Genomic DNA, 55636 nt, shown 5'->3' on the forward strand with positions numbered 1-55636 from the left:
TCAGGATCTCGACCTCCATGGTCTTCCGGCCGAGCAGGCGCTCGAGATCCCGGACACGCTTCTCGAGGTCACGCACATGGCTGGTCCCGACTACGTCCTCGTCCGCGTGGACAGCCTGATGGCCACCTTCGATCATTCGCCTCTTCCAGCTGAAGAGCAGGCTTGGGGAGAGGCCGTGACGGCGAGCAACCAGCGACACGGAGGAGCCCGGCTGCATGGCCTCTTCCACCAGCCGGACCTTCTCGGAAGTCGACCAACGACGGCGCCGCTGGACTGACGTGATGACCTCAACACGTGTGGTCGGGGGGATCGGATCAGAAGACATAGCCTTATCCATAGGCCTACGCCTATGCCTTAGCGAGCTAGGCCGACTGTCCGGTCAAAACGGGGTGCGTTCCATCCCGAAGCTCCGCCCGCCATGCCCGGCAAAGCCGAGGCGGCGCCTCGGCGTTCACGAATACGGCGTCCGGGGCCGCTTCATCGCGTTCAGTGCTGCTGCTCGGTGCGCAACGCGGCGACAGCGAGCGCAGCGAAGATCAATTCAAAAGCCAGAATGCCGAGGAACATGCCGGCCGGCAGCCCATCAAGGGCCGTACTGACAAGCCGTCCAAAGGCAAAACCGCTAAACAGGACGACAATTGAGACCAGCGCGAACGCCCGCATGCGTTCCCAGATCAACCCCAACAGGAACAGCGCTGCTATCCCGATAAACGCTCCGCCCAGGGCCGCCCGGATGAGGTGGAGATGATTGATCGTGGTCAGCTCGATTGCTGGCGCGTTCATCATCATCTGAGGCGCGACGAGATGGAGCGTGCCGACGAGCAACATCACAGCTCCGGCGCCTGCAAGGGCGATCGTACCCTCCTTGCTCTTGACGACATCCGACATGTGCGTTCCCCCCGTCTGACGCTGCAAGCAAACTGCGTATCGCGTTCTGATGAATGTTGACAGGAGCAGAGTCGATCATCGGTGCAATGGGCCCATCATTGCGGTCAGTCGTGTCTTATCTCCCGCGCTGGCCGGCCGATATTGGGGCCAAGGCGCTCGGCGAGCTGGTCGACGACATGGCGTGAGGTTGGCACTCCACCTCTCCCCGGCGGGGACAGGGGGAGTGGCCTCCCGGTTGACGCAAAGCCCCCTCTCCCGGCCTGCGGCCGACCTCTCCCCGCCGGGGAGAGGTGGGGGATGCGCCTTCTCCAGACGCTCACCGGAACCTCCACCCGTCATGCTCCGGCCGGGCTCCCGAACCTCCACCCGTCATGCCCGGCCCTGTGCCGGGCATCCACGACTTTCCGTCCCATCGTCGTGGTCAAGTCGTGGATGGCCGGGACAAGCCCGGCCATGACGCGGAGAGGGCCGTGCCTCACCTCTCCCCGGCGGGGAGAGGTCGACGAGCGTCAGCGAGGCGGGAGAGGGGAACCGTTCGCATCGATCAGACCCCACCCCACGCTCCGCGCCGTCACGCCTCGTTCATCGGACATAAAGAAATCTTTATGTCTTTATTGCCTCCCGCGGGCACCCATGCTACAGCCCCGCCCGACAAGCCGGTCATCCTGCCGGCCCCGTGCACTTTCCGAGGACCCCATGGCTGTCGAACACGGCAAGGACTACATCGTCAAAGACATCTCGCTCGCTCCCTTCGGCCGCAAGGAGATCGAGCTCGCCGAGACCGAAATGCCGGGCCTCATGGCCATCCGCGCCGAGTACGGCCCGTCGCAGCCGCTGAAGGGCGCGCGCATCGCCGGCTCGCTGCACATGACCATCCAGACCGCCGTCCTCATCGAGACGCTGAAGGCGCTGGGCGCCGACATCCGCTGGGTGTCCTGCAACATCTTCTCGACGCAGGACCATGCCGCCGCCGCCATCGCCGCCGCCGGCATCCCGGTCTTCGCCTACAAGGGCGAGAGCCTCGAGGAGTACTGGGACTACACCGCCAAGCTGTTCGACTGGCATGGCGGCGGCGTGCCGAACATGATCCTCGACGACGGCGGCGACGCCACCATGCTCGTCCATTACGGCCTGAAGGCCGAGCAGGGCGACGTGGCCTTCCTCGACAAGCCGGGCTCGGATGAAGAGGTCATCTTCTTCGCCCTGATCAAGCGCATGCTCGCCGAGAAGCCGAAGGGCTGGTTCGCCGAGGTCGCCAAGGCGATCCGCGGCGTCTCCGAGGAGACCACCACGGGCGTGCACCGCCTCTACAAGCTGGCCGAGGAGGGCAAGCTCCTCTTCCCGGCGATCAACGTCAACGACTCCGTCACCAAGTCGAAGTTCGACAACCTCTATGGCTGCCGCGAGTCGCTGGTCGACGCGCTGCGCCGCGGCACCGACGTGATGATGGCCGGCAAGGTCGCCTTCGTCGCCGGCTTCGGTGACGTGGGCAAGGGCTCGGCCGCCTCGCTGCGCCAGGCCGGCTGTCGCGTCGTCGTCTCCGAAGTCGATCCGATCTGCGCCCTGCAGGCGGCGATGGAGGGCTACGAGGTCGCCACGATCGAGGACGTGCTGCCGCGCGCCGACATCTATGTCACCGCCACCGGCAACAAGGACATCATCACCGTCGATCACATGCGGGCGATGAAGGACCGGGCGATCGTCTGCAACATCGGCCACTTCGACAACGAGATCCAGGTCTCGGGTCTGAAGAACTTCAAGTGGACCAACATCAAGCCGCAGGTCGACGAGATCGAGTTCCCGGCCGGCAACCGCATCATCCTCCTGTCGGAGGGGCGCCTGGTGAACCTCGGCAACGCCATGGGCCATCCGAGCTTCGTGATGTCGTCGTCGTTCTCGAACCAGACCCTCGCCCAGATCGAGCTCTGGCAGAACCGCGACAACGGCAAGTACGCCAAGAAGGTCTACACCCTGCCGAAGTTCCTCGACGAGAAGGTCGCCGCGCTCCACCTCGAGAAGCTCGGTGTGAAGCTCACCAAGATGAGCAAGGAGCAGGCGGACTATATCGGCGTGCCGGAGAAGGGCCCGTTCAAGCCCGACCACTACCGCTATTGATCAGGGGCCTTCGGGCACCTACAGGAAGGGCCCGGCATCGCCGGGCCCTTTTTCGTTGCGGGGCGCGCCGCATGACCCATCGATCCGACGCATCATGCCCCTGACGCTCTCCACCCTCTCCGCCGGCATCATCGCGCCGCTGGTCGGCTTCGCCGGCACGGTGGCGCTCGTCATCGCCGCGGCGCAGGCGGTGGGCGCGACACCGGCGCAGACCATTTCCTGGCTCGCCGCCATCTGCCTTGCCAAGGCGCTCGGCGGCATGGCGCTCACCTGGCGCTACCGCATCCCCGTGGTCATGGCCTGGTCGACGCCCGGCGCGGCGCTGATCGCGACGTCCTCGGGCATCGCCTTTCCGGCCGCCGAGGGTGCCTTCGTGGTGGCGGCGGTGCTGATCATCCTCACCGGGCTCATCAAGCCGCTCGGCGACCTCGTCGCGCGCATCCCCGCCGGCATCGCCGCGGCCATGCTGGCCGGCGTGCTGTTCCGCTTCGTCGCCGACGTGGCGCTGGCCGCGCCGCAGGCGCCGCTTCTGGTGCTGCCGCTGGTCGCCATCTTCCTCGTCGCCCGCCTCGTCCATGCCGCGAGCGCCATGCTGGTGGTGGTGGCGGCCGGCGTGGCGCTGACCTATGGGCTTGGCCTTGCCGGTCCACTGCCTGAGGGCGCGGCGCTGTCGCGGCCCGTCTGGACGACGCCGGATTTCGTGCCCTCGGCGATCCTCGGCCTCGGCGTGCCGCTCTATCTCGTCACCATGGCGGCGCAGAACCTGCCCGGCCTCGCCGTGCTGCGCGCCAATGGCTATGCGCCGGCCGCCGGCCCGATCATCACCACGACCGGCATCGTGTCGCTGTTCTCCGCGCCCTTCGGCGCCCATTCCTCCAACCTTGCCGCCATCACCGCCGCCATCGCGGCAGGGCCGGATTCCCATCCCGATCCGGGCAAGCGCTGGCCGGCCGGCATCGTCTATGGCCTCGCCTTCATCGGCTTTGCCGCCTTTGCCGGCTTCTTCGTGGCGCTCTTCGCCGCCATGCCGAAGGCGCTGGTGACGACGGTGGCGGGCCTTGCGCTCACCGGCGCGCTGATGGGCTCGCTCGCCGGCGCCATGGCGGAGGACCGGACGCGCTTTGCCAGCCTCCTCGCCTTCGCCACCGCGGCCTCGGGCGTCACCATCGCCGGCGTCGGCGCCGCCTTCTGGGGCCTCGCCATCGGTCTCGTGGCGCTGGGCGTCGAGCGGGCCTATGCCGCCTCCCGCGGGGTCAATAGCCGGTGAACATCGCCCCGTTCGCCTTGAACGGCGCCGTGGCGACGCCTACCTTGACCCCAACGCATCGATTCCTCGCGCAGGATTAGGAGATCGCCATGGGCGCCGTTGCCGCCACCACCGACGCAAACTTCGACACCGACGTGATCAAGGCCGACAAGCCGGTCGTCGTCGACTTCTGGGCCCCCTGGTGCGGTCCCTGCCGCATGATCGCGCCCGCCCTCGACGCCATCTCCGCCGAGATGGGCGACAAGGTGAAGATCGTGAAGGTCAATGTCGACGAGAACCCGAAGATCGCCTCGAACTACGGCATCATGTCGATCCCGACGCTGATGATCTTCAAGGACGGCCAGCTGGTCGACCGCAAGACCGGCGCCGCCCCGCAGGCCGCGCTGAAGCAGTGGATCTCCGGCCACGCCTGATCGGCGCTGCTGCATCGACACACGAAAGCCGCCGGCTCCCGGCGGCTTTTTTGTTGGGAATAGCCCGCATCGCGGCACCCGGGCTCCCATGTCACGATCCGGCATGGATGGCGACGGCGAGATCTTCGAGCCTTCGACGAGAAGCCTTTTCCGGCAGCGCCTCGGCCAGGGCGCGGCGCGCGGCCTCGACTGGCTGCTGCCGCCGCTGTGCCTGGCCTGCCGCCACCCCGTCGGCAGCCATCACGCGCTCTGCCCGACCTGCTGGCGCGGGGTGGGCTTCATCACCGCGCCGGTCTGCGAGCGCCTCGGCACGCCGCTCGCCTTCGACCTCGGCCCCGGCGCGCTGTCGCCGCAGGCCATCGCCAGCCCGCCCGCCTTCGACCGGGCGCGGGCGGCCTTCCGCTTCGACGCCACGGGCCGGACGCTCATCCACGCGCTGAAATATGGCGACCGGCTGGACGTCGCCCGCGCCCTCGCCGCCTGGATCGCGCGGGCGGGCCACGAGCTCCTGGCGGATGCCGATGCCCTGGTGCCGGTGCCGCTGCACTGGACGCGGCTGCTCGCCCGCCGCTTCAACCAGGCGGCGGAGCTGACGCGGCACCTCTCGGACCTCACCGGCGTCGCCAACGAGCCGCTGCTGCTCAAACGCGTCAGGCGCACCCGCCATCAGGTCGGCCTGACGCGGGCGCAGCGGCTGGACAATGTCACCGGCGCCTTCCGCGTGGCGGAGGAGAAGAAGGGCTGGATCCGCGGCAAGAGGCTGGTGCTGGTGGACGACGTGCTGACCACCGGCGCCACCATCGAGGCCTGCTGCCGCGTGCTGCGGCGGGCAGGCGCGGCGCGGATCGACGTGCTGACCGCGGCAAGGGTTGTGGAGGGGCCTTTCGCGGTCCATATCTGACCATCAGGTGATACACCGACCCACGTTTCCATGGACTTCGCGATGCCCGAGATCGTCGTCTACACCAAGGACTTCTGCCCCTATTGCCATGCGGCGAAGGAGCTGCTGCGAAGCAAGGGCGCCGCCTTCACCGAGATCGACATCCAGAAGCACCCGGACCGGCGGCCGGAGATGATCGCCAAGGCCGGCGGGCGCACCACCGTTCCGCAGATCTTCATCGCCGGGCAGCATGTCGGCGGCTGCGACGACATCCATGCCCTCGACGAGGCCGGCAAGCTCGACCCGCTGCTCGCGGCATGACGGATACCGGGATGAGCGGGAGCTTCACGGCGGCCTGCGTGCAGATGCGCGCCGACGTCCAGATCAAGCCGAGCGTCGACCAGGCCATCGCGCTGATCCGCGAGGCGGCCCGCGCGGGCGCGCAGTACGTCCAGACTCCGGAGATGACCAACATCCTCCAGCCGGAGCGGCCGAAGTTCTTCGAGGCCATCCGGTCAGAGGACCAGGATACCTCCATCCCGCTGTTCCAGGCCGAGGCGATGCAGCTCGGCATCTGGCTGCATATCGGCTCGCTCGCCATCAAGATCGGCGAGCGGCAGGCGGCCAACCGCGGCTATGTCATCTCGCCCGACGGCGAGGTGGTGGCGGCCTATGACAAGATCCACATGTTCGACGTGGACCTGCCCAACGGCCAGACCTACCGGGAATCCGCGGCCTACGTGCCTGGCGACGTCGCCGTCATGGCCGACCTGCCCTGGGCCCGGCTCGGCGTCACCATCTGCTACGACCTGCGCTTCCCCAACCTCTACCGGACGCTGGCCGAGCAGGGCGCGGGGATCATGGCGATCCCCTCCTCCTTCACCGTGCCGACCGGCGAGGCGCACTGGCACGTGCTGATGCGGGCGCGGGCCATCGAGAACGGCGCCTTCGTCATCGCGGCGGCACAGGGCGGCCAGCATGCCTGCGGGCGGGCGACCTATGGGCACAGCCTCATCGTCGATCCCTGGGGGCGTATCCTCGCCGAGGCCGACCATGACGAGCCGGCGGTGATCCTCGCCGAGATCGACCCGGCCAAGATCGCCGAAACCCGCGGCCGCATCCCGTCGCTGGCCAATGGCCGCATGTTCAGCGTGGCCGACATCCCATGATCAAATACGCGCTCACCTGCGAGAAGGCCCATGCCTTCGAGAGCTGGTTCCCCTCCTCCGACAGCTACGAGACGCAGCATGCCCGCGGCCTCGTCGCCTGCCCGGTCTGCGGCTCCACGCAGGTCGAGAAGGCGCTGATGGCGCCGCAGGTCGCGCGCAAGGACCGCCGCGCCGAGACCGCCCCCGTGACGCAGGCTCCCGAGGCCGCGCCCGGCCCCGAGCAGGTGGCCATGGTGTCGCCCGCCGAGAAGGAGCTGCGCGCCCGAATCCGCGCCCTGCGCGAGGAGTTGATGAAGACCGCCGACCCGGTCGGCGACCGCTTCGCCGAGGAAGCGCGCAAGATCCATTACGGCGAGACGGAGTTCCGCTCCATCTACGGCCAGGCGACCCCGGAAGAGGCGAAGGAACTCGCCGAGGAGGGCGTCGCCTTCCACGCGCTGCCCGTTCTCCCCGACGACCGCAACTGAGACGGCTGCGGCGTCGCGCGGACTTTGCCCCGGGCGCGCCGGCCTGCTAGGGCGGTACTCTCGAGGAGATGCCCATGGTCCGCCCCATCCTGTCCGCGCTTGCCGCCATCCTGGCCCTGACGGCCCCGACGACGGCCGCGCCGCTGAGCGCCCGCATTGCCAACGAAAGCGTGCCGACGCTCTGCGCCGAGGAGGACAATGTCGACCTGCGTCTCTCCGCGCCGAATGTCCGCCGCTTCCGCATCGAGGCCAACCACCCGGCGGTGATCGGCACCATCGTGCAGGACACGACGGCACCGGACTTCACCGACTGCACCATCACCGACAAGGCGGATTTCCGCTTCACGCCGCGCAACGTGGTGATGCACGAGGACGACAGGCTGAAGGTCGTGGGCATCACCTTCGACAAGTTCTGGCGGCCCGAGCAGGTGCCAGTGACGGTGGGCAACCGCACCGAGAGCGGCTTCCACCTGTTCCAGCTCTTCGTCAAGGACGGCACCGCCGCGCCCTACGAGTTCCTCGTCATGTATCCGGTGGACGGCTACTGGCGCATCAAGCCGCGGCCGCCGGCCCATCTTCCCGACATCGTCTATGGCACCTCGGCGCTGATCGGCCCGATCGAGGTCATGCAGCGGCCGGTGGTCAACCTCTCGGCCATCCGCTTCGACCCGGCCACCATGACCTTCACCCTCTCCTTCCGCACCGGCGGCAGCGCGACCGTGAAGGTCGCCGAGATCGACCGCACCCGCGTCGCCCTCGACGTGGTGCTGGACCGGCCGGTGGCGAACGGACCCTTCGCCGGGCTGCGCTCCATGTATGTCACCGAGACCAATGCCGACGGCGCCCGCGTCGAGTGGCGCGCGACCGGCGCCAACCGCTGGCAGGAGGCCCCCGTGATGGACTTCCGCGGCGGCGAGGGCATCGAGATGAAGCTGACGCGCGCCGTGCCGAGCCGCCACAACACATCGTCGCCGGATTACCGCTTCATCGGCTTCGGCGACTAAGGCATTCCAACGACAAGAACCCCGATCCAGCGACAAGAAGCCCTGACGGGCGGGAGGACAGCATGAAGACCATCGTCATCGAGGGGTTCGGCGATCCCGCCGCCACCATCCGCCTCATCGACCAGCCGGAGCCGGCGGCGCCGGGCCCAGGCGAGGTGACGGTGGAAATGCTGGTCCTCAACATCAACCCGTCCGACCTCCTGCAGATCCAGGGGCTCTACGGCACCTCGCGCCCGCCCCTGCCCTTCATCCCCGGCGGCGAGGCGGTCGGCCGCATCGCGGCGGTGGGCGAGGGCGTCAGCGGCCTTGGCGTCGGCGACATCGTCTCGCCGATGATCCTCAATTGCTGGCTGGAGCGCGTGACCCTCAAGGCGGCGCTCGTCATGAAGCTGCCGGCCGACATCGACCTGAAGCAGGCCGCCATGCTGAAGGGCAATCCGGCCACCGCCGAGGCGCTGCTCTCCGACCAGGTGGCGCTCCAGCCGGGCGACTGGCTGATGCAGAATGCCGCCAATTCCGCTGTCGGCACCTTCCTGGTGAAGCTCGCAGCGCAGCGCGGCATCAACACGCTCAATGTCGTGCGCCGCGAGAGCGCGGTGGCGGGGGTGAAGGCGGCGGGCGGCACGGCGGTGCTCGCGGATCCGCTCGACGATCCCCGCGCCTTCCGCAAGAAGGTGATGGAGGCGACCGGCGGCGCGCCGGTGAAGCTCGCCATCGACGCCATCGGCGGCGCGGCTACCGGCGTCATGGCCGGGGCGCTGGGCGATGGCGGCACGGTGGTGAACTACGGCCTGCTATCGGGCGAATCCTGCCGCATCGACGCGCAGCACCTCATCTTCCGCAAGATCAGCCTCAAGGGCTTCTGGCTCATCCACTGGTTCCAGGAGGCGGGCCGCGCCCGCATCGCCGAGACCTATGGGCGGATCGCCCGCGGCATGGCCGACGGCACGCTGACGACGCCGGTCTCGGCCGTGGTGCCGATGGAGGAGGCGACGCGCGCCATGCAACTCGCCGGTGACGGCGGGCGCGACGGCAAGGTGCTGATGGTCACCGCCGCCGGCCGCAGCCTCGGCGTCGCCTGAGGGGTCAGCGCAGGCGCGTCAAACCAAGGCGCTTGGCCGCGATCCTGTCGAGCCAGCGGGCCGGCAGGATCAGCGGCAGGATCCAGTTCATCAGGGGCGCCGGGGTGATGGTGTAGCGCACCTTCGGGCTTTCCGCCGTCAGCGCGGTGTGGACGACGTCGGCCACCGCCTGGGGCGGCAGGGCATGCTTCGCCCGGCCCAGCACCTCCGCCTCGAAGCGGTCGATGAGCGGGCCGTAGAAGGTCGCCTGGTAGCGGGTCTTCTCGACCGCGCCGGCCGACTTCTCCCAGATGGGCGTGGCGATGGGCCCGGGGCCGACGATGACGACGTCGACGCCGAAGGGCATGAGCTCGCGGCGCAGCGCATGGCTCATCGCCTCCAGCGCGTGCTTGGAGGCCGAGTAACCGCCGACGAAGGGCCAGGACAGCTTGCCCGAGACCGAGGACATCATGACGATGCGGCCGGGCGTGCCGGCAAAGCCCTCCTCGGCGCCGAGCAGCGATCCGAAGGCCTGGACGGTGGCGATCTGGCCGAGGACATTGACCTTCCACTGCCGGTCGAGCTCATCCAGCGGCTGGTGCAGCAGCGGGCCCGGCAGCGAGATGCCGGCATTGCAGACGAGGCCGCCGAGCGGCTTGCCGTCGAGGAGGCCCGCGACGGTCGCCGCGGCGCGCGACAGGCTGTCGGGATCGGTGACGTCGGCGATGACGGGGGTGAAGGAGGGCCCGAGGGCGGCATCGAGCCGCTCGGCATCGTCCATGCGCCGCACCGTGCCGAACACCCGCCAGCCGCGGCGCACGAGGTCGGTGGCGATGGCCTCGCCAATGCCGGTCGAGACGCCGGTGACGACGCAGCTGCGCATGGCCTATTCCGCCGCCCGCTGGCCGCCGACGCCGAAACGCCGCTCGATATAGTCGATGACCATGGCCTTGAAGTCGGCGGCCACCGTCGGGCCGCGCAGGGTGGTGACCTTGACGCCGTCGACGAAGACCGGGGCGGCCGGGTTCTCGCCGGTGCCGGGCAGCGAGATGCCGATATCGGCGTGCTTGGACTCGCCGGGGCCGTTGACGATGCAGCCCATGACCGCGACGTTCAGCACCTCGACGCCCGGATAGCGCGTCTTCCACTCCGGCATGGATTCATGGATGAAGCCCTGGATGTCCTGGGCGAGCTCCTGGAACAGCGTCGAGGTGGTGCGCCCGCAGCCCGGGCAGGCGGCGACCAGCGGCACGAAGGTGCGGATGCCCATGGTCTGCAGGATCTCCTGCGCCACCTTGACCTCCAGCGTCCGGTCGCCGTTCGGCTCGGGGGTGAGCGAGACGCGGATCGTGTCGCCGATGCCGTCCTGCAGCACCACGCCGAGGGCGGCGGCGGAGGCGACGATGCCCTTCGAGCCCATGCCGGCCTCGGTGAGGCCGAGATGCAGCGCATAGGTCGAGCGCGAGGCGAGCATCCGGTAGACGCTGATGAGATCCTGCACCGCCGAGACCTTGGCGGAGAGGATGATGCGGTTCTGCGGCAGGCCGATCTCGACGGCGCGCTCGGCCGAGAGCAGGCAGGACTGCACCATGGCCTCGTGCATGACGGCACGGGCGTCGAGCGGGTTCTCGCTCCTGGCATTCTCGTCCATCAGGTGGGTGAGCAGTTCCTGGTCGAGCGAACCCCAGTTGGCGCCGATGCGCACGGCCTTGCCATGCTCGATCGCCTTCTCGACGATCATCGAGAACTGCCGGTCCTTCTTGTCCTTGAAGCCGACATTGCCGGGATTGATGCGGTACTTGGCGAGCGCCTCGGCGCAGGCCGGATGGTCGGTCAGAAGCTTGTGGCCGATATAGTGGAAGTCGCCGACGAGGGGCACGCTCACCCCCATGCGGGCGAGCCTGTCGCGGATATGCGGCACGGCCGCGGCGCTCTCGTCGCGGTCGACGGTGATGCGGACCAGTTCCGAGCCGGCGCGGGCGAGCGCCGCCACCTGCCGCACCGTACCGTCAATATCGGCCGTGTCGGTGTTGGTCATCGACTGGACGACGATCGGCGCGCCGCCACCGACCATCACCGCGCCGGCGCCCTCGCCGATGGTCACGCCGACCGTCCGGTGCCGGGGCTTCACCCCAAATCCCTGGATCATCGCTTCCGCCTCCGCTCAGCGCCCCCGACATAGCGGGCACCGTGCCCCGGCGCCAGTGTCGTCACCGTGACGGAGCGCTGGCACGGCCGGATCATAGTCCGGCAGAGGCATGGCAGGCCAGCGTGAGCGGCGGGGATCAGGTCTTCTCGGTCGGGCCGCAATGGGCGCAGCGGCCGAACATCTCGACGACACGGCTCGCCGCGGTGAAACCGGCGGCCCCGGCAATGGCGGCAAGGTCCTTCTCCACCGGCGCGCCGGAGGCCTCGGACACACAGCCGCAGGCATCGCAGATCATGAACACCACGAGGTCGGGCCCGTCGTGGCGATGGGCGCAGGCGACATAGGCGTTGCGGCTCTCGATGCGGTGGGCGAGGCCTGCCTCCAGGAGGAAGTCGAGGACGCGGTAGACGCTGATCGGCGCCGGGCGGCGGCCCGAGGAATGGTGCATCTTCTCGATGAGGTCATAGGCGCCCATCGGGGCCGGCGAGGCGGCAAGGTGGGAGAGGACCTCGCGGCGGATCGGGGTGAGCTTCAGCTTGCGCTCGGCGCAGCGGGCCTCGGCCACCTTCAGCACGTCGACCGGGGGGTGGCCATGCTCGCAGGCGTGATCGTGGTCGTGGTGGCGCGTCCGCAGCATCATCCAGGCCTTCGCGATGTCCCGACTTTCGTCCGGGTGACAGCTCCTTAACACGGCGCCGCCGGCTCCCCCAAACCGCCGCGATCGTGTTGCATTGCAATGGCGGCCGGGTCACTGATGGGCACCGGCAGCTTGAAGGAGATGGGTATCATGAGCCTTGCGGGAAAGAGCGCGATCGTTACGGGGTCCACCAGCGGCATCGGCCTCGCGATTGCCACGGCCCTGGCGAAGGAGGGCGTCGACGTCATGCTGAACGGGCTCGGCGACGCCGCCGAGATCGAGGCGACCCGGGCGAAGCTCGCCAGCCAGACTGGCCGCACCATCCTCTTCTCGCCCGCCAACATGATGAAGCCCGACGAGATCACCGGCATGGTGCGCGAGGCGGAGGCGAAGTTCGGCAAGGTCGACATCGTCGTCTCCAATGCCGGCATCCAGCACGTCTCGCCGGTGGAGGATTTCCCCACCGAGAAGTGGGACGCCATCATGGCCATCAACCTGACGGCCTCGTTCCACCTCACCAAGGCCGTGGTGCCGGGCATGAAGGCGCGCAAGCACGGTCGCATCGTCAACATCGCCTCGGCCCATTCGCTGGTCGCCTCGCCGTTCAAGTCGGCCTATGTGGCGGCCAAGCACGGCCTGCTCGGCTTCACCAAGACCATCGCGCTGGAGCTCGCCACCTTCGGCATCACCGCCAACTGCATCTCGCCGGGCTATGTCTGGACGCCGCTGGTCGAGAAGCAGATTCCCGACACGATGAAGGCGCGCAACATGACCAAGGAGCAGGTCATGAACGACGTGCTGCTGGCGGCGCAGCCGACCAAGCAGTTCGTGCAGGTCGAGGAGGTGGCGGCGCTGGCGCTGTGGCTGTGCTCGGACGCGGCCAAGAACATCACCGGCGCCAACAACGTCATCGACGGCGGCTGGACGGCGGCATGACCGCCCGGAACACCCCGGCGACTAGGGCGACGAAGCGCGTCTCGCTGGCGCTCCAGGGGGGCGGCGCCCACGGCGCCTTCACCTGGGGCGTGCTGGACGAGATCCTGCGCGACGGGCGGCTGGAGATCGAGGGCGTCACCGGCGCCTCGGCCGGGGCGGTGAATGCCGTCCTGCTCGCCGACGGTCTCGCAGAGGGAGGGCCGAAGGCGGCACGCGAGCGGCTCGCCCGCTTCTGGAAGGCCGCCTCGATCGACGGCTCCATGCCGACGCTGCAGCGCCGGGCGCTCGACCGGCTGTTCTCGGTCATGCCCTACGAGGGCTCGCTGATGCAGACCTGGGTCGACCAGGTGCAGCGCTATTTCTCGCCCTACGACCTCAATCCGTTCGACATCAATCCGCTGGAGGACCTCATCCGGTCCTTCGTCGATTTCGACCGGCTGGCCGCCTTCGACGGGATCAAGGTGTTCATCTCCGCCACCAATGTGCGGACGGGCAAGCTCACCATCTTCCGGCGCGAGGCGATCACCTGCCGGGCGGTGATGGCCTCGGCCTGCCTGCCCATGCTGTTCAAGGCGGTGGAGATCGACGGCACGCCGTTCTGGGACGGCGGCTATATGGGCAATCCGCCGCTCTTCCCGCTCTACCGGACCACTGACTCCGAGGACATCCTCCTCGTCCAGATCAATCCGATCCTGCGCCAGGAGACGCCGACCTCGTCGCGGGAGATCATGAACCGCGTCAACGAGATCACCTTCAACTCCTCGCTCCAGGCCGAACTGCGCGCCGCCGCCTTCGTCGCGCGCCTCGTGGACGAGGGCCGGCTGCCGCGTGGCCGCGGGCAAGGCGCCTACAAGCGCGTCCACCTTCACCGCATCGCGCTGTCCGAGGCGCTGGACGGCCTCACCGCCGGCTCCAAGGTGGTCACCGACTACGACTTCCTCGTCAGCCTGCAGGAGGCCGGCAAGAAGGCGGCGCGCAAGTTCCTGCGGACGAAGTTCGACAAGATCGGCGAAGCATCGACGGTGGATCTCGAGGCCGAGATCGCCGCGGAATGGGCGTCCTAGAGGCCCGCGGGCCGGAGGGATTTTCTTGGGACGAGCCGTCCCTGATGCTTCAGGGCCGGTTCGGATCGACGCCCATCAGCTGCGCGGCGCGCTCCACCACCGCCTCTTCCAGTTCGGCGGCCGAGCCATCGGCGAGGACGACGGCCCACATCATGTCGACGATGCGCCGGCGGCCCTGCTCGTCCAGCCGGTTGGCAAGGTGCTCGGCCTGGGCCGTCCAGCTGTCGCCCGCCGCCTCGTGGTCCATGGCGCTCTCGATGAGACGGTCGGTGTCGGGGCCCGAGAGGTCGAAGCCCGAGGCGAGGACCGTGCGCAGACGGTCGCGCTCGGCGGGGGCGACCCGGCCATCCACCGCCATGACATGGACCAGCAGCACCGCCGCCGCGAGGCGATAGTCATCCTCGCCGAAGCGCTCGTGGGCGGGCTCCGACAGGTCGGAGAGCATGGCGAAGAAGCGGTCGAGCATGGCGGGTCCGGCGGTTCGGTTGATCATCGCCGGTTGTAGGTCCTGGTGGCAAGGCCGGCATGTGGTCGCGGTTGTGGGGTTGCTGCGCGCATGGCGCCGCGGCGGCGGGACGGGTTGGCGGCAGGCTCGCCGCGCGCTAGAGACGCGCTCTGCATTCCGGCAGTTCCATCCCGGCAGTTTCCCAAGGAGAGAAGACCCATGGCCATCGAGCGCAAGCAGGTCGGTCCGCGCATGAGCGGCGCCGTCGTCCACGGCAACACCGTCTATCTGGCCGGCCAGGTGGCGCACAAGGCTGCCGGCAAGTCGGTGACCGAGCAGACCAAGGAAATCCTCGAGACCATCGACGCTCTGCTCGCCGAGTGCGGCACCTCGAAGCAGAACCTGCTCTCGACCAACATCTGGCTGTCGGACATGTCGACCTTCGCCGAGATGAACGCCGTCTGGGACAGCTGGGTGGTCCCCGGCCATACGCCGGCCCGTGCCACGGTCGAGGCGAAGCTCGCCGCACCGCAGTTCACCGTCGAGATCATGGTCGTCGCCGCCAAGTGACGATCGCTAGCAAGTGACGACGGGGCCTTCGGGCCTGATCGGATAAGCGAACGGCCGGGGCGAGCCCCGGCCGTTTTGCGTTTCTGGAGGGGCAAGGCCGATCAAGCGGCGCGGACGCCCTCGAGGAAGGAGCGGATCTCGAGATCCAGCGCCTGGGCTTCCTCGCCGAGCCGGCCGGAGAGGGTGCGCACGTCCTCGGCGGTGGCCTGGGCGGACTGCGCCGTGCCGCCGACGCGGCCCATGGCCTCGGCACCGCCGCGGGTCTCGTCGGAGGCGCGGTTGACCGCCTCGGCGATGGTGGCGACGGCGGCGTTCTGCTCCTCGACCGCAGCGGCGACGGAGGCGGCGATGCCCCGCATCTCGCCGATGACCTGGTTGACCTTCTCGATGGCGTCGACCGCATCGCCGGAGGCCATCTGGATGGCGCCGATCTGGCTGGCGATTTCCTCGGTCGCCTTGGCCGTCTGGCTGGCGAGGCTCTTCACCTCGGAGGCGACGACCGCGAAGCCCTTGCCGGCCTCGCCGGCGCGCGCCGCCTCGATGGTGGCGTTGAGCGCCAGCAGGTTGGTCTGGCCGGCGATCGCCTGGATGAGGTTGACCACCTCGCCGATGCGGCTGGCGGCCTGGGCGAGCGAGCCCATGGTCTGGGCGGTGCGCTCGGCCTCGGCGACGGCGGTGTCGGCGACCTGGGTCGACTTGCCGGCCTGGCTGGCGATCTCGGCGATGGAGGCAGCGAGCTCCTCGGCCGCAGCCGCGGCGGAGGAGACGGAGGCCGCGGCCTGTTCCATCGCGCCGGAAGCGGTGACCGCCTCGCTGGTGACCGCGCTCGAGGTGGTGTCGAGCTGGTCGGAGGCGCCATCGAGCTGGCCGGAGGCGCTGCGCAGCGCGCCGAGCGACTTCTCCGCCGCGTCCTCGAAGCCGCGGATGAGACCGTCGACCGTGGTGGCGCGGCGGTTGCGGGCCTCGACCTCGGCGATCTGCTCGGCGGCGAGACGCTCGCGCTCCAGTGCGTTGTCGCGGAAGACCAGGACGGCGCGGGCCATCTCGCCGAGCTCGTCGGTCGCCTCGGTGGAGGGAACGACGACGGAGGTGTCGCCGCCGGCAAGCTGGCGCATGGCGGCGGTGATGCCGCCGAGCTGGCGGGTCATCGAGCGGCCGAGGACCATGGCGATGATGCCGCAGAGCACAACGGCGGCAGCGATGATGCCGATCATCAGCATCTGCGTCTCGGACTGGGCCTCGAGGCGGGCGTCGTTGGCGCGCGTCTTGCCGGCGTCGGCGGCCGAGACGAGCACGTTGGTGGTCTGGTCGAGGCGGGTCAGCAGCGTGTCGAGCTGCTTCACCGTCTGCTCGACGGTGCGGGTACCCTCGACATAGGAGTCGAGCGCCGGCCAGTAGATCTCGCCGGCCTTGAGCAGCTCGGCCTTGGTGGCCGGGGCGACAACCGAGCGGTTGACCTCGTTGATGAACTTGGTGCGCGCCTGGCGGAAGGCCTCCAGGTCGCTGTCGAGGCCACGCAGCATGAAGTCCTTCTCGTGGCGGCGCATCTGCAGCACCTGCTCGAGGATGCCGGCGCCGTCGTCGAAGTTCTGGGCGACGCGGCGGGACTGATCCTCCAGCATCTTCACCGACTCGTTCATCCGGCCGGTGAGGCCCGAGGTGTCGTCGGTGCCGAGGGTCTCGATGGTGACGCGGACGAGGTCGAAGGCGGAGCCGGCCTCGCCGAGCTGCTTCAGCGACTGCTCGATCTCGCCCTGGAGCGAGGCGGCCTGCGGCTTGCGGCGGGCCTCGCCGAGCGCGAGCATGGCTTCCATGCGGGCGCGGGAGAAGTTGGTCGTGGCGGCCTCGGTGTAGCGCTCGGCATAGTCGACCGCGGCGAAACGCAGGTCGCGGACCGCGGCGCGGACCCGGGCGGCGTCGCTGGCGAGGCCGGAGAAGCCCTCATAGGCCTCGAAGGCCTCGGCGACGGCCTTCTGGCCGTACCAGGCGGCGCCGCCAGCGGCGAAGACGCCGGCGATCGGCGCCAGCGCGAGCAGCGCAATCCGCATGCGGATAGACAGAGACGGCATCCTCGCCATGGTCGAACTTCTCCCTCGGGGTCGGCGGGAGTGTGGCGACCAACGGTTAAAGAACAACTATCACGCGAAATGCCGACGGCAGTTTTCAGCGCGATTCCAGATGTTTGCCGGCGGAAGACGTTCCCCAGCGTCAGATGATTGTGTTCCAGGGCGGTTGATCCTAGGGTCCGCGCCCCTGGTCTTGAGATGCCCATGTCCCTCGCCGTGCGGGCGGTGCCCTTCCTGTTCGTGCTCGCCTGGTCGACGGGATGGATCGTCGCCGGCTTCTCGGCGCGGCTCGCGGATCCGCTCTGGTTCCTGTTCCTCAGGTTCTCGCTCGCCGCCGCCGTGATCGCCGCCATCGCGGTCGTGATGGGCGCGCCCTGGCCGCGGTCGCGCGCGGAGATCGGCCACGCCATGATGTCGGGCGTGCTGCTGCATGCGCTCTATCTCGCGGCGGTGTGGTGGGCGGTCGCCAATGGCGTGCCCTCCGGGGTCTCCGGCATCATGGCGGGCCTCCAGCCGGTGATGACCGCCCTCCTCGCCCCCGCCATCCTGGGCGAGCGCATCACCGCCCGGCAGGGTATCGGCGTCGCGCTCGGTTTCCTCGGCATCATCCTCGTCCTGGCGCCGAAGCTTGTCGGCGTGAGCCCGGAGACCTTCGAGGCCATCGTCACGCCGCTCGTCATCAACGGGCTCGGCATGATCTCGGTGACGGCCGGCACCTTCTACCAGAAGCGCTTCGTCTCCGGCGGCGACATGCGGACCACAACCGCCTGGCAGTACATCGCCGCGGCACTCGCCATGCTGCCGCTTTTCCTCGTGTTCGGCCGCGTCGAGGCCGAGTGGAACCAGACGCTGATCCTGACCATGGCCTGGTCGGTGCTCGCCCTGTCGGTGGGCGGCATCTTCCTGTTCCTCTACCTGATCCGGCGGGGCGAGGTGTCGCGCGCCACCGCCTATATCTATCTCGTGCCCGCCGTTTCGGCCCTCATGGCCTTTCTGTTCTTCGGCGAGACGCTGACCCCCGTGCAGCTCATCGGCATGGCGGTGACGGCGGCCGGCGTCTGGCTGGCGACCCGGCAGGGCTGAGGGCCCACAAGCTTTTTCCCGGATCACCGGTCATTTGCCGGATTGTCACGCGCCGCCGCCGCGTTATTTTGCAATGCAGCAACCACAAGACCAACGAGGAAGCCGCCATGAGCGCCGCGCTCGCCGTGAAGGACATGCCCGCCAACATCCATGACCTCGCCCGCGGCGCCGTCGTCGCGGTGGATGCGGTCCTCGCCGATGCGACGGCCGCCGTGCGCGCCATGGTCACCGAGAACGGCCGCATCTCCAATGCCGCCATCGAGCGCGAGCAGCGCGCCACCCATGGCCTCGCCTGGCTTGCCACCTACGTCGAGAGCGTGCGCCAGCTCGCCTCCTATGCCGAGCGCCTCGCCGCAGCCGGCACCTTCGGCGAGCTGGAGGACCTCATCGTCCGCATCGGCCTTGGCGAGTACCTGAGCCAGATCCTCGGCGGCATCCCGATGAACCAGGGCGAGGTGGTGCGCCCGGTCGATGTGGGCCTCTCGGTCGCCGACGTCGCCCGCCGCTTTGCGGGCGCCGCCGACACGCTGATCGCCACCGGCAACACCGCAGCGAACCGCGCCCGCCTCGCCGTCCTGGTCCAGGAGCAGGAATCCTCCGGCCATTTCGGCGACCCGGCCCTCGACGAGACGCTGGTCGCCATCCGCGACGAGATGCGCAAGTTCTCGGTGGCCGAGGTGCTGCCCCATGCCCATGAGTGGCACCTGGAGAACGCCTATATCCCGCTCGAGGTCGTCGCCAAGCTCGCCGAACTCGGCGTGTTCGGCCTGACGCTGCCCGAGAGCTATGGCGGCATGGGCCTCGGCAAGGAGAGCATGTGCGTCGTCTCCGAGGAGCTGTCGCGCGGCTATATCGGCGTCGGCTCGCTCGGCACCCGCTCGGAGATCGCCTGCGAGCTGATCCTCGCCGGCGGCACCGAGGCGCAGAAGGACCACTGGCTGCCGAAGATCGCCTCGGGCGAGATCCTGCCGACCGCCGTCTTCACCGAGCCGAACACTGGCTCCGACCTCGCCTCGCTGAAGACCCGCGCCGTGCGCGAGGGCGATGTCTACAAGGTCTCCGGCAACAAGACCTGGATCACCCATCCGGTCCGCGCCGACGTGATGACGCTGCTGGTGCGCACCAACCCGGAGGAGCCCGGCTACAAGGGCCTTTCCATGTTCCTCGCCGAGAAGCCGCGCGGCACCGACGAGAACCCCTTCCCGGCTGAGGGCATGTCCGGCGGCGAGATCGAGGTGCTCGGCTATCGCGGCATGAAGGAATACGAGATCTCCTTCGACGGCTTCGAGGTGAAGGCCGAGAACCTGCTCGGCGGCGTCGAGGGCCAGGGCTTCAAGCAGCTCATGCAGACCTTCGAGGCCGCGCGCATCCAGACGGCGGCCCGCGCCGTCGGCGTCGCGCAGGCGGCGATGGACCTGGCGCTGCGCTACGCGCAGGAGCGCATCCAGTTCGGCAAGCCGCTCATCGCCTTCCCGCGCGTCTCCGACAAGATCGCGATGATGGCGGTGGAGGTGATGATCGCCCGCCAGCTCACCTATTTCTCGGCGCGGCAGAAGGACCTCGACCGGCGCTGCGACCTCGAGGCCGGCATGGCCAAGCTGCTCGGCGCCCGCATCGCCTGGGCGGCGGCGGACAATGCCCTGCAGATCCATGGCGGCAACGGCTTCGCACTGGAATATCCGGTGAGCCGCGTGCTCTGCGACGCGCGCATCCTCAACATCTTCGAGGGTGCGGCGGAGATCCAGGCGCAGGTGATCGCGCGCCGCCTGCTGGATGGGGCGAACTGAGGCTGCGAGCCGGCGGCCGGGTCAGCCCGGCCGTCATGAGCTGCTGCCGGGTGGCGCCCTGCCACCCCTGGATCCCCTTCCCCTCGCTTCGCTCGGCCGGGGATGACGGGTGGGCGTGTCTGGAGGATGGTTGGCCGGTCCTGAAGGGCACAGCCCTCTCCGTCATGGCCGGGCTTGTCCCGGCCATCCACGACTTGACCACCGCCCTCCGAGAATTCGTGGATGCCCGGGACAAGCCCGGGCATGACGGGCGGAGGTTCTTGCTCTCCATGGGGATATGAACTCTTGTCTCCCCCGGTTCACCGCCCGTCACCCCCGGCCGAGCGGAGCGAGGGGAAGGGGGTCCAGGAGCCAAGGCTCTACCCGCCAGTCAGCCGTCAAGCCCCCGCGTAGAGCCGCTTGATGGCGTCGGCGTATTTCGCCTCGATGGCCTTGCGGCGCACCTTCATCGTGGCGGTGACCTCGCCGTCGTCGTGGTCGAGTTCCTTGTCGAGGATCTCGAAGCGGCGGATGTTGGCGACCTGGGCGAGCGTCTCGTTCGCCTTGTCCACCGCGTCCTGCACCAGCGCCACGACCTGCGGAGCCTGCGACAGGTTCTTGTAGTTGGTGAAGGCGATGCCCTTCATCTCCGCCCACTTGCCGACCGTGTCCATGTCGATCTGGATGAGGGCGGCGACATATTTCTGGCGGTCGCCGAAGACGATGCACTCCTTGATGAAGGGGCTCATCTTCACGGCATGCTCGATCTCGGTCGGCGACAGGTTCTTGCCGCCGGCGGTGATCATGATGTCCTTCTTGCGGTCGACGATCTTGAAGTGGGGACCGTTCATCTCCGCGACGTCGCCGGTATGCAGCCAGCCGTCGATGATGGACTGCCGGGTGGCCTCCTCGTTCTTGTAGTAGCCCTCGAAGATGGCCGCGCCCTTGGCGATGATCTCGCCATCCTCGGCGAGGCGGACCTGGGTGCCCGTCATGGGCTGGCCGACCGTGCCGACCACCACGTCCTCGACCCTCTGGCCAAGGATGCCGCCGGAGGTCTCGGTCATGCCGTAGATCTCGACCAGCGGCACGCCGATGGTGCGGAAGAAGCGGATGACCTCAGGCGAGATCGGCGCGGCGCCGGTGAAGGCGATGCGGCAGCGGGTGAGGCCGATGGCGTTTTTCAGCGCGCGGAACACCGTCACATAGGCGAAGGCATATTTGGCGCGCTCGGCGAGCGACCATTGCGAACGCGGCTTGTCGGCAAAGGGCGAGCAGAGGTCGAAGGCCGTCTTGTAGAGCCACTTCTGGGCAGGCCGGGCCTCGTACATCTTCACCCGGATGCCGGAATGCATCTTCTCCCAGATGCGCGGCACGCCGAGGAAGCTCGTCGGGGCCACCTCGCGCAGGTCCTCCTGCACGGTGCGCAGGCTCTCGCCGAAATTGACCTGGCTGCCGGTGTAGAGCGGGCCGAAGATCGTCGTCGCCTGCTCGGCGACGTGGCACAGCGGCAGGTAGGAGAGCGTCGACCAGCCGGCGCCGATGCCATAGCGCTCGACCAGCCCGCTGGCACCGGCGCGGATGTTGCGGAAGGAGAGCATGGCCCCCTTCGGCTTGCCGGTTGATCCAGAGGTATAGATGAGCAGAGCAATGTCGGAGAGGCTGTGGTCGCGCATCAGCGTCTCGACGACGCCGGGCTCCTTCTCATAGGCCGCGCGGCCCAGCGCCTCGACCTCGTCGAAGGTCATGACGAGCCCGGGCTCGTAGCCCGCAAGGCCGCGGTTTTCCAGCGCGATGATCCTCTTGACCTTCGGCAGGTCGGCGCGGGCCTCCACCACCTTGTCGATCTGCTCCTGGTCCTCGCAGACGACGATGGTGCAGTCCGCGTGGTCGAGGACGTAGGCGACCTCGTTGGACGGGCTCGTCGGATAGACGCCGACCGTCACCGCGCCGAGGACGCCGGCGCCCATCTGCGACAGCACCCACTCGATGCGGTTCTCGGAGATGACGCCGACATGGCCGCCGCGCGTCAGGCCGAGCTCGCGGAACCCGAGCGCCAGGTGGCAGGAGCGCAGCCAGTATTCGGCAAAGGTGGTGGGCTGCCAGATGCCGAAGCGCTTCTGGCGGATGGCGATGTCGTTGCCCCGCTCGGTCGCATGCTTCTTCAGCATCTCGACGACGGAGAGAGGCGGCAGGGCGGCGGCCGGATCGGCCGCGGCCGCCGGGCCGGCGCTCTCGCGCGCCATGTCGAGCTTGAGGACGGTCGTGGTCATGACAGCCACCTCTTGCGCCGCTTGTAGTGCTTGATGTCGCGATAGCTCTTGTGGGACAGGCCGAGATAGAATTCCTGCACGTCGCGGTCCGAGGTGAGCTTCTCGGTCGGCCCGTCGATGACGATGCGGCCGGTCTCCATGATGTAGCCGTAATGGGCGATGGAGAGGGCCACGGAGGCGTTCTGCTCGACGAGGAGCATGGAAACGCCCTCTTCCCGGTTGATGCGGGCGATGATGCCGAAGATCTCCTCGACCAGCAGCGGTGCGAGGCCGAGCGAGGGCTCGTCCAGCAGGATGACGCGGGGCTTGGCGACGAGGGCGCGGCCGATGGCCAGCATCTGCTGCTCGCCGCCCGACAGATAGCCGGCGATGGATTTGCGCCGCTCGGCGAGGCGCGGGAAGTAGCGGTAGACGATGTCGAAGTCCGCCGCGATGTCGCGGCCGGTGAGCGCATAGGTCGCCGCGGTGAGGTTCTCCTCCACCGTCAGGTCGGCGAAGATGCGGCGCCCCTCCATGACGTGGAACAGGCCGCGGCGCACCAGCGTATGCGGGGCGTTCTGCTCGACGGCCTCGCCGTCGAAGGTGATGCGGCCCTCGGTGACCAGGCCGTTCTCCATGGGCAGCAGCGCCGAGACCGCCTTGAGCACGGTCGACTTGCCGGCGCCGTTGGAGCCGAGCAGGGCGACGATCTTGCCCTTCGGCACGGCGAGCGACAGGCCGCGCAGGGCCTGGATGGCCTTGTTGTAGACCACCTCGATGTTGTTCACCTCGAGGATGAGGTCGCCGGTGGCAGCCATGGCTCTCTCTGGCATTGCGGGATGGGGCCGGGCGGCGACGGCGCCGCCGCCCGGGATGTGGCTCAGGCGCTGGCCGAGATGGTGATCCAGTCGGAGGCCGGCTTCAGCACCTTGTCGGCGGCCGAGTACTGGTAGACGCGGCCGTGCGGGAAGGAGTTGTTGACCATCGAGATCGGCACGCCGAAGACGCCGCCGGTGTCGTAGTTCTTCAGCCCGCGGGCATGCTTCATCATGTTGACCGCGTTCAGCTCCTCGTTGGCGGCGAGCGTCCGCCGGAGCACCTCGACCGCCAGCATGGCGTTGGTCCAGCCCTGGTAATAGGCGTGGGTCCGGGTCTTGCCGACATTGGCGGCGCGGATGGCCTCGACCTGGGCGCCCTGGGCATTGGCGTCGAAGTTGTAGCAGGAGACGCCCATGTAGCCGTCGGCGGCAGCACCGGCGCGGTTCATCAGCACCGTGTCGGTGGAGTAGAAGGTGCCCATGAAGCGCGAGGTCATGCCGGCCTGGCGGGCCTGGGCCATGAACTCCGGAATCGGCTGCAGCACGTAGCCGTGGAAGATGACGTAGTCGGGATTGCGACGACGGATCTTCAGCACGTCGCCGGAGACGTCGACCGAACCCGGCTGGGTGACGATCTTCTCGACGACGTTGAGCTCGAGGCGCCTGGCCTCGGCCTCGCCGGCGGCGATCGGGTCACGGCCGAACTCGGTGTCCGAGTACACGAAGACCACCGAGGCGCCCCTCTTCTGGCTGGCGATGTAGCGCAGCAGGACACGGAACTGGTCGGAGTAGTTCGGGCCGGGAATCCACTGGTTCGGGAAGGCCTGGGGATTGTCGATCTCCGAGGCGAAGGAGGCGCCGGCCATGACGGTCGACCCGCGGCGGTTCAGCTCGGGATTGATGGCCTTCTGGAAGCCGGTGGAGTCGCCGAAGAAGACCGGCGTCTGATGCTGCGAGGTGATGCGGGTGAAGATGGCGACGGCGTTGTCGACGCGGTAGCCCGAATCCTCGTTGACGTAGCGGATGCGGCGGCCGCCGACGCCGCCGTTGCGGTTGACGAATTCGAAGTGGTCGCGGCCACCCTCGAAGCCCTCGACGCCGGCGAAGGCGAAGACGCCGGACATCGGGTTGGCGGCGCCGATGACGAGCTCGGGGGCCTGGGCGAAGGCGCGGCCGGAAGCGGTCGAGACGAGCGCGGCGCCGAGGCCGAGCTGGCTGAATGCACGGCGGGACAGACGGGTCATGGGTGTCTCCTCTGGGGTTGTCGTCCGCCTTGGCGGCGGTTCTTGTGGGTTGGGTTCACGTCCTGAACGGCCACAGGGCGAAGTAGCGGCGCGTCCTGCGCCACATCTCCGCGAGCCCCATGGGTTCGAAGATGAGGAAGCCGATGATGAGCAGGCCGAAGATGATGGCGCGGACGGGCGCGAGATAGATCGGCGCGTCCGGGAACCAGGGCACGACCGCGGTGGCGGCGAGCTTCAGGAACTCGGGGATCAGCGTCATGAAGACGGCACCGAAGATGCCGCCGATGATGGTGCCGGCCCCGCCGACGATGACGGCGGCGAGGAAGAAGATGGAGGCCAGCGCCGGGAAGCTCTCCGGCGTCACGACGCGGAAGAGATAGGCCCAAAGGCCCCCCGCGACGCCGGCATAGAAGGACGAGATGGCGAAGCTCGTCAGCTTGTACTTGAGCAGCGAGATGCCGATGATTTCCGCGGAGATGTCGCGGTCGCGGATGGCGATGAAGGCGCGGCCGACGCGGGTGCGGAAGAGGTTCTTCGCCGCCAGCACCATGATCACGGTGATGGGCATGACCAGCCAGTAGAGGCGGTCGGGCGTGGCGAGCTCGATGCCGGCAATGGTGGCGGTCGGCACGTTGAGGCCGCGCAGGCCGCCGGTCACCGGCGTCCAGTTGAGGAAGATGAAGCCGAGGATGACGGAGGCCGCCAGCGTCGCGATAGCGAGGTAGAGGCCCTTGATGCGCAGCGACGGCAGGCCGACGAGATAGCCGATGAAGGCGGCCACCGCCCCGGCGAGGACGAGGTTCAAGAGGACCGGCGTGTCGAAGCGGCCGTCGAAGAAGGCGACGGTATAGGCACCCACCGCCATGAAGGCGGCGTGGCCGAGGCTCACCTGACCGGTATAGCCGGTGAGGATGTTCAGGCCGGTGGTGGAGATGATGTTGATCATCACCAGTACGGCGAGGAACATCCAGTAGTTCGAGCCGTGCAGGGGAAAGAGGACGAGGGCGGCGAGCAGCAGGCCGAACCAGACCTTCTGGGTGTCGGTCTTGAACAGGCCCTGGTCGGCGGCGTAGCTCTCCTTGGCGGTGGCGACGCGCATGATCAGAGTCTCTCAATTTCGTGCGTGCCGAACAGGCCGTAGGGCCTGACGACCAGCACGATGAGCAGGATGGAGAAGGTGGCGAGCAGCTTGAACTCGCCGCCGAGGAAGCGGCCGACCATGGCCTCGAGCCAGCCGATGAAGAGGCCGGCGATGAGCGCGCCGAGGATCGAGTCGAGCCCGCCGACGATCACCACGACGAAGACCGAGAGGCCGAAGAGGCCCATGGCCGAGGAGATGCCGCCGACCGAGCCGACGAGGATGCCGGCGAGCGCCGCGACGGTGGCGGCGAGCATCCAGGAGAAGGAGAAGACGCCGGGAACGTCGATGCCGACCGACGAGGCCGCGGCGCGGTCGGTTGCCGTGGCACGCAGCGCGATGCCGCCGCGCCAGAAGGCGAAGACGGTGATCAGCACCGCCATCACGGCCGAGGCGATCAGGAAGGAATAGGCGGTCTTCGAGGGGATGAAGGCGTCGCCGAGCAGCACCGGCTGCTGCGGCAGGAACTCGGGGAGGCGGCGCGGCTCGGCCGACCAGACGAGCTCGACGACGCCGATCAGCACCGAGGTCAGGCCGATCGTCACCATGAAGACGGAGACCGGATTGTCCTTGAGCAGCGGGCGGATCATCGTCCGCTCGATGACGCCGCCGATCAGCGCGGCGACGACCAGCGTCGCCGGCACCGAGGCCCAGATGGGCAGCGCCAGGCCCGCCGAGAAACCGTAGAAGACGAAGGCGCCGATCATCAGCATCTCGCCGATGGCGAGATTGATGACCTTGGTGGCCTTGTAGATGATGACGAAGGCGACGCCGGTCAGCGCCATGAGCGAGCCGGTGCCGAGGCCGGCCAGACTCGTCTCGACGATGTCGATGAATTCGATCGCCATCACGCAACCTCGCTGACGGCGGCAGGATCGGTGCCCTTGCGCGGGTCGCCGGAGCCGCCGAGATAGGCCTTGATCACGTCGGGGTTCGCGCGCACCTCGGCCGGCGTGCCGGCAGCGATGCGGCGGCCGAAGTTCAGCACGCAGACATGGTCGGAAATGTCCATGACCATGCCCATGTCGTGCTCGACGAGGAGGACGGTGACGCCCCACTCGTCGCGCACGTCGAGGATGGCGCGGGCCATGTCCTCGGTCTCCTCACGGTTCATGCCGGCCACCGGCTCGTCGAGCATGAGGATGCGCGGCCGCATGGCGAGGGCGCGGGCGAGCTCGACCTTCTTCTGCAGGCCGTAGGGCAGGATCGCCACGGGCACGTTGCGGATGTGGTCGAGTTCGAGGAAATCGATGACGTCGCGCTCGATCTCGGCGCGCAGCTCCATCTCCTCGCGCTTGGCCTTGCCCCAGTAGAGGAAGGCGTCGAACACGCCGGTGGTCAGGTGCGCGTGGCGACCGAGCTTGATGTTGTCGAGCACGGTCATGCCGCGGAAGAGCGCGATGTTCTGGAAGGTGCGGGCAAGGCCGAGCTTGGCGCGGTCGCGGGCGGGGACGTTGGTGATGTCCTGCCCGTCGAGCAGCACGCGGCCGGTCTTCGGCTTGTAGAAGCCGGAAATGGCGTTGAAGGCGGAGGTCTTGCCGGCGCCGTTCGGGCCGATCAGGGCGGTGATGGAGCCCGGCTCGACGTGAAGCTCGATGCCGTCGAGCGCCTTCACGCCGCCGAACTGCAACGACAGATCCTCGACGTCGAGACGAGCGGCTGGCGGCCGAACAGGCGCGGCCGGATGCAATGGCGACACCGCCATCTCCTCCCTGGAAGGCGTCCCCGCGGCTTGATGCCGTCTTCGGTCGCCGATGCGTTCCCGCACGGCCGATCGCCGGTCCGTGCGGGGCAAAACCTACCCGAGGGTATGGCGAGGTCAATTCAAATCCGTACGGAAAGTGCCGGATTCTGCCCTTTGGAGGATGGCGTGTGGTCGCACCCCCTGGCGAAAGCCAGCAAAACTCAGCCATTCGACACAGGGGGCGCGGCGCGCCGCGGTCCCCCTCGCCATCCCTAGCGGCGGACAGCCATCCGATGGCGGAACTTGCCAGCGCAGGCACCATCGGCCCATGATCGCACCAGACCGGGCCGGAAGAGCCCGGACAAGGGCCACGAAACGCTGTTCAGGGAAGGAGGCGCTCATGTCGGAGCGCAAGTCGCATATCGTTCTGTCGCGCCGCATCGCGGTTGCAGGTCTCGGCGCCGCGGTCATGGCGCCCTGGGTCTCGAAGGCCCAGACGCTGAAGAGCGAGTACAAGCTCTCGGTCGTCGGCAACCGCCCCATCGCCCTGTCGGAGGGCGCGTTCCAGTGGGCCGAGATGGTGACGCAGCGCACCAACGGCCGCATCAACGTCAAGGTCTATCCAGGCTCGCAGCTCGTCGGCGGCGACCAGACCCGCGAGCTCGTGGCCATGCGCCAGGGCGTCATCGACTTCACGGTCTCCTCGACCATCAACATCTCGCCGCAGGTGCGCGAGATGAACCTGTTCTCGCTGCCCTTCCTGATGCCGAACCACCGGGCCTTCGACGCCATCGTCAATGGCGAGGTCGGCCAGACGCTGTTCAAGGTGATGGAGACGCGCGACGTGGTGCCGCTCGCCTGGGGCGAGAACGGCTTCCGCGAGCTGTCCAACTCCAAGCGGCCGATCCAGAAGCCGGAGGACCTGCGCGGCCTGAAGATCCGCTTCGCCGCCGGCGCCATCTTCGCCGACATCTATAACGGCCTCGGCGCCAACCCGGTGCAGATGTCCTTCGCCGACCTTCAGCCGGCGCTGTCGACGGGGGCCGTCGACGGGCAGGAGAACCCGGTCAACCTGTTCCTCGGGCTGAAGATGGATGCGCTGGCCCAGAAGCACATGACGATCTGGAACTACTGCGTCGATGCCGGGCTATTCCATGTGGCGAAGCCCGTCTGGGACACGTTCTCGGCGGCCGACAAGGAGATCGTCCGTGAGAGCGCCCGCGACGCGGCGAAGGTGCAGATCGCCGCGACCCGCAAGGGCCTCGGCGTGCTCGACCCGAACGACAAGTCCTCGCTCGAGGAACTGACGAAGCGCGGCGTCGCCACCGTGTCGCTGACGACGGAGGAGAAGCGCGCCTTCGCCCGCGTCACCCGCCCGGTCTTCGACAAGTGGGCGGCGCAGGTCGGCGCCGACCTCGTCAGGAAGGCGGAAGCCGCGGCCAACGCCGCGAGCTGATCGCCGTTCGATCCCGGGCGCGGCCGGCCTGCGCCGGCTGCGCCCCTCTTGCGAAGGCCTCTCCCTTGTCCGTCGAACTCGATCCCACGGCCAGCCAGCCGATCCCGAAGCCGCGCGTCCCGCTCAAGATCGAGGAAATGCTGATTGCCGCAGCCATGGCGGCGATGGCCCTCATCACCTTCGGCAATGTGGTGGTGCGCTATCTCACCAATGTCTCCTTCGCCTTCACGGAGGAATATTCGGTGGTGCTGATGGTGGTCGTCACCATGGTCGGCTCGTCGCTGGCCGTGGCGGCGGGACGCCACATCCGGATCGGCGTGGCGATCGATGCCATGACCCCGGCCTTGCGGCGACGGTTCGAGATGATCGCCATGGTGGCGGTCATCATCTGCTTCGGCATCCTGCTCGTCCATGGCGGCCGCCTGGCCTGGGACGAGTACCGTTTCGAGGTGCTCTCCCCCGGCCTCGGCAATCCCCAGTGGATCTATACGGGGATCATGCCGCTGCTCTCCATCGCCGTCATTGCGCGCGCCGTCGGCCGCTTCATCCGCCTTGCCCGGGGAGAAGACGCATGACCGGCCTCGTCCTCTTCGCCGCCTTCTTCGTGATGCTGGCCGCCGCCATCCCGGTCGGCATTTCCCTCGGCCTCGCCGGGACGCTCGCCATCGTCATCGCCGGACAGAGCATCCTCGCCGTGCCGACCAACGTCTATGCCGGCATCGCCAAGTACCCGCTGATCGCCATCCCGATGTTCGTCCTCGTCGGCTCGGTCTTCGACCGGACCGGCGTGGCGCTGCGCCTCGTGCGGTTCGCCACCGCGCTGGTCGGCGCCGGGCGCGGGGCGCTCGCCACCGTCTCGGTGCTGGTCGCCATGGTGATCGGCGGCATTTCGGGCTCGGGTCCGGCGACATCGGCGGCCGTCGGGCAGGTGGTCACCGATTCCATGGTGAAGGACGGCTATCCCCGCGCCTTCATCGCCTCGACGGTCGGCGCTGCGGCCGCCACCGACATCCTCATCCCGCCCTCCATTGCCTTCATCATCTATGCGGTGATGGTGCCGGGCGTGTCGGTCCCGGCCATCTTCGCGGCGGGCATGATCCCCGGCATCCTCGCCGGCCTCGCCATCATCGTGCCGATCCTCGTCATTTCGTGGATCAAGGACTTCGGCGGCAAGACCCGCCAGACCGGCGACGCCCTGACCGTCTGGGGCACGTTCAAGGAGGCCTTTTGGGGCCTGATGGCGCCGGTGGTCATTCTCGGCGGCATGCGCTCGGGCGCCTTCACCCCGACGGAGGCCGCCGTCATCGCCGTCGCCTACGGGCTCTTCATCGGCTTCTTCATCTACCGCACGCTGACCCTGCGCGACGTCTACGAGATGCTGGTGGAGGCCGGCGAGCTCTCGGCCGTCATCCTGATCGTCGTGGCGCTCGCCTCGGTCTTCGCCTGGTCGATCTCGACGCTCGGCATCGTCCAGCCGATCGCCGACGCCATTGTCGGGCTCGGCCTCGGCGCGACGGGGACGCTGGCCCTGCTCGTGATCCTGCTCATCATCGTCGGCATGTTCCTCGATGGCATCTCGATCTACCTGATCCTGCTGCCCATCCTCATCCCGATCGCCAACTCCTTCTCGTGGGACCTCGTCTGGTTCGGCGTCATCCTCACCATGATGATCGCCATCGGCCAGTTCACGCCGCCCGTCGCCGTCAACCTGATGGTGTCCTGCAAGATCGCGCGGGTGCCCATGGAGGCGACGGTCCCCTGGGTGATCTGGATGGTGCTGGCGATGACCGCGGCCATGGCGATGGTCGCGATGGTGCCCGACCTCGCCCTGTGGCTGCCACGTACGCTGGGTTACTGATGCGACGAACGGGGCGAACCTGACGACCGGTTCATCCTTGATGCACCGCGGAAAATCCCCCATTGTCGCGGCGACTTGAAATGGCCGTGCGCGGCCGGGATCGACGGGGGCCCGAGAGCCCCCCGGGAGGCGACAGACAATGAGTTCGAAGGTCTTTTCCTCGGCCAGGGACGCCCTGGCGGGCCAGATCAAGGACGGCATGACCATCATGTCCGGCGGCTTCGGCCTCTGCGGCATTCCGGACGTGCTGATCGAGGCAGTGCGCGAGTCGGGGGCGAAGAACCTCACCGTCATCTCGAACAATGCCGGCGTCGACGGGGCCGGCCTCGGCATCCTGCTGGAGACCAAGCAGATCAAGAAGATGATCTCGTCCTATGTCGGCGAGAACAAGCTCTTCGCCCAGCAATTCCTCTCCGGCGAGCTGGAGCTGGAATTCAACCCGCAGGGCACGCTGGCCGAGCGCATCCGCGCCGGCGGCGCCGGCATCCCGGCCTTCTTCACCAAGACCGGCGTCGGCACCGTCATCGCCGACGGCAAGGAGGTCCGCGAGTTCGACGGCGAGACCTATGTGATGGAGCGCGGCCTGTTCGCCGACATCTCGCTGGTCCATGCCTGGAAGGCCGACAAGGAGGGCAACCTCGTCTTCCGCAAGACCGCCCGCAACTTCAACCCGATGATGGCCACCGCCTCGCGCATGACCATCGTACAGTGCGAACACCTCGTCGAGGTCGGCGAGATCGACGGCGACCTGATCCACACGCCCGGCATCTATGTGAAGCGCATCGTCCATGTGCCGAACGCCGTGAAGCGCATCGAGCAGCGCACCACCCGCCCGAAAGCAGCCTGAGAGGAGACGAGAGCATGGCCTGGACCCGTGACCAGATGGCCGCCCGCGCCGCCAAGGAACTGCGCGACGGCTTCTACGTGAACCTCGGCATCGGCATCCCGACGCTGGTCTCCAACCACATCCCCGCCGGCATGACCGTGCAGCTCCAGTCGGAGAACGGCATGCTGGGCATGGGCCCCTTCCCCTTCGAGGGCGAGGAGGATCCGGACCTCATCAATGCCGGCAAGCAGACGATCACCGAGCTGCCGACGACGAGCTATTTCTCCTCGTCGGACAGCTTCGCGATGATCCGCGGCGGCCACATCAACCTCTCCATCCTCGGCGCCATGCAGGTGGCGGAGAACGGCGACCTCGCCAACTGGATGATCCCCGGCAAGATGGTGAAGGGCATGGGCGGCGCCATGGACCTCGTCGCCGGCGTGCAGAAGGTCGTGGTGGTGATGGAGCACACGGCCAAGGACGGCCCGAAGCTGCTGAAGCGCTGCACCCTGCCGCTGACCGGCGCGGCGGTTGTGGACCTCGTCATCACCGATCTCGGCGTCTTCGCCATCGACAAGAAGGGCGGCTCCGGCATGACCCTGGTCGAGCTCGCCGAGGGCGTCACGCTCGACGAGATCAAGGCCAACACGGAAGCTGCCTTCGCGGTGGCGCCCGACCTCGCGGCCGCCGCCTGACGATCATTCCAGCGCCGTCGCGGCAGGGCTCGCCTGGCCGCGATGGCAGGCGGTATCATGGGCATATGGTCGCGGCCCTGCCGCGACCTGCCCTCGGCCATCGAAATGCCACGGGGCTCGTCGATGGTCCCGATCCACAGGATTGGAACTTCACGGCCCGCTTGACCGCAGACGGGCACAGCCGGGACCGGGACCACCTCGCGTGACCCTCACCTCACCTCTCAAGCGCATCGCTGCAGCTGCCGGCGGGTTCTTCGCCGTCTTCGCGGCCCTGCTGCTGCTCGTGCCGCTGCTGCTGCCGACGGAGACGGTGCGGGCCACGACGACCGCCGAGCTCTCCCAGCGGCTTGGCCTGCCCGTGGCGATTCGCGGCGGCATCACCCTGTCGGTCTTCCCGCAACTCTCGGTGCGCCTCGACGACGTGCGTTTCGGCGACGAGACGCAGACCGGCGAACCGCCGGTCAGGGCGGAGAGCATCACCGGCTCGCTGCGCCTGCTGCCGCTCCTCGCCGGCCACCTCGTGATCTCCGACTACACGATCCATCGCCCGCAGATCATGGTGCGCGTCGCTGCCGACGGCCGCTCCAACTGGGACCGCGCCTTCGACCGGTTGCGCAGCGCCGCCCGCGAGCGCCAGGCCGGGCTCACCGATTTCCGCATCACCGAGGGCCGCGCCACCATCGTCGACGGGCTGAGCCAGTCGCGCACCGAGATCCGCGACGTCGATTTCGCGGTGTCCTGGCCCGGCGGCGAGCGCCAGGCGAACCTCTCCGGCCGCCTGACGGTCAACGGCGAGCCGCTGGAGATCAATGCCGTGCTCGCCCGGCCGCAGGCGCTGTTCATCGCCGAGCCGACCGGCCTCAAGATGCGCTTCACCTCCACGCCCCTGCGCGGCGGTTTCGAGGGCACACTCACCAATGGCGACACGGTCACCGCCAACGGGGCGCTGACCGCCGAGGGTCCCTCGCTGCGCAACCTGCTGCGCTGGCTCGGGCAGAACCCCGGCATCGGCCCCTCGCTCGGCGCCTTCGCCCTCAAGGGGCAGGTCGAGGTGCTGCCGAACGCGCTCGCCTTCGGCAAGGTCAATGCCGAACTCGACGGCAATGTCGCGGAAGGCGCGCTGTCGGTCAGCTTCGCGGGCAACCGGCCGCTGGTGCGCGGCACGCTGGATGCCGGCCGCGTCGTGGCGACCACCTATTTCCGTGACCTGCACCTGTCGCCGGAGCCGGGGCGTGGCTGGAGCCGCCGGCCCATCGACCTCTCGGCCGTGGCGGCGATCGACCTCGACCTGCGTGTTTCGGCGCGCGAGCTGGTCATCGGGCAGGCCGAGTTCGGCCGCTCCGCCGCTCTCATCACCGCCCGCAACGGCCGCATCTCCGCCACCCTCGGCGAGGCCATCGCCTATGGCGGCACGCTGAGCGGCACGCTCGCCGTGACGCCGGCCGGCGAGGAGATGGAGCTGCGGGCGACCCTGAGCGTCCAGCGCGCCCAGCTCGGCCAGGGCCTTGGCGAGTGGTTCGGCTTCCGCCGGCTCGACGGCACCGCCAACCTGCAGGCCGCCATCGAGGCCCGCGGCGACACGATGGCGAGCCTCGCCCGCACCGCCTCCGGCCAGGTGACGCTGACCGCCATCGAAGGCTCGCTCCAGGGCTTCAACGCCGAGGCCATCCTGCGGCGGCTGGAACGCCGCCCGCTCGCCGCCGCCGGCCAGGACGCCCGGTCCGGCCGCACGCCCTATGACCGCATCTCCGCCACCATCCGCATCATCGGCGGCGTGGCGGTGACCACCGACATGGTGATGGACGGACAGGTGGTTACGGTGCGGATGGAAGGCACCTCGCAGCTCCCCGTGCGTGACCTCGACCTGCGGGGCGTGGCGACGCTGAAGCGGACCGCCTCGGCGAGCCCGCGGCCGGGCGAGGGCAATTTCGAGCTGCCCTTCGTGGTCCAGGGCTCATGGGACGATCCCTTCGTCCTGCCCGACCCGCAGATCCTCATCCGCCGGTCCGGCGCCGCCGCCCCGCTGCGCGACACCACCCGCGACCGCGACGCCCTGAAAGCGGTGCTCGATGCCATCAACCGGCAAGCCGGCTTCGACCCCGACGCCCTGCCGCCGCCGGCCTCGGCCTATGGCGCTTTCCCGCCGGCCTCCCCGCGTCCCTGACGGTGCCATGCGGCCGTAACCTGCGGCCTCGTCGGAGCCCGCCGCGGCATGGCAAGGTCATCGCTGCCGATTCGCTGTCCCGATTCCTCCCCAGAGCTTCGACCCGCGCCCGATGCCAGCCCTTCGCCTGATCCTCGCCGCCCTCCTCGTCCTCGGCCTCGCCGCATCCGCGCCCCAGGCCAGCGCCCAGGTGCCGGGCGGTGCCACCTCCGCCGCTCCGGGATCGGCCCAGGCGGCCATCGACACGGCCCGCGCCTATCTCGACCAGGTCGAGGCGACGCTGGAGCGGCCCCTCGGCGAGGTGGAGCTGACCGAGCTGCGCAATCGCCTCGACCCCCTGCGCGAAAGCCTTTCGACGGCCCTCGCCTCGGTCGAGCCGCGTCTCGCCGAGGCGCGCGACCGGCTGAACCAGCTCGGGCCGAGGCCGGCCGACAACGCGCCGCCGGAGGCCGCCGAGGCGCGCCAGCATCGCGAGGAGCAGACCCGCGCCGTCGCCGAACTCGACGGGCGCGTCCGCGCGCTGAAGGTCCAGCAGGTCCGCATCGAGCAGATCGCCGAGCGCATCACCGACCGGCGGCGCCAGCTCTTCACCGCCCAGCTTTTCGAGCGCTCCATTCCCGTCGTCGACCCGCGGTTCTGGATGCAGCTCAGCGAAGGCCTGCCGACGCTCGGCCGCGCCGGACAGTTCCTGCTCGAGGACTGGTGGCATCACCTCGCCGACATCGCCGGCGCCGGGCGTCTGGCGGTCGCCTTCGCGGTCGGCCTGCTGGCGGCGGTCTTCCTGTTCTGGGCCTATCGCCAGGCCAGGCGCTACGGCCTCTACGCGACGCCGGCCGATGTCCCCGCCTCGAAACTGGCGCTGGTCGGCGCGGCGATCCGCACCGCCCTCGAGAGGTCCATCGTCCTGCCGATCCTCGTCGGCGTGCCGCTGCTCATCATCCAGAACTTCGAACTGGTCCTGCCACGGGCTCAGCCCATCGTCGGTGCGGTCTTCACGGCGGTGCTGGTGATTGCCGTCACCCGCGGCGTGATGCAGGGCGTGATGGCCCCGGGCGCGCCGGCCTACCGGCTGGTCAACCTGCCCGACGCCTTCGCCGAGAGCGTGTTCAGCTCGACGCGCGCGGCGGTCTGGGTCGTCGCCCTCGGCCTCGTCGCACTGGCCTTCGCGCGGGTGATGATCGCGCCCTTCGCGGTCACCGTCTTCATCACCAGCCTCACCGCCATCGGCGTCGGCGTCGTCATCTTCCTGTTCCTGCGCAGCACCATGGAGCGCAGCGTGGAGGAGGAGGATGGCGGCGTGCCGGAAGCGGCGGCCGCAGCCCCGCGCCAGCCCTGGGCCTGGACCCGGCCGGCCCTGTGGCTCGGCCTCGGCATCATCGCCATCGCCCTCATCGCCGGCTACACGGCGCTGGCCGCCTTCCTCGCCAGCCGCATCGCCGCCGCGGTGGTCATCGCCGCCGTGACCCTGATGATCCTCGTGCTGCTCGACACGGTGATCGCCGAATGGTTCGGCCCGACCACGGTGCGCGGACGCTCCGTCTCCGCCGCCATCGGCATCCGTCCGGACCGGCTGGATCTCATCGGCACGCTGTTCGGCGGTTTCCTCCACGTCGTGGTGCTCTTCGGCTCGGCCCTGGCGGTCTTCGGTCCCTGGGGCTTCGGCGGGGCGGCGGCCTCGCTGGAGGACGCCTTCTTCGGCGTGCGCTTCGCCGAGGTGCGGTCCATCGGCCTCACCATCGCCAGCGCCGCGCTGGTGCTCGCCATCGGCCTTCTGGCGCTGCGCGCCGCCATGGCCTGGTTCCGCGAGAAGGTGCTGCCGCGCAGCGGCATGGATTCCGGCCTGCAGAATTCGGTCGGCACCATCGTCGGCTATGCCGGCTTCGCGCTCGTCGGTGGCCTGGTGCTGCGCCAGATCGGCCTCGACCTTTCCAACATCACCATCATCGCCGGTGCGCTGTCGGTCGGTATCGGTTTCGGCCTGCAATCCATCGTGCAGAACTTCGTCTCCGGCCTCATCCTGCTGGCGGAACGGCCGATCCGCGTCGGCGATTCCATCGTGGTGAAGGGCGAGGAGGGCCATGTCCGCAAGATCTCGGTGCGCTCCACCGAGATCGAGACCTTCGACCGCGCCACCGTCATCCTGCCCAATGCCGAACTCATCACCGGCGTGGTCAAGAACTGGACGCTGTCGAACACGTTGAGCCGGATCACCATCCCCGTCCGCGTCGCCTACGATTCCGACCCCGACCTGGTGCGCGACCTGATGATCCAGGCCGCCTGCCAGAACCGCTACATCGTGCAGGACCCGCCGCCGCGCGTCTTCCTCATGCGTTTCGGCGATCTCGGCCTCGAATTCGAGCTGCGCGGGGTCGTCACCAATGTCGAGTATGGCCTGACCACCCGCTCCGACCTGCAGCTCGCCATCCTCAACAGCTTCCGCAAGAACGGCATCATCATCGCGCCGCCGGTGCAGCGGGTGCAGACGGCGGAGCCGGAGAACGGCGTGCCGGTGGAGGCGGAGTCGCTGCCGCAGGAGCCGCGTCCGGCCGAGCCGACGCCGCCGAAGGAGCCGGGCCGCAAGGCCTGAGGCGACGTCAGAAGAGGCTGCGGACCGCGTCGCGCGCCTTGGCGAGGGTCCCGGCGACGGCCTGTTCATAGGGCAGGGGCGGCACGGGAATGCCGAGCAGGGTCCGCTTCTCCGGGGCGGGCGGCTTCGGCGCGATCATGCTGGCAAGCTCGAGGGGCGCGCCGGGCGGCGGCGCGACGGGGGCTGCCGGGCGCGGCGGCGCTGAGCTGCGGCGGACGGCAGCGGGATTGCCGGCGACCGCCTGCGACTGGGCCTGCGCCTGTGCCTGGCGCTGCGGGCGCGAGGGAACGGGCACGACGGCGGGAAGCGTCGCCTGCGGCGGCTCGAGATCCTGGGCGCTGGCGGGCGGCGTCGCGGGGGGCCAGAGGAAGGCGGCTTCGAAGTGTTCGGGAGCGGCCACCTGCACGGCGGCCGGCTTCTCGCGGGCGCTGAAGAGCAGGCCCGGGGCCGCGCGCTCGACCAGCGGCGGCACGATGAAGGCCGCGGCCGCGGTCGCGACAATCGAGACGACGACCTGCCCGGCCAGACTGCGGCCAACGGCCGCCACCTGCTGAACCACCTTGCCCACGGACCTCTCCGTCCAACGCCAAACCTGATCCCAGAGATGGCCCGGGGTTTGTGGCATCAATCCGGACCGAATTGTTGCGGTATCAGCCCGTTTCGTAGCGGTATGTTTCCGCAAGGCCGCGCGCACACCGTCGCCTTTACGCTCCGTTTGCGCGCGGTCGCCGGTTTCGCCATGGCGGCGTTACGTGTCCTCCCCTCAAGGTCTGCCCGTCCTTTCAACGGCTTGCGACCCGAGGTTGCGATCATGCGACCGCCCCACGTTTCCCTCATGGCCCTCCTCGCGGCCATCATGGCCCCGTCGGGCCTCGCCCATGGCGCTCCCGCCGATGCGCGAGGGCAGGCGGCCTGCCCGAGCGGTGGGGACCCCTACCAGACCTATGGCTGCCTCGCCCCCTATCTCGGCGACAACGTCGTTGAACGCTTCTTCCGCTACCACAAGCTGGTATGGGGTCGCGACAGCGCCCCTTCCGACCCCAATGCGCCCCCTGCGCGCCGGCAGATCTGGCCAGCGACGCCGCACTCCACGCCGCCCATGCCGTTCACCGAATGGCCCTATGGCGGCGCGACCTCGATCGGTGTGACGCGGCCCAATTCCGTCGACAGTCCGTTCATGAACGCCATCGCCAACACACCGGTCGGCCGCGCCCTGCGGGACAGCCACATCCAGATCTATGGCTGGCTGAATGTCGGCGGCAACGTCAGCTCCAACAGTGTGCGCGGCGGCAACGCGCCAGCAGCCTATCTCTACAATCCCAACACGGTGCAGCTCGACCAGGCCGTGGTCTATATCGAGCGCCTGCCCGACACGGTGCAGAAGGACCGGATCGACTGGGGGTTCCGGATCGCGCCGATTTTCGGCACCAACTACCGCTACACCAGCGCCTACGGCCTGTTCAGCGGCCAGCTGCTCCAGCGCAACAACAATTACGGCTATGACATTCCCATGGCCTATGGCGAGCTGTTCATCCCGCAGATTGCCGAAGGCCTGCTGATCCGTTTCGGTCGTTACATCTCACTGCCAGACATCGAGGCGCAGCTGGCACCGAACAACTACATGTACTCGCATTCGATGACGTACACGTTCGACAACTACACGAATACGGGGATCAACGGCACGCTGGCGCTCACCCGCAACTGGTTCGTGCAGCTCGGGCTGTCGGTTGGCACCGACACCATGCCGTGGAACATGGGCCAGCGGGTGTTCAATCCCTTCCCCAACGCGCTCTATCCGGGGCCGACCTTCAAGAAGGATCCAGGCGCCCAGCCGAGCGTGACGGCAGGGGTCCGCTGGACCAGCGATTCCGGCAATGACAGCGTCTATGCCGTCGCCAACGGCATCAATGGCGGCCAGTGGGGCTACAACAACCTGCAATGGTTCGGCCTGACCTACTATCACAAGTTCAACGCCGAATGGCACATCGCCTTCGAGACCTATCGGATGTACCAGCGGGGCGTCGCCAATGCGAACAACCCGGCCATGGTGGCGGCCTATCTGGCCGGCGGCATGCCGCAGTCCCAGCCCTTCAACGCGCCCGGCATGGCCTTCTGCGCCACCGCGACGCAACTGTCCTGCAACGCCTCGGTCCAGACCTACCTCGCCTATGTGAACTACCGTCCCTCGACGATGGACAATGTCACGCTGCGGCTGGAATTCTTCGACGACCGGCAGGGCCAGCGGACAGGCGTGAAGTCGCGCTATGTCAATACCGGCCTCGGCTGGCAGCACTGGTTCTCGCCGCAGTTGGAGATCCGGCCGGAGGTGGCTGTCTACTGGTCACTCGACGGCCGCGCCCTCAACGGCAATGGGAATCTCGGCATCGCGCCGACCCGCAGCCGGGCCATCATCGGATCGATGGACATGATCCTGCACTTCTGACCAGCGCCGAGCCCGGCTCTCCGCGATCATCCTAACCGGCTTCGGAGCGAAGGGTGTCCGCATTGGCCGGGTCGGCCGCCGCGGTCCAGGCGCGGAAGGCCGAGAGCCCCGGCGGCGTGACGGCCAGGGCCCGGCTCTCCGGCACGCGCCGCAGCCAGTGGCGCGCGATCGCATGGTCGAGGATCGCCCGGCCGAGGGCGCCCGCGAGATGCGGCCGGCGCTCGCTCCAGTCGAGGCAGGCGCGGCAGAGCGGCCGGCGCGATGAGGCAGCCGCGGCGAGGTCGATGCCCTCGGCGGCGAAGAAGGCGCGGCCGCGGGTCGTGAGGACCGGACTGCCACCGGCCGCGTCGAGACGGCCATCGGCAAGGAGCGCATCGTAGAGCCGGACGCCCCATTCGCCCGCGAGATGGTCGTAGCAGACGCGGGCGGTGCGGAGCGCCGGATCGCGGGGGCCGGGACGGGTGCGCAGGCGGCCGTCGCGGGCGGAGAGGCCCATCAGTCCCTCCAGCACGGCGGCGACCTCCGGCCCGGCGAGGCGCACATAGCGGTGGCGGCCCTGTGCCTCCACCAGCACCAGCCCGGCCTCGCGCAGGCGGGCGAGATGGCCGCTGGCGGTGGGGGCGGCGATGCCGGCCTCGCGGGCGAGTTCGCCGGCGGTCAGCGCCCGGCCGCTCATCAGCGCGGCGAGCATGTTGGCGCGGGCGGGATCGCCGATCAGCGCCGCGACGCTGGCGATGGACGGGCCTTCCTTCATCGCTGGCTGCCTCATGAGGGAGTGCGGGATCGACGGGCTTGAGACTATACCGGATGGCGCGGCGATGCTTCGGCCGGGGCCGAACCGTCGTCCGGCCGGCCGGGGCCAGTCTGGCGGCACGTGCCACCCCCGGAGGTTCCATGGTCACCCTCGTCGCCGCCGCCATCGTCTTCGTCATCGCCGGCTTCGTGAAGGGCGTGATCGGGCTGGGGCTGCCGACCATCGCGGTGGGTCTCCTGAGCCTCGTCGTGCCGCCGGCCCAGGCCGCGGCGTGGATGCTGGTGCCCTCGCTGTTGACCAATGTCTGGCAGGTGGCGGCCGGGCCGAACCTCTGGCCGCTGACGCGCCGCCTCGGCACCCTGCTGGCCGGCATCGCCATCGGTACCTGGGCGGGCGGCGGCATCATCGCCGGGGCCTCGGCGGGGATCGCGTCGGCGGCGCTCGGCGTCACGCTGATGCTCTATGCCGGGCTCGGGCTGTCGCCGCTGCGGCCGAGGGTGCCGGCCGGGGCGGAGCCCTGGCTGTCGCCGGTGGTCGGGCTGCTGACGGGCGTCGTCTCGGCGGGCACGGGCATCTTCGTCATGCCCTCGGTGCCCTATCTGCAGGCGCTGGGGCTGGAGAAGGACGACCTCGTCCAGGCGCTGGGCATCACCTTCCTGGTGGCGACGGTGGCGCTCGGCTTCGGGCTGTTCAGCCAGGGGGTTCTGGCGGGCGGCACGGCGCTCACCTCGCTCGCCATGCTGGCCCCGGCGCTGGTCGGCATGTGGCTCGGCCAGGTGGTGCGCTCGCGGATCAGCGCGGCGGCGTTCCGGACCTGGTTCATGATCGGGCTCCTCGTGCTCGGCGCGCATCTGGCGCTGAAGCCGCTGATGTGAGGGGGTAGGAGGGCCGGGGCGCTCGCCACGTGAGGCGCGCGAACCTCAGCCCGTCATGGCCGGGCTTGTCCCGGCCATCCACGACTTGACCACCGTGCTTGAGGACATTCGTGGATGCCCGCCACAGGGGCGGGCATGACGGTGAGAGGTTCGGGTGCGAACGCCACAAGCGAAGGCCCCACCCGCACCGTCCTCGCGCTGCACTGCCCGTCACCCCAGGGAGCCGCGCTCCCTGGAAAAGGCACCCCCTTCACCTCTCCCCAGTGGGGAGAGGTCGGCCGCAGGCCGGGAGAGGGGGATCAGGCTTATCCGGTGGGGGCTCTCCCCCTCTCCCGCCTCGCTCGCGCTCGGCGACCTCTCCCCGCTGGGGAGAGGTGAGGGTCGCGCTGGTCCTGTGATGGGCCGTCGTGTGTATCGACTCCACGATTAGGCCTGCACGCCCCAAGTGCGTCCTTCGAGGCTCGCCCTCTGGGCTCGCACCTCAGGATGAGGAGCGTAGTGCTTGGCACACCGGGGCGAGATGCAGGGTCCGATCCGTGCTGCCTGCAAGGCTCCCCCCTCCCTCATCCTGAGGTGCGAGGCCGGAACGGCCGAGCCTCGAAGGACGCACTTGGGTCGTGCCAGGCACAGGTCCCCGGCCCTAGCCCTCCAGCCATTCCCGCAGCTTGGTGACCCGCGGCTTCATCCGCCCGCCATCGACGGCGATACGCAGCGCCCGCGTCTCGCCGACCATCACCACCAGCGACCGCCCACGCGTCACAGCCGTGTAGATGAGGTTCCTCGCCAGCATGGCGTAGTGCTGCGTCGTCACCGGGATGACCACCGCCGGATATTCCGAGCCCTGGCTCTTGTGGATGGTCGTCGCATAGGCCGGCATGAGGTTCTCGAGGTCGCCGAAGGAATAGGAGACCTGCCGGCCATCGAAGAGCGCGACGAGCTCGCCCTCCTCCTGGTCGATGCGCAGCACCTGGCCGAGATCGCCGTTGAAGACGTCGCGGTCATAGTCGTTGGCGGTCTGCATGACCCGGTCGCCGGCGGCATAGGTCCAGCCATAGCGCTCGATGGAGCGGCCAGCCGGGGGGTTCAGCACCTTCTGCAGCTCGATGTTGAGGTTGCGGGCGCCGAGCACGCCCTTGTTCATCGGCGCCAGCACCTGCACGTCGCGCATCGGGTCGAGCCCGAAGCGGCGGGGGATGCGCTCCTTGACCATCTCGATGATCTTGGCGAGGCCGCTCTCGGGGGTCGAGGCCTCCACCCAGTAGAAGTCGCTCTCGGCGCCGGCCGGCACCGGCTCCGGCATCTCGCCGCGGTTGATGGAGTGGGCGGTGGAGATGATGCGGCTCGCCTCGGCCTGGCGGAAGACCTCCGTCAGCCGCGCCACCGGCACGAGGCCCGAGGCGATGATGTCGGCGAGCGCCTGGCCCGGTCCAACGGGGGGCAGCTGGTCGACGTCGCCGACGAGCAGGAGCCCTGAATCGGCCGGCAGCGCCTCGACGAGGGCGAGCATCAGCGGCACGTCGACCATGGAGGTCTCGTCGACCACCAGCAGGTCGCATTCGAGCAGGTTCTCGCGGCCGCGGGAGAAGGCGCCGAATTCCGGGTCGATCTCGAGCAGGCGGTGGATGGTCTTGGCCTCCAGCCCCGTCTGCTCGGTCATGCGCTTGGCGGCCCGGCCTGTCGGGGCGACGAGAGTGACCTTCACCTCCTGCCGCGTCAGCAGCTTGAGGATCGTGTCGAGCAGCGTCGTCTTGCCGACGCCGGGGCCGCCGGTGATCACCGAGACCTTGGCGGAGAGGATGGTGGCCAGCGCCTCGCGCTGCGAGGGGGCGAGCGCCTTGCCGGTGCGCGCCTCGACGCGCGGCACCTCGGTGTCGAGGTCGATCCTGCCCCAGGGCGGCGAGCCTTTCGACAGGTCGCGCAGCCGCTCGCCGATGATCTTCTCGGCGCGGTGCAGCTCCTTCAGGAAGAGGTGCGGCTCGCCGCGCAGCGTGTCGGCGACGAGATTGCGGGCGGCGACCTCGGCATCGGCGGCCTCGGCGACGAGGCGCTCGTCGGCCTCGAGCAGGCGCGCGGCAAGAGCCACGGCCTCCTCGCGCGGCAGGCCGGTATGGCCGTCGTCGCGGGCCTCCTGCAGCGCATAGGTGATGCCGGCGCGCAGGCGCTCCGGCGCATCGCGGGCAAGGCCCAGCGACACCGCCACCTGGTCGGCGGTGAGGAAGCCGATGCCCTTGACGTCGCGGGCGAGGCGATAGGGGTCCTGGCGGATGAGGCCGATGGCGTCGGTGCCGAGCGCGCGATAGACCCGCGCCGCCTGGCCGAGGCCAAGGCCATGCTCCTGGAGGAAGACGCCGAGGTCGCGGACGATGCGGTCCTCGGCCCAGCTCTCGGTGATGCGGCGAATGCGGGCCTCGGTGAGGCCGACGATCTCCTTGAGGCGGTGCGGCTCGGAATCCAGCACCTCGAAGGTGCGCTTGCCGAAGGCCTGGACGATCTTGTGGGCGGTGGCGATGCCGATGCCCTTGATGGCGCCCGAGGCAAGATATTTCTCGATGCCGTCCTTGGAGGCGGGCGGGGCGGTGACGAGGCGGGCGGCCTTGAACTGCAGGCCATGGGTGCGGTCGTTCACCCAGGAGCCCTCGGCCGTCATCATCTCGCCGGCAGCGACGGCGGCGGTCGTGCCCACCACGGCGATGGGCTGCGGCTTGCCGCGCACGCGCACCTTGAGCACGGCAAAGCCGGTGGCGGGGGAGTGGAAGGTCACCCGCTCGATCGTGCCGGTCAGGGTCTCGGCCGGGCTGTCCGGCGACGGGTCGGCGCTCGCGCGCATCGAGGCGAATCGCTCTATGGCTGGTTGAACGGGAGCGGGCGGAGGCTAGACCGCCGGGCCCCCGGCGTCCACGCCGAACCAGCCGGAGGGCCGCCCATGGCCTTCGCCCTCGCCGATGTCTCCCTCGCGCAGGCCGCGCTCGTCGCCGCCAGCGCCTTCGGCGCCGCCATCATCGGCGGCATGGCCGGCTATGGCACGGGCCTGCTCATGCCGCTGGTGCTGGTGCCGGTGATCGGGGCGGAGAATGTCGTGCCGGTCATCGCGGTCTCGGCGCTGTTCACCAATGTGAGCCGGCTCGTCGCCATGCGCGATGCTGTGGACTGGCAGAAGGCGGCGCTGATGCTCCCCCTCGCGCTGCCGCTGGTCATGCTCTCCGCCTATGGCTTCACGCGGCTCGACACGGGCGGCGCGCAGCTCGTCATCGGCCTCATGCTCATGGTGCTGGTGCCGCTCAGGCGCTGGCTCGCCCATGCCGGCTTCCGCCTCGCCGGCTGGCAGCTCCTTCCCGCCGGCGGCGTCTATGGCTTCGTCACCGGCGCCTCCAGCGGAGCCGGCGTCATCCTCGTCTCCTTCCTCATGGCGGCCGGGCTTGGCGGCAAGGCGGTGATCGCCACGGATGCCGCCATCTCCATCGTCATCGGCCTCGTCAAGGCCGGGACCTTCGGCTGGAACGATGCGCTGCCTCTCCCCGTCCTCGTCTTCGCGCTGCTGGTGGGGGTCGCAACCCTGCCCGGCGCCTTCGTCGCCCGCGCCATTCTCGACCGGCTCCCCGTTCGCCTGCACACGCTGATCCTGGAGGCGGTGATCGTGCTGGGCGGCGCGGTGATCCTCGGGCGGGCCCTGCTGGCCTGACGCCGCCCTGTCGCCTGCCCCCTTGCATTCCCGCGGCAAGCCCCCATCTCCGGTCCATCGGCTGACGAGGCCCGCCCGTCCGCCGCATCGCGAGGCTCCGATCCTTCGGAACCACCCCGCAGACGCGGCGTTGACGGGCCAAGGCGGTTCTCGCAGACCCATGGCCGGCATCGACGATGCCCGCAAAGGTCCGCGCAGCATTTCAGCCCGGACGCGAGATCACCTCATCCAGTCGACCGCGGATGTAACGGCGGCAAGAGGGTGGTCCCGCGTCGACAAATTCTGTATGACGCGAACCCTGGCACCAAGCGGCCTCGCCGCTTCGCCGGGGTTTTGTGCGCCGGGAGGGCCGGCGCTACGACGGAGAAGCCAAGCTGATGGCGAAGGAAGACGTCCTCAATTTCGAAGGCAAGGTCACCGAAGTCATGCCCGACGCCCGGTTCCGGGTGGAGCTGGACAATGGCCACATGGTCGTCGTCTACACGGCCGGCAAGATGAAGAAGAACCGCATCAAGACGCTGGTCGGCGACCGCGTCACGGTGGAGATGACGCCCTACGATCTCGACAAGGGCCGTCTCGTGTTCCGCCACAAGGGCGATGCTCCGCCCCCCGGCCCGCGCCCCGGTGGCGCCCGTCCCGGCGGCCCGCAGCGCCGTCGCTGATCGCTCCGCGCGGGGTCGTCCCGCGCGCCTGACCGGCCTGCCCCTCACGGGCGGGTCGCGACGTCTTGTCGTCGCCGCGCCGACACGGGTCCGTCATGCCCTCCTCGCCCGTGCCCGTCTCCCTCTCGTCCCGCGCCGCCACGGCGGCGGGGTTCGGCGCCATCGGCCTGTGGGGCCTGCTCGCCCTCTTCACCGCCGCCTCCGGCACTGTGCCGCCCTTCCAGCTCACCGCCATGACCTTCGCCATCGGCGGGGCGATCGGCCTCGCCGTGGTGGCCTTCCGGCCCGGCGGCATCGCACTCCTCGCCCAGCCGCCGAAGGTCTGGCTGCATGGCGTCACCGGGCTCTTCGGCTATCACGCGCTGTATTTCACGGCCTTGCGCTTCGCCCCTGCGGCGGAGGCGAACCTCCTCAACTATCTCTGGCCGCTGCTCATCGTCGTGTTCTCGGCGCTGCTGCCGGGCCACCGCCTTCAGCGCCATCACGTCATCGGCGCCCTGCTGGGGCTCGCCGGAACGGTGCTGCTCATCGCCGGACGCGGCGGGCTCGGCGGGAGCGTGTCCGGCACGGCCGCCATCGGCTATGCGGCGGCGCTCGGCTGCGCGGTCACCTGGGCGGCCTACTCCGTGACGGCGCGGCTGCTGCCCGACGTGCCGACCGAGGCGGTCGCTGGCTTCTGCCTCGCCACGGCCGTGCTGGCGCTCGGATGCCATCTCGCGGTCGAGACGACGGTGTGGCCGTCATCCGCGGGTGAGTGGCTCGCCATCCTGGCGCTGGGGCTCGGGCCGGTGGGCGCGGCCTTCTATCTCTGGGACCGCGGCATGAAGCGCGGCGACATCCAGGTGCTGGGGGCGGCGAGCTATGCCGCGCCGGTCATCTCGACACTGGCGCTGGTCGCCTTCGGCCATGCCGCGGCGAGCCTGTCGCTGGGGCTCGCGGTGGCGCTGATCGTGGTGGGGTCGGTGGTCGCGGCGAAGGAGATGTTGCGGCGGTAGGACTGGACTTCAAGGCGCTGAGGACTTTGCGCCCGAACCTCCCCCGTCATGCCCGGGCTTATCCCGGGCATCCACGACTTCCCTCGCTGACTGCGCCTCAGGACGCCCCTCACCCTTCCCTCTCCCCGCATGCGGGGAGAGGGGGCAAAAGCGTGGCGCGGATATCTCTACGGCCATCGACCTGCACGCCGGTATGCATCAGGCGCGAGGTCGCGATAACCCTCTCCCCGCATGCGGGGAGAGGGAAGGGTGAGGGGCCAGCTACGGCGGGGCTGGGCGGGCATGACGCGACAACGTCAGCGAAAGCGAGGCGACCTGCATCGCGCAAGTGCGTCCTTCGAGGCTCGGTCGCTGGGCTCCCTCGCACCTCAGGATGAGGGCGGGTGGTGCGCTGCAGAGTGGCCGCATGGAACTGGAGCAGCGCTCTTCGGCAGACCCGGATGCAACGCTCAACCTCCCTCATCCTGAGGTGCGAGCCTGAAAGGCGAGCCTCGAAGGACGCACTTGCGCGGTGAAAGGCGCCTCGCCCCCTCACCCCTGCGGCATGCGCCGGCAGTGATAGGCGTAGGCGACCTTGAAGCCGAGGCGCTCGTAGAGGGCGTGGGCCTTCACATTGGTCTGGCGCACCTGGAGATAGGCCGCGTGCGCGCCGTGCGAGCGGCCCCAGTGCAGCAGCGCGCCGATCATGCGCTGGCCGGCGCCCGAGCCGCGCGCGGCGGGATGCACCGCGAGGTCGTAGAGGCCGACATAGCCGCGATCGGAGACGCCGAGGCCGAAGCCCACGGCCTTGCGGTCGATATAGACGGTGGCGAAGGCAGTCTCGACCCGGATCGATCCGACGATGCGACCGAGCATGTCGCGCTGCCAGTCGGCGAGTTCATAGGCCTCCGCCGCGCCCTCGACCCAGGCCTCCGTCGGCTCCTCGGAGAGGACGACGGCGGCATCACGCGCGCCCTCCATCTTCACCCGTTCGGCGAGCGAGGCGACCATCACGTCGGTCTCGTCGTAAATCGTCCAGCCGGCCGCGGCGAAAGCGCCATCGATGCCCTCGCCGGCGAGCGGGGTGATGCGCACCATCGGCTCGATGCCGGCCTTGCGGTACAGCGTCTTCACCGTGCGGATGAGCTCCTCGCCGCTGATGGACGAGGGGTAGAAGGGGCTGGCCGCATTGGAGCGCTTGGTGTGGCCGCCGGCCATGCGCAGCATCCAGCCGTCACAATAGACGGTCTGGAGGGCAGGCCAGGCGTTGAACAGCCGCTCCTCGAGGGTGCGGACAAGGGCAATGTCGGTCATGAAATCAGTCCGTCGTGCAATGACTCAGGCGCCCGGCCGCCAGCCGGGGGCGGCGAGGCGGAAGCCGGCGAAATCGAAACCCGGCGCGACGGTGCAGCCGACCAGCGTCCAGTCGCCGAGGGTCTCGGCCGCCTGCCAGTGATGCGGCGGGACGACGCCTTGCGGGCGCTCGCCCTTGCCGAGATCGGCGCCGAGAATGATCTCTGTCACCGGGCCGGCATCGGTCGCGGCCAGCGACAGCTTCAGGGGCGCCCCGGCATGCCAGTGCCAGATTTCCACCGCATCCACCGTATGCCAGTGGGAGCGCTCGCCGCGCTTCAGGAGAAAATAGATGGCGGTGGAGGCGGCGCGGTCATCCGCACCGGGGGCGTCGCGGAAGGTCTCGCGGAAATAGCCGCCTTCGGGGTGCGGCTGGAGCCCGAGCAGGGCGATGATCTCGTCGGCCGTCATCCGTGTCCCCTCGTCCCCGTCACTTCCTGTTCCGGCCGAAATCCGGATCGGCCGTGTCCTGCCGCTGGTCGATGATCGAGCGGCGGATGGCGCGGGTGCGGGTGAAGAGGTCGAAGAGCTGGTCGCCCTGGCCCCAGCGGATGTTGCGCTGGAGGGCGATGAGGTCCTCGGTGAAGCGGCCCAGCACCTCCAGTACCGCCTCCTTGTTGTGGAGGAAGACGTCGCGCCACATGGTCGGATCGGAGGCGGCGATGCGGGTGAAATCGCGGAAGCCGCCGGCGGAGAACTTGATGACCTCGCTCTCGGTGACCTTTTCGAGGTCCGAGGCCGTGCCGACGATGTTGTAGGCGATGAGATGCGGCACGTGGCTGGTGATGGCGAGCACCAGGTCGTGGTGGTCGGGCGCCATGACCTCGACCTTCGAGCCGAGGCCCTGCCAGAAGGCGGAGAGCGTCTCGATGGCGACGGGGTCGGTGTCCGGCACGGGGGTGAGGATGCACCAGCGGCCGTGGAACAGCTCGGGGAAGCCGGAATCGGGGCCGGAATGCTCGGTGCCGGCCACCGGATGGGCGGGGATCAGATGCACGCCCGGCGGCATGTGCGGCGCCATCTGCGCGACGATGGAGCCCTTGGTCGAGCCGACATCGGACACGATGCAGCCAGGCTTCAGGTGAGGGCCGATGATTTCGGCCACCGCGCCCATGGCGCCGACGGGCACGCAGGCGATGACGAGGTCGGCGTCCTTCACGGCCGCCGCCATGTCGGTCGTCGCCTCGTCGGCGAAGCCGCGCTCGCGCACGCGGGCGATCACCGCCTCCGACCGGTCGGCGGCGATGACGCGGCCTGCGAGCGGGACCTGGCGCAGGGCGCGGGCGATGGACGAGCCGATCAGGCCGATGCCGATCAGCGTGACCGTGCCGAACAGGGGAGCGTCGGTCACGTCTTCATGAACTCGGCGAGCGTCGCGACGAAGTGGCGGTTCGCCTCCTCGGTGCCGACGGTGAGGCGCAGCGCATCGGGCAGGCCATAGGCGCCGACGCGGCGCAGCACGAGCCCCTTCGAGACGAGGAAGGCATCCGCCTCCGCCGCCGTCTTGCCGGCATCCCTGGGGAAATGCAGCAGCAGGAAATTGCCGACCGAGGGCGTGACAGTGAGGCCGAGCTTCTCGATCTCCGCGGTCAGCCAGGGCAGCCAGGTCTCGTTGTGCTCGATGGCCTTCTGGACGAAGGCCTGGTCGGCAATGGCGGCAGCGCCGGCGGCAATCGCCGCGGCATTGACGTTGAACGGCCCGCGGATGCGGTTCACCGCGTCGATCAGGTGCGCCGGGCCGACCATCCAGCCGATGCGCAGCGCGGCGAGCCCATAGATCTTCGAGAAGGTGCGCGTCATCACGACATTCTCGTTCGACGCCACCAGCTCCAGGCCGCTCTCGTAGTCGTTGCGGCGCACATACTCGGCATAGGCCGCGTCGAGGATCAGCAGCACATGCTTCGGCAGGCCGGCATGCAGCCGCTTCACCTCGTCGAAGGGGATGTAGGTGCCGGTCGGATTGTTCGGGTTCGCGAGGTAGACGATCTTCGTCTTCGGCGTCACCGCCGCGAGGATGGCGTCGACGTCGGTGGTGAGGTTCTTCTCCTTCGCCACGACGGGCGTGCCGCCGGCCGCGAGGATGGCGATCTTGTAGACGAGGAAGCCGTGCTCGGTGAAAAGGCCCTCGTCGCCCGGGCCGATATAGGCATTGGTGAGCAGGGAGAGCAGCTCATCCGAGCCGGAGCCGCAGAGGATGCGGTCGGGATCGAGGCCGTAGAGATTGGCGATGGCCTCGCGCAGCTCGGCCGAGGTGCCCTCGGGGTAGAGCTCGAGCTTCTCGGCGCCCTTGCGATAGGCCTCGATGGCCTTGGGGCTGGCGCCGAGCGGCGTCTCGTTGGACGAGAGCTTGTAGACCTTGGCCGCGCCCGGCGCGCCGGACTTGCCGGGCACATAGGCATCGATCGCCATCACACCGGGACGGGGAACGGGACGCGTGGCTTCGAGGGTCATGTCGGCACCGGAAACGAGAGGCGGCCCGACCCGGCGGGTTCAGGCGGCGATCGACTTCGCGGTGTAGCCGACCGTGCGGGCGGCTTCAACAGCCATGCCGGAAGCCGCGTCCTGCGCGATCTCCGCATCTGAGGCCTCACGCGGGCCCCATGCGAGGATGTGGTGGCGGCCGCCCTCCCCGGCACTGGCGAGGACCGCATCCACCTCGACCGGCGGCTTGCCGGCGAGGGTCACCGCGACGATGCGGGTGTCGAGGCCGGCCGTGTCGATGGAGGGATGGCCGATGACGAGGGCCTGCGGCGGGCGCGGGCTGGCGGCGCGGGCGATCGCAGGCGCCGTCGCCATGGCGATGGGCTGGTCGGGCAGGCCGAGCTTGTCCCACCAGGCCTCGCGGGCGGGACCGAGGCCGATCAGGCCGAGATCGCCGCGGTCGCGGCCGATGGCGGCGATGACGGAAGCGGGGCTCGAATGCTTCACCAGCGGCACGCCGAAGCCGAAATGGAAGCGGGCGAGCTCGCGGGCATTCTCCTGCTCCGGGCCCATGACCACGTGCACCGAATGGGGCGCCTGGACATAGGTGAAGGTGGAGATGATCTGGCGCCAGATCTGCACGACGAGTTCCACCGGCAGGCGGCCGGAATGGTTCTCGACGAGGCGGCGGACGACATCCGCCTCGCGGGCGGGACGGAAGGCCGAGCCGGTCTCGGCGGTCTTCTTCACCGCGATCAGCGTCTCGATGATCTGGCCGCGCTCCATCAGGAGCTTGTGCATGGCGGCGTCGATGCGGTCGATCTCGCCGCGCAGGTCCGCAAGGCTCGGCGGGGTCTTGGTGGGCATGGGATCAGTCCTGCGCGAAGGAAACGGCGGTCAGGCGAAGAGCGTGTCGGCGGCGGCGCCCGGCAGGGCGGCGGTGACCTCGATCTCGACCTTCATCTCGGGCTTGTAGAGGCCGGCGACGACGAGCAGCGTCGAGGCCGGGCGGATGTCGCCGAAGACCTCGCCGAAGATCGGGAAGACCTTGTCGGCGTCGCCAGCGTCGGTGATGTAGTAGGTGGCGCGCACGACATTGGCCATGGAGGTGCCGGCCTCCTTCAGCGTCGCGGCGATGGTGCGGAAGCAGTTGCGGGTCTGCTCCTCGACGGTCGCGGGAAGGGTCATGGTGGCGTAGTCGTAGCCGGTGGTACCGGCGACGAAGACGAAGCCGCCCTGGACCACGGCGCGGGAATAGCCGGCGGTCTTCTCGAAGGGCGAGCCGGTGGAGATCAGGCGGCGTTCCATGGCGCAGGTCCGGTGACGAGGCGGGGGCCGCGACGTTTACACAGTCAGCGACGCCAAGAACAGATCGCCCCGCGCGGGGGAGACGTTCCATCTCCCCGGGAGGGCCGGCCGCCGCAGCAGCTCAGCGTGCGCTGCCGGCGGGGTCGACCTCGAGGCGGTAGCCGAGGCCCCGCTGCGTGTGGATCAGCGGCTGGGCCTGTCCGGCATCCACCTTGCTGCGCAGGCGACCGATATAGACATCGACGATGTTGGTGAGCGGGTCCTCGTTGACGCCCCAGACATTGGCGAGGATGCGCTCGCGGCTGAACAGGCGTCCGGGGGCGCTCATCAGCAGTTCGAGCAGGGCGAGCTCCCGTGCCGTGAGCGCCAGCACCTTGCCGCCGCGCGTGACCTTCATGGTCATCCGGTCGAGTTCGAGGTCGGCGACGCGGAGCACCGGGCTGGCCGGGGTCTGCAAGGCGCGTCCCCGCCGCCTCAGCGCTTCGATGCGCGCCAGCAGTTCCTCGAAGTCGAAGGGCTTGCAGAGATAGTCGTCGGCGCCGAGACGCAGCCCGGTCACGCGGTCCTCGACGGTCGACAGCGCCGTCAGCATCAGGATGGGCAGCTCGACCTGGCCGGCGCGCAGCGTCTGGCAGACGTCGAGGCCGCTCATGTCGCCGAGCATGAGGTCGAGAATGACCACCGTCGTCTCGCCGCCGCCACGGTGGTCGTCCCAGGCGGCGCGGGCCTGGTCGAGCCCCTCGGCGCCGCTGCGGGCGACCTGCACCCGCATGCCCTCCGCCCGCAATCCGCGTTGCAGGAAGTCGGCGATGCGCGGGTCGTCCTCGATGATCAGGATGTTCATGCCGACACCGTCGTTCCCTCGACTGCCAGCGGCAGGGTCACCGTGGCCGTGGTGCCGCGACCGGCGACGCTCGCCAGGGTGATCTCGCCGCCATGGCCGCGGGCGAGGACGCGCGCGATCGGCAGGCCGAGACCGCTGCCATCGGCACGATGGCTGATGGCGTTCGGAGCCCGGTGGCTGCGGTCGAAGACCCGCGGCAGGTCCTCGGCGGCGATGCCGATCCCCTCGTCGCGGATGCGGATCTCCACCCGCGGCACCTCGCCGTCCACCCGCACCGCCTCCAGCCGCACGGCCTGGCCGGGGCGCGAATAGCGAACGGCATTGTCGAGCACGGCGAGCAGCAATTGCCTGAGCCGGTCGGCATCGCCGATCACCGGCAGGACCGCAGGCCAGGGCGCATGGTCGAGGCTCACGCCGCCAGCCCGGGCGATGGCCTCGCCGCTGGACAGGAGGTCGTCGAGGATCGCCACGAGATCGAGCGGCACCCGCCGCAAGGACAGGGCGTCGATATCGCTGCGCGCCATGGTGAGGAGGTCATCGATGGCGAGACTGAGATGGCGGGAGGCATCCTCGATCCGCCGCAGCGAGCCGCGATAGTCCTCGATCGGCTTGTCCGCGCCGCGTAGCGCCACCTGCGCCTCGCCACGGATGGCGGTGGTCGGGGTGCGCAGTTCGTGGCTGATATCGGCGAAGAGCTGCCGGCGGCGCGCCTCCGCATCGCTCTGGGCATCGAGTGCGGCGCGCAGTTCGGCGGTCCGCACGGCCACCTGCTCCTCCAGAGCCGAACGGGCCTCGGTTTCCATGCGCCGGTGCTCCGCCAGCTCCGCCGCCATCGCGTTCATGCTGCGGCCGACATCGGCGAATTCATCCGTCCCGCCGGCGGGAATGCGGTGGGAGAGATCGCCCCGCCGCAAGGCCGCCGCGCCTTCGGCCAGACCGCGCAGGGGGCCGCGCAGCGCCCGCGTGAAATAGGCGGCCAGAACCAGCGCCACGAGAACGAGCGCCGCGGTCGATCCGATCCAGGACCGGCTGAGCAAGGCGAGCGCAGCATCAGTGTCGGCCCGCTTCTCGCGCAGCGCCGTGTCCTCCCGCTCGATGCTCTCCGCAAGAAGGAGGCGGAGATCGCGGCCCTCGGCGCGGTCGAAGAGATCGTTGGCGAGGCGCCAGGCCCCGGCGGGATCGGTGCCCGGCGGCACCGGGTTGAGGCTGGCGAGGCCGCGGCCGAGCTGGGCGAGACTGCCCTCCAGCACCCGCAGCGCCTCGGCGCGCTCGGCCTGGCGTTGCCGGGCCGCGGGACTGTCATCGAGCCGGACCGCCTGGGCGGCGAGGCCCTTGAGGTCGGCGAGGACGATCCCCATCCGTTCCAGCAGGGCATCGCGCGGGGTGGAGCCGGCGCCGGCGCCGAATTGCTGCTGGGCCAGCCAGGTGCGCAGCTGCTGCTTGTCCGAGCGCAGGTCGGTGAAGCCCTGCTTGATGTCGGCGGCGACGCGTCCGCGCAGCAAATGGCGCTCGACCTGGCCGATCGCCCAGAGGGCCGCGCCACCCTGCACCACGGCGATCGAGGCCAGCAGGGTCAGCGCCAGCGTCAGGCGACGTCCGAAACCATGGGAGGGCCGGGCCGGAGACTCGATCGTCATCTGTTTTTCATGCGCCGTTCAGAGCCCGCTCATTCCCGGTTCAAGCCGACGTCAGCCGCGACAGCCTACACCGATGCCGGCGCTGCCGGCGACACCGTCGTCGCCCCGCCAGGCCACGTAACCCGAGGAGCTCCCATGACCATCCGCCACCCCATCCTGGCCGCCGCGTTCCTGGCACTGGCCACCGCATCCGGCTCCGCCTCGGCGCAGACCGTCGTCAATCAGGCGATCACCGAGCGCGAGGTCGTTGCGGCGCAGCGGGCCTGGTGTGATGCGCTGGTGTCGATCAGCACGACCCATGCGACCCAGGGCCAGCCTGCCGCGAAGGCCCTGGCCGAGCGCGTCATTGACGCCGCCTATGGCTACCAGCTGGGCGCCGTCCTGTTCAAACCGACCCTGACGGTGGCGCCGCAGACCTTCCGCACCACCCGCGCCGGCGCGCTGGCCTATTTCGTCGGTGGCGACCCCGCCTTCCCGAATGACAAGGGCTTCGCCCTGAGCGGCTGGACGAAGTGCGAGGCGACCAACAGCGCGATCTTCATCGCCGGCACCTCCGCCTCGACCATGGGCAATGTCGCCATCACCGGCCCGAACGGCGCTGTCACGACGGTCGACAAGACCTGGACCTATGTGAAGGACAGCGCCGGCCAGCTGCGGATCGTCGTGCACCACTCGTCGCTGCCCTATCGGCCGAACTGAGCAGGCGAGCCGGGCGACGCGGCCCGTCCCTGTCCAAGCCGATCCCCCGGATGGCCCGGCGCGCATCGCGCCGGGTCGTTCCGTCAGAGCCAGGGGCGGGCGGTGGAGACGGTCTTCTCGAAGCTGTCGATCGACTTCTCCTTGACCATGGTCAGGCCGATGTCGTCGAGGCCGTTCATCAGACAGTGCTTGCGGAAGGCGTCGATGTCGAACTTGATCGTGCCGCCGTCGGGGCCGCGGATCTCCTGCGCCTCGAGGTCCACGGTCAGCGTGGCGTTGGAGCCGCGGTCGGCGTCCTCGAACAGCTTCTCCAGCTCTTCCGGGCTCACCTTGATGGGCAGAATGCCGTTCTTGAAGCAGTTGTTGTAGAAAATGTCGGCGAAGCTGGTGGAGATCACGCAGCGGATGCCGAAATCCAGCAGCGCCCAGGGGGCGTGCTCGCGCGAGGAGCCGCAGCCGAAATTGTCGCCCGCCACGAGGATCTGGGCATTGCGATAGGCCGGCTTGTTCAGCACGAAATCCGGGTTCTCCGAACCGTCGTCGCGAAAGCGCATCTCGGAGAACAGGCCCTTGCCGAGGCCGGTGCGCTTGATGGTCTTCAGGTACTGCTTCGGAATGATCATGTCGGTGTCGACATTGATCGTGCGCATCGGGGCTGCGACGCCGGTCAGCACGGTGAACTTCTGCATGGGACTTCCCCCTCGGCTTGTTGAGGCGCCATGTATCAGAGGCGCCGCGCCGTGAGAAGGCGGGTGGCGGCAAGCCTGCCGCACCACCGGACTTGCGGCGGGGCGCGGTCTCGCCGATATGCCGGCGGTGGGAGAAGGAACCGACCATGAGCGTTCGCGACACGATCACCGAGAAGCTGACCGCCGCCTTCACGCCGGCCGCGCTGGAGGTGATCGACGAGAGCCACCATCACCAGGGCCACGGCGGCTGGCGCGAGGGCGGCGAGACGCATTTCCGGGTGAAGATGGTCTCGGCGGCCTTTGCCGGGAAATCGCGGGTGGACCGCCACCGCGCCGTCAACCAGGTGCTCGACGCCGAGCTCAAGGGCCGGGTTCACGCGCTGGCGCTGGAGACCAAGGCGCCGGGGGAGTGAGCGGCAGGGGCTGAAGGCTATCGCCGGAAATTGCCCCCACCCCCTAGAGCCCCACCACCAGCCGGTCGGCGGTGGCCAGATTGCAGGCCATGGGCACGTCATAGACCACGGCGAGCCGCGTCAACGCCTTGACGTCAACGTCGTGGGGATGGGGCGAGAGCGGGTCGACGAGGAAGACCAGAA

Annotated in this window: 54 protein-coding genes (1 of these 54 cut by a window edge); 28 read left to right on the forward strand and 26 right to left on the reverse strand. The window is 69.1% G+C overall.

Features of this window, described 5'->3' with window-relative positions; translation table 11 throughout:
• Both C8P69_RS19005 and C8P69_RS19010 read right to left on the reverse strand, forming a co-directional pair.
• Window positions 1-337: transposase (locus C8P69_RS19005; RefSeq protein ID WP_146167382.1), on the reverse strand; the 337-nt coding region annotated here is incomplete at its 3' end.
• Between the two features lie 149 nt (window positions 338-486).
• A complete protein-coding gene (locus C8P69_RS19010) occupies window positions 487-888 on the reverse strand; it encodes a DUF4345 domain-containing protein (RefSeq protein WP_108179032.1) in 402 nt (133 codons plus the stop codon).
• A 696-nt stretch (window positions 889-1584) separates the two neighbouring features.
• Between C8P69_RS19010 and ahcY the strand changes: the two genes are divergently transcribed.
• The 9 genes from ahcY to C8P69_RS19055 all read left to right on the forward strand — a co-directional run bounded on the left by ahcY (window position 1585) and on the right by C8P69_RS19055 (window position 9285).
• Window positions 1585-3003 (forward strand): adenosylhomocysteinase, encoded by a 1419-nt coding sequence (ahcY, locus tag C8P69_RS19015; protein ID WP_108179033.1) that lies wholly within the window; start codon window positions 1585-1587, stop codon window positions 3001-3003.
• 94 nt (window positions 3004-3097) lie between these two features.
• Complete coding sequence (locus C8P69_RS19020; RefSeq protein ID WP_245902136.1) at window positions 3098-4270, forward strand: benzoate/H(+) symporter BenE family transporter; 1173 nt, start codon at window positions 3098-3100, stop codon at window positions 4268-4270.
• 89 nt (window positions 4271-4359) lie between these two features.
• Window positions 4360-4683: a thioredoxin gene (gene trxA, locus C8P69_RS19025; protein ID WP_108179034.1), complete on the forward strand. Its 324-nt coding sequence runs from the start codon at window positions 4360-4362 to the stop codon at window positions 4681-4683.
• An 88-nt stretch (window positions 4684-4771) separates the two neighbouring features.
• A complete protein-coding gene (locus tag C8P69_RS19030; protein ID WP_245902137.1) occupies window positions 4772-5584 on the forward strand; it encodes a ComF family protein in 813 nt (270 codons plus the stop codon).
• 42 nt (window positions 5585-5626) lie between these two features.
• Window positions 5627-5884, forward strand: coding sequence for a glutaredoxin 3 (gene grxC, locus C8P69_RS19035; RefSeq protein ID WP_108179177.1), 258 nt, complete (start codon window positions 5627-5629; stop codon window positions 5882-5884).
• Window positions 5885-5895: 11 nt separating this feature from the next.
• Complete coding sequence (locus C8P69_RS19040; RefSeq protein ID WP_245902138.1) at window positions 5896-6732, forward strand: carbon-nitrogen hydrolase family protein; 837 nt, start codon at window positions 5896-5898, stop codon at window positions 6730-6732.
• Window positions 6729-7199 carry a DUF1178 family protein gene (locus C8P69_RS19045; protein ID WP_108179037.1) on the forward strand — a complete coding sequence of 157 codons (471 nt, stop codon included), beginning with the start codon at window positions 6729-6731 and terminating at the stop codon, window positions 7197-7199. Before C8P69_RS19040 ends, C8P69_RS19045 begins: the two co-directional genes overlap by 4 nt.
• 74 nt (window positions 7200-7273) lie before the next feature.
• Window positions 7274-8203 carry a hypothetical protein gene (locus tag C8P69_RS19050; protein WP_245902139.1) on the forward strand — a complete coding sequence of 310 codons (930 nt, stop codon included), beginning with the start codon at window positions 7274-7276 and terminating at the stop codon, window positions 8201-8203.
• 62 nt (window positions 8204-8265) lie between these two features.
• Entirely contained in the window at window positions 8266-9285 is a 1020-nt protein-coding gene (locus tag C8P69_RS19055) for a zinc-dependent alcohol dehydrogenase family protein (protein ID WP_108179039.1), read from the forward strand.
• A gap of 4 nt (window positions 9286-9289) precedes the next feature.
• On the opposite strand, the gene C8P69_RS19060 is transcribed toward C8P69_RS19055, so the two are convergent.
• The 3 genes from C8P69_RS19060 to C8P69_RS19070 form a co-directional block, all read right to left on the reverse strand.
• Entirely contained in the window at window positions 9290-10147 is an 858-nt protein-coding gene (locus tag C8P69_RS19060) for an SDR family NAD(P)-dependent oxidoreductase (protein WP_108179040.1), read from the reverse strand.
• Between the two features lie 3 nt (window positions 10148-10150).
• The gene (gene ispG, locus C8P69_RS19065; protein ID WP_108179041.1) at window positions 10151-11413 is read right to left on the reverse strand and encodes a flavodoxin-dependent (E)-4-hydroxy-3-methylbut-2-enyl-diphosphate synthase; all 1263 of its coding nucleotides are present in this window, start codon (window positions 11411-11413) and stop codon (window positions 10151-10153) included.
• A 136-nt stretch (window positions 11414-11549) separates the two neighbouring features.
• Window positions 11550-12053: a transcriptional repressor gene (locus tag C8P69_RS19070; protein WP_108179042.1), complete on the reverse strand. Its 504-nt coding sequence runs from the start codon at window positions 12051-12053 to the stop codon at window positions 11550-11552.
• Between the two features lie 144 nt (window positions 12054-12197).
• Here C8P69_RS19070 and C8P69_RS19075 point away from each other — a divergent pair, with 144 nt between their 5' ends.
• Together C8P69_RS19075 and C8P69_RS19080 are read left to right on the forward strand one after the other, a co-directional pair.
• A complete protein-coding gene (locus tag C8P69_RS19075) occupies window positions 12198-12986 on the forward strand; it encodes a 3-hydroxybutyrate dehydrogenase (RefSeq protein ID WP_425440774.1) in 789 nt (262 codons plus the stop codon).
• Window positions 12983-14050, forward strand: coding sequence for a patatin-like phospholipase family protein (locus tag C8P69_RS19080; protein ID WP_108179043.1), 1068 nt, complete (start codon window positions 12983-12985; stop codon window positions 14048-14050). The genes C8P69_RS19075 and C8P69_RS19080 overlap by 4 nt, the downstream gene beginning before the upstream one ends.
• Before the next feature lie 49 nt (window positions 14051-14099).
• Here the strand turns inward: C8P69_RS19080 and C8P69_RS19085 are convergent, their stop codons facing one another.
• Window positions 14100-14543, reverse strand: a complete 444-nt coding sequence (locus tag C8P69_RS19085) for a tellurite resistance TerB family protein (RefSeq protein WP_108179044.1) — start codon at window positions 14541-14543, stop codon at window positions 14100-14102.
• Between the two features lie 171 nt (window positions 14544-14714).
• On the opposite strand from C8P69_RS19085, the gene C8P69_RS19090 reads away from it, so the two are divergent.
• The gene (locus tag C8P69_RS19090) at window positions 14715-15065 is read left to right on the forward strand and encodes a RidA family protein (RefSeq protein WP_108179045.1); all 351 of its coding nucleotides are present in this window, start codon (window positions 14715-14717) and stop codon (window positions 15063-15065) included.
• Window positions 15066-15166: 101 nt separating this feature from the next.
• On the opposite strand, the gene C8P69_RS19095 is transcribed toward C8P69_RS19090, so the two are convergent.
• A complete protein-coding gene (locus C8P69_RS19095; protein ID WP_146167383.1) occupies window positions 15167-17143 on the reverse strand; it encodes a methyl-accepting chemotaxis protein in 1977 nt (658 codons plus the stop codon).
• A 192-nt stretch (window positions 17144-17335) separates the two neighbouring features.
• On the opposite strand from C8P69_RS19095, the gene C8P69_RS19100 reads away from it, so the two are divergent.
• The gene (locus C8P69_RS19100; RefSeq protein WP_170118307.1) at window positions 17336-18214 is read left to right on the forward strand and encodes a DMT family transporter; all 879 of its coding nucleotides are present in this window, start codon (window positions 17336-17338) and stop codon (window positions 18212-18214) included.
• Window positions 18215-18321: 107 nt separating this feature from the next.
• Window positions 18322-20001, forward strand: coding sequence for an acyl-CoA dehydrogenase family protein (locus tag C8P69_RS19105; protein ID WP_108179048.1), 1680 nt, complete (start codon window positions 18322-18324; stop codon window positions 19999-20001).
• A gap of 377 nt (window positions 20002-20378) precedes the next feature.
• On the opposite strand, the gene C8P69_RS19110 is transcribed toward C8P69_RS19105, so the two are convergent.
• The 6 genes from C8P69_RS19110 to C8P69_RS19135 all read right to left on the reverse strand — a co-directional run bounded on the left by C8P69_RS19110 (window position 20379) and on the right by C8P69_RS19135 (window position 27137).
• The gene (locus tag C8P69_RS19110) at window positions 20379-22253 is read right to left on the reverse strand and encodes an AMP-dependent synthetase/ligase (protein WP_245902140.1); all 1875 of its coding nucleotides are present in this window, start codon (window positions 22251-22253) and stop codon (window positions 20379-20381) included.
• Window positions 22250-23050: an ABC transporter ATP-binding protein gene (locus C8P69_RS19115; RefSeq protein ID WP_108179049.1), complete on the reverse strand. Its 801-nt coding sequence runs from the start codon at window positions 23048-23050 to the stop codon at window positions 22250-22252. Before C8P69_RS19115 ends, C8P69_RS19110 begins: the two co-directional genes overlap by 4 nt.
• A 62-nt stretch (window positions 23051-23112) precedes the next feature.
• Window positions 23113-24294 carry an ABC transporter substrate-binding protein gene (locus C8P69_RS19120; RefSeq protein ID WP_108179050.1) on the reverse strand — a complete coding sequence of 394 codons (1182 nt, stop codon included), beginning with the start codon at window positions 24292-24294 and terminating at the stop codon, window positions 23113-23115.
• Window positions 24295-24349: 55 nt separating this feature from the next.
• Complete coding sequence (locus tag C8P69_RS19125; RefSeq protein WP_108179051.1) at window positions 24350-25393, reverse strand: branched-chain amino acid ABC transporter permease; 1044 nt, start codon at window positions 25391-25393, stop codon at window positions 24350-24352.
• 2 nt (window positions 25394-25395) lie between these two features.
• Entirely contained in the window at window positions 25396-26280 is an 885-nt protein-coding gene (locus C8P69_RS19130) for a branched-chain amino acid ABC transporter permease (RefSeq protein WP_108179052.1), read from the reverse strand.
• Window positions 26280-27137: an ABC transporter ATP-binding protein gene (locus C8P69_RS19135; protein ID WP_108179053.1), complete on the reverse strand. Its 858-nt coding sequence runs from the start codon at window positions 27135-27137 to the stop codon at window positions 26280-26282. Before C8P69_RS19135 ends, C8P69_RS19130 begins: the two co-directional genes overlap by 1 nt.
• Window positions 27138-27516: 379 nt before the next feature.
• On the opposite strand from C8P69_RS19135, the gene C8P69_RS19140 reads away from it, so the two are divergent.
• The 7 genes from C8P69_RS19140 (at window position 27517) to C8P69_RS19170 (ending at window position 36702) form a co-directional block, all read left to right on the forward strand.
• Window positions 27517-28572 carry a DctP family TRAP transporter solute-binding subunit gene (locus tag C8P69_RS19140; protein WP_108179054.1) on the forward strand — a complete coding sequence of 352 codons (1056 nt, stop codon included), beginning with the start codon at window positions 27517-27519 and terminating at the stop codon, window positions 28570-28572.
• A 65-nt stretch (window positions 28573-28637) separates the two neighbouring features.
• Window positions 28638-29147 carry a TRAP transporter small permease gene (locus C8P69_RS19145; RefSeq protein ID WP_245902142.1) on the forward strand — a complete coding sequence of 170 codons (510 nt, stop codon included), beginning with the start codon at window positions 28638-28640 and terminating at the stop codon, window positions 29145-29147.
• Entirely contained in the window at window positions 29144-30430 is a 1287-nt protein-coding gene (locus C8P69_RS19150) for a TRAP transporter large permease (RefSeq protein WP_108179055.1), read from the forward strand. Before C8P69_RS19145 ends, C8P69_RS19150 begins: the two co-directional genes overlap by 4 nt.
• Window positions 30431-30569: 139 nt before the next feature.
• Window positions 30570-31277: a CoA transferase subunit A gene (locus C8P69_RS19155; protein ID WP_108179056.1), complete on the forward strand. Its 708-nt coding sequence runs from the start codon at window positions 30570-30572 to the stop codon at window positions 31275-31277.
• A 14-nt stretch (window positions 31278-31291) separates the two neighbouring features.
• Complete coding sequence (locus C8P69_RS19160; protein ID WP_108179057.1) at window positions 31292-31951, forward strand: 3-oxoacid CoA-transferase subunit B; 660 nt, start codon at window positions 31292-31294, stop codon at window positions 31949-31951.
• 202 nt (window positions 31952-32153) lie between these two features.
• Complete coding sequence (locus tag C8P69_RS19165; RefSeq protein WP_146167384.1) at window positions 32154-34115, forward strand: AsmA family protein; 1962 nt, start codon at window positions 32154-32156, stop codon at window positions 34113-34115.
• A gap of 112 nt (window positions 34116-34227) precedes the next feature.
• Window positions 34228-36702 (forward strand): DUF3772 domain-containing protein, encoded by a 2475-nt coding sequence (locus C8P69_RS19170; protein WP_108179059.1) that lies wholly within the window; start codon window positions 34228-34230, stop codon window positions 36700-36702.
• A gap of 7 nt (window positions 36703-36709) precedes the next feature.
• Here C8P69_RS19170 and C8P69_RS19175 read toward each other — a convergent pair whose 3' ends face one another.
• On the reverse strand, window positions 36710-37270 hold the full coding sequence (locus C8P69_RS19175; protein WP_108179060.1) for a hypothetical protein: 561 nt from the start codon (window positions 37268-37270) through the stop codon (window positions 36710-36712).
• 243 nt (window positions 37271-37513) lie between these two features.
• On the opposite strand from C8P69_RS19175, the gene C8P69_RS19180 reads away from it, so the two are divergent.
• Window positions 37514-39145, forward strand: coding sequence for an outer membrane beta-barrel protein (locus C8P69_RS19180; RefSeq protein ID WP_245902143.1), 1632 nt, complete (start codon window positions 37514-37516; stop codon window positions 39143-39145).
• Window positions 39146-39176: 31 nt separating this feature from the next.
• On the opposite strand, the gene C8P69_RS19185 is transcribed toward C8P69_RS19180, so the two are convergent.
• Window positions 39177-39899 (reverse strand): ArsR/SmtB family transcription factor, encoded by a 723-nt coding sequence (locus C8P69_RS19185; RefSeq protein ID WP_108179061.1) that lies wholly within the window; start codon window positions 39897-39899, stop codon window positions 39177-39179.
• Window positions 39900-40039: 140 nt separating this feature from the next.
• Here C8P69_RS19185 and C8P69_RS19190 point away from each other — a divergent pair, with 140 nt between their 5' ends.
• Entirely contained in the window at window positions 40040-40774 is a 735-nt protein-coding gene (locus tag C8P69_RS19190; RefSeq protein ID WP_211353847.1) for a sulfite exporter TauE/SafE family protein, read from the forward strand.
• A 640-nt stretch (window positions 40775-41414) separates the two neighbouring features.
• Here C8P69_RS19190 and recD2 read toward each other — a convergent pair.
• Window positions 41415-43601 carry an SF1B family DNA helicase RecD2 gene (gene recD2, locus C8P69_RS19195; protein WP_108179063.1) on the reverse strand — a complete coding sequence of 729 codons (2187 nt, stop codon included), beginning with the start codon at window positions 43599-43601 and terminating at the stop codon, window positions 41415-41417.
• A gap of 96 nt (window positions 43602-43697) precedes the next feature.
• Here recD2 and C8P69_RS19200 point away from each other — a divergent pair, with 96 nt between their 5' ends.
• The 3 genes from C8P69_RS19200 to yddG all read left to right on the forward strand — a co-directional run bounded on the left by C8P69_RS19200 (window position 43698) and on the right by yddG (window position 46110).
• Complete coding sequence (locus C8P69_RS19200) at window positions 43698-44453, forward strand: sulfite exporter TauE/SafE family protein (protein ID WP_108179064.1); 756 nt, start codon at window positions 43698-43700, stop codon at window positions 44451-44453.
• A gap of 377 nt (window positions 44454-44830) precedes the next feature.
• Window positions 44831-45115: a translation initiation factor IF-1 gene (gene infA, locus C8P69_RS19205; protein WP_106750684.1), complete on the forward strand. Its 285-nt coding sequence runs from the start codon at window positions 44831-44833 to the stop codon at window positions 45113-45115.
• Between the two features lie 95 nt (window positions 45116-45210).
• The gene (yddG, locus tag C8P69_RS19210) at window positions 45211-46110 is read left to right on the forward strand and encodes an aromatic amino acid exporter YddG (RefSeq protein ID WP_108179065.1); all 900 of its coding nucleotides are present in this window, start codon (window positions 45211-45213) and stop codon (window positions 46108-46110) included.
• Between the two features lie 531 nt (window positions 46111-46641).
• Here yddG and C8P69_RS19215 read toward each other — a convergent pair.
• From C8P69_RS19215 to C8P69_RS19250, 8 genes are all read right to left on the reverse strand, one after another.
• Entirely contained in the window at window positions 46642-47403 is a 762-nt protein-coding gene (locus C8P69_RS19215; RefSeq protein WP_108179066.1) for a GNAT family N-acetyltransferase, read from the reverse strand.
• Between the two features lie 24 nt (window positions 47404-47427).
• Window positions 47428-47853 (reverse strand): cupin domain-containing protein, encoded by a 426-nt coding sequence (locus C8P69_RS19220; RefSeq protein WP_108179067.1) that lies wholly within the window; start codon window positions 47851-47853, stop codon window positions 47428-47430.
• Between the two features lie 19 nt (window positions 47854-47872).
• On the reverse strand, window positions 47873-48793 hold the full coding sequence (locus tag C8P69_RS19225) for a prephenate/arogenate dehydrogenase family protein (RefSeq protein WP_108179068.1): 921 nt from the start codon (window positions 48791-48793) through the stop codon (window positions 47873-47875).
• Window positions 48790-49893, reverse strand: a complete 1104-nt coding sequence (gene hisC / locus C8P69_RS19230) for a histidinol-phosphate transaminase (protein ID WP_108179069.1) — start codon at window positions 49891-49893, stop codon at window positions 48790-48792. Before hisC ends, C8P69_RS19225 begins: the two co-directional genes overlap by 4 nt.
• Before the next feature lie 39 nt (window positions 49894-49932).
• A complete protein-coding gene (locus C8P69_RS19235) occupies window positions 49933-50730 on the reverse strand; it encodes a chorismate mutase (protein ID WP_108179070.1) in 798 nt (265 codons plus the stop codon).
• Window positions 50731-50760: 30 nt separating this feature from the next.
• The gene (locus tag C8P69_RS19240) at window positions 50761-51171 is read right to left on the reverse strand and encodes a RidA family protein (RefSeq protein ID WP_108179071.1); all 411 of its coding nucleotides are present in this window, start codon (window positions 51169-51171) and stop codon (window positions 50761-50763) included.
• 121 nt (window positions 51172-51292) lie between these two features.
• A complete protein-coding gene (locus C8P69_RS19245; RefSeq protein ID WP_108179072.1) occupies window positions 51293-52015 on the reverse strand; it encodes a response regulator transcription factor in 723 nt (240 codons plus the stop codon).
• Complete coding sequence (locus C8P69_RS19250) at window positions 52012-53652, reverse strand: sensor histidine kinase (protein WP_108179073.1); 1641 nt, start codon at window positions 53650-53652, stop codon at window positions 52012-52014. The genes C8P69_RS19245 and C8P69_RS19250 overlap by 4 nt, the downstream gene beginning before the upstream one ends.
• A 135-nt stretch (window positions 53653-53787) precedes the next feature.
• Here C8P69_RS19250 and C8P69_RS19255 point away from each other — a divergent pair, with 135 nt between their 5' ends.
• A complete protein-coding gene (locus tag C8P69_RS19255) occupies window positions 53788-54351 on the forward strand; it encodes a hypothetical protein (protein ID WP_108179074.1) in 564 nt (187 codons plus the stop codon).
• Window positions 54352-54434: 83 nt separating this feature from the next.
• On the opposite strand, the gene leuD is transcribed toward C8P69_RS19255, so the two are convergent.
• Window positions 54435-55040 carry a 3-isopropylmalate dehydratase small subunit gene (gene leuD / locus C8P69_RS19260; RefSeq protein WP_108179075.1) on the reverse strand — a complete coding sequence of 202 codons (606 nt, stop codon included), beginning with the start codon at window positions 55038-55040 and terminating at the stop codon, window positions 54435-54437.
• A 146-nt stretch (window positions 55041-55186) separates the two neighbouring features.
• Between leuD and C8P69_RS19265 the strand changes: the two genes are divergently transcribed.
• Window positions 55187-55453 (forward strand): BolA family protein, encoded by a 267-nt coding sequence (locus C8P69_RS19265; protein ID WP_108179076.1) that lies wholly within the window; start codon window positions 55187-55189, stop codon window positions 55451-55453.
• Between the two features lie 43 nt (window positions 55454-55496).
• On the opposite strand, the gene C8P69_RS24295 is transcribed toward C8P69_RS19265, so the two are convergent.
• Window positions 55497-55636 carry the final stretch of a methylglyoxal synthase gene (locus C8P69_RS24295; protein ID WP_245902149.1) on the reverse strand. Its footprint extends 235 nt past the window's final position, so only the last 140 of its 375 coding nucleotides appear in the window; its start codon lies beyond the right edge, outside the window; its stop codon occupies window positions 55497-55499.

The organism is Phreatobacter oligotrophus (assembly GCF_003046185.1).
Taxonomy (GTDB): Bacteria; Pseudomonadota; Alphaproteobacteria; order Rhizobiales; family Phreatobacteraceae; genus Phreatobacter; species Phreatobacter oligotrophus.

Bases quoted from the DNA above. Each gene is read 5' to 3' on its own strand.
- C8P69_RS19160 (WP_108179057.1), top strand. From the start codon at position 31,292: ATGGCCTGGACCCGTGACCAGATGGCCGCCCGCGCCGCCAAGGAACTG.
- C8P69_RS19095 (WP_146167383.1), bottom strand. From the start codon at position 17,143: ATGGCGAGGATGCCGTCTCTGTCTATCCGCATGCGGATTGCGCTGCTC.
- infA (WP_106750684.1), top strand. From the start codon at position 44,831: ATGGCGAAGGAAGACGTCCTCAATTTCGAAGGCAAGGTCACCGAAGTC.
- yddG (WP_108179065.1), top strand. From the start codon at position 45,211: ATGCCCTCCTCGCCCGTGCCCGTCTCCCTCTCGTCCCGCGCCGCCACG.
- C8P69_RS19170 (WP_108179059.1), top strand. From the start codon at position 34,228: ATGCCAGCCCTTCGCCTGATCCTCGCCGCCCTCCTCGTCCTCGGCCTC.
- C8P69_RS19040 (WP_245902138.1), top strand. From the start codon at position 5,896: ATGAGCGGGAGCTTCACGGCGGCCTGCGTGCAGATGCGCGCCGACGTC.
- C8P69_RS19125 (WP_108179051.1), bottom strand. From the start codon at position 25,393: ATGCGCGTCGCCACCGCCAAGGAGAGCTACGCCGCCGACCAGGGCCTG.
- C8P69_RS19250 (WP_108179073.1), bottom strand. From the start codon at position 53,652: ATGACGATCGAGTCTCCGGCCCGGCCCTCCCATGGTTTCGGACGTCGC.
- C8P69_RS19215 (WP_108179066.1), bottom strand. From the start codon at position 47,403: ATGACCGACATTGCCCTTGTCCGCACCCTCGAGGAGCGGCTGTTCAAC.
- C8P69_RS19060 (WP_108179040.1), bottom strand. From the start codon at position 10,147: ATGCGCAGCTGCGTCGTCACCGGCGTCTCGACCGGCATTGGCGAGGCC.
- grxC (WP_108179177.1), top strand. From the start codon at position 5,627: ATGCCCGAGATCGTCGTCTACACCAAGGACTTCTGCCCCTATTGCCAT.
- C8P69_RS19105 (WP_108179048.1), top strand. From the start codon at position 18,322: ATGAGCGCCGCGCTCGCCGTGAAGGACATGCCCGCCAACATCCATGAC.
- ahcY (WP_108179033.1), top strand. From the start codon at position 1,585: ATGGCTGTCGAACACGGCAAGGACTACATCGTCAAAGACATCTCGCTC.
- C8P69_RS19155 (WP_108179056.1), top strand. From the start codon at position 30,570: ATGAGTTCGAAGGTCTTTTCCTCGGCCAGGGACGCCCTGGCGGGCCAG.
- C8P69_RS19115 (WP_108179049.1), bottom strand. From the start codon at position 23,050: ATGGCTGCCACCGGCGACCTCATCCTCGAGGTGAACAACATCGAGGTG.
- C8P69_RS19080 (WP_108179043.1), top strand. From the start codon at position 12,983: ATGACCGCCCGGAACACCCCGGCGACTAGGGCGACGAAGCGCGTCTCG.
- C8P69_RS19045 (WP_108179037.1), top strand. From the start codon at position 6,729: ATGATCAAATACGCGCTCACCTGCGAGAAGGCCCATGCCTTCGAGAGC.
- C8P69_RS19150 (WP_108179055.1), top strand. From the start codon at position 29,144: ATGACCGGCCTCGTCCTCTTCGCCGCCTTCTTCGTGATGCTGGCCGCC.
- leuD (WP_108179075.1), bottom strand. From the start codon at position 55,040: ATGCAGAAGTTCACCGTGCTGACCGGCGTCGCAGCCCCGATGCGCACG.
- hisC (WP_108179069.1), bottom strand. From the start codon at position 49,893: ATGACCCTCGAAGCCACGCGTCCCGTTCCCCGTCCCGGTGTGATGGCG.
- C8P69_RS19180 (WP_245902143.1), top strand. From the start codon at position 37,514: ATGCGACCGCCCCACGTTTCCCTCATGGCCCTCCTCGCGGCCATCATG.
- C8P69_RS19220 (WP_108179067.1), bottom strand. From the start codon at position 47,853: ATGACGGCCGACGAGATCATCGCCCTGCTCGGGCTCCAGCCGCACCCC.
- C8P69_RS19185 (WP_108179061.1), bottom strand. From the start codon at position 39,899: ATGAAGGAAGGCCCGTCCATCGCCAGCGTCGCGGCGCTGATCGGCGAT.
- C8P69_RS19055 (WP_108179039.1), top strand. From the start codon at position 8,266: ATGAAGACCATCGTCATCGAGGGGTTCGGCGATCCCGCCGCCACCATC.
- C8P69_RS19245 (WP_108179072.1), bottom strand. From the start codon at position 52,015: ATGAACATCCTGATCATCGAGGACGACCCGCGCATCGCCGACTTCCTG.
- C8P69_RS19020 (WP_245902136.1), top strand. From the start codon at position 3,098: ATGCCCCTGACGCTCTCCACCCTCTCCGCCGGCATCATCGCGCCGCTG.
- C8P69_RS19265 (WP_108179076.1), top strand. From the start codon at position 55,187: ATGAGCGTTCGCGACACGATCACCGAGAAGCTGACCGCCGCCTTCACG.
- C8P69_RS19255 (WP_108179074.1), top strand. From the start codon at position 53,788: ATGACCATCCGCCACCCCATCCTGGCCGCCGCGTTCCTGGCACTGGCC.
- C8P69_RS19140 (WP_108179054.1), top strand. From the start codon at position 27,517: ATGTCGGAGCGCAAGTCGCATATCGTTCTGTCGCGCCGCATCGCGGTT.
- C8P69_RS19010 (WP_108179032.1), bottom strand. From the start codon at position 888: ATGTCGGATGTCGTCAAGAGCAAGGAGGGTACGATCGCCCTTGCAGGC.
- C8P69_RS19090 (WP_108179045.1), top strand. From the start codon at position 14,715: ATGGCCATCGAGCGCAAGCAGGTCGGTCCGCGCATGAGCGGCGCCGTC.
- C8P69_RS19190 (WP_211353847.1), top strand. From the start codon at position 40,040: ATGGTCACCCTCGTCGCCGCCGCCATCGTCTTCGTCATCGCCGGCTTC.
- C8P69_RS19235 (WP_108179070.1), bottom strand. From the start codon at position 50,730: ATGCCCACCAAGACCCCGCCGAGCCTTGCGGACCTGCGCGGCGAGATC.
- ispG (WP_108179041.1), bottom strand. From the start codon at position 11,413: ATGATCCAGGGATTTGGGGTGAAGCCCCGGCACCGGACGGTCGGCGTG.
- C8P69_RS19085 (WP_108179044.1), bottom strand. From the start codon at position 14,543: ATGATCAACCGAACCGCCGGACCCGCCATGCTCGACCGCTTCTTCGCC.
- C8P69_RS19240 (WP_108179071.1), bottom strand. From the start codon at position 51,171: ATGGAACGCCGCCTGATCTCCACCGGCTCGCCCTTCGAGAAGACCGCC.
- recD2 (WP_108179063.1), bottom strand. From the start codon at position 43,601: ATGCGCGCGAGCGCCGACCCGTCGCCGGACAGCCCGGCCGAGACCCTG.
- C8P69_RS19050 (WP_245902139.1), top strand. From the start codon at position 7,274: ATGGTCCGCCCCATCCTGTCCGCGCTTGCCGCCATCCTGGCCCTGACG.
- C8P69_RS19110 (WP_245902140.1), bottom strand. From the start codon at position 22,253: ATGACCACGACCGTCCTCAAGCTCGACATGGCGCGCGAGAGCGCCGGC.
- C8P69_RS19030 (WP_245902137.1), top strand. From the start codon at position 4,772: ATGTCACGATCCGGCATGGATGGCGACGGCGAGATCTTCGAGCCTTCG.
- C8P69_RS19120 (WP_108179050.1), bottom strand. From the start codon at position 24,294: ATGACCCGTCTGTCCCGCCGTGCATTCAGCCAGCTCGGCCTCGGCGCC.
- trxA (WP_108179034.1), top strand. From the start codon at position 4,360: ATGGGCGCCGTTGCCGCCACCACCGACGCAAACTTCGACACCGACGTG.
- C8P69_RS19135 (WP_108179053.1), bottom strand. From the start codon at position 27,137: ATGGCGGTGTCGCCATTGCATCCGGCCGCGCCTGTTCGGCCGCCAGCC.
- C8P69_RS19200 (WP_108179064.1), top strand. From the start codon at position 43,698: ATGGCCTTCGCCCTCGCCGATGTCTCCCTCGCGCAGGCCGCGCTCGTC.
- C8P69_RS19070 (WP_108179042.1), bottom strand. From the start codon at position 12,053: ATGATGCTGCGGACGCGCCACCACGACCACGATCACGCCTGCGAGCAT.
- C8P69_RS19130 (WP_108179052.1), bottom strand. From the start codon at position 26,280: ATGGCGATCGAATTCATCGACATCGTCGAGACGAGTCTGGCCGGCCTC.
- C8P69_RS19100 (WP_170118307.1), top strand. From the start codon at position 17,336: ATGTCCCTCGCCGTGCGGGCGGTGCCCTTCCTGTTCGTGCTCGCCTGG.